At 55.4% G+C, this 57,671-nt stretch carries 41 protein-coding genes and 3 pseudogenes (1 of these 44 cut by a window edge); 28 read left to right on the top strand and 16 right to left on the bottom strand.

The genetic code is table 11. The annotated features are described in order from the left end of the window. Window positions 1-6: 6 nt before the first annotated feature. The 5 genes and pseudogenes from nikE to nikA form a co-directional block, all read right to left on the bottom strand. Window positions 7-798, bottom strand: a complete 792-nt coding sequence (gene nikE, locus E6C51_RS12205; RefSeq protein WP_190236149.1) for a nickel import ATP-binding protein NikE — start codon at window positions 796-798, stop codon at window positions 7-9. Beyond that, window positions 795-1,583, bottom strand: coding sequence for a nickel import ATP-binding protein NikD (locus E6C51_RS12200; protein ID WP_190236148.1), 789 nt, complete (start codon window positions 1,581-1,583; stop codon window positions 795-797). The genes nikE and E6C51_RS12200 overlap by 4 nt, the downstream gene beginning before the upstream one ends. Beyond that, window positions 1,580-2,415 (bottom strand): annotated as a pseudogene (gene nikC / locus E6C51_RS12195) (nickel ABC transporter permease subunit NikC). The gene E6C51_RS12200 and the pseudogene nikC overlap by 4 nt, the downstream one beginning before the upstream one ends. 36 nt (window positions 2,416-2,451) lie before the next feature. Further along, complete coding sequence (gene nikB, locus E6C51_RS12190) at window positions 2,452-3,396, bottom strand: nickel ABC transporter permease subunit NikB (RefSeq protein ID WP_190236146.1); 945 nt, start codon at window positions 3,394-3,396, stop codon at window positions 2,452-2,454. A gap of 3 nt (window positions 3,397-3,399) precedes the next feature. Beyond that, on the bottom strand, window positions 3,400-4,980 hold the full coding sequence (nikA, locus tag E6C51_RS12185) for a nickel ABC transporter substrate-binding protein (protein WP_190236145.1): 1,581 nt from the start codon (window positions 4,978-4,980) through the stop codon (window positions 3,400-3,402). 146 nt (window positions 4,981-5,126) lie between these two features. On the opposite strand from nikA, the gene nikR reads away from it, so the two are divergent. Further along, window positions 5,127-5,525 (top strand): nickel-responsive transcriptional regulator NikR, encoded by a 399-nt coding sequence (gene nikR / locus E6C51_RS12180; protein ID WP_146935663.1) that lies wholly within the window; start codon window positions 5,127-5,129, stop codon window positions 5,523-5,525. 148 nt (window positions 5,526-5,673) lie between these two features. On the opposite strand, the gene E6C51_RS12175 is transcribed toward nikR, so the two are convergent. The 3 genes from E6C51_RS12175 to E6C51_RS12165 all read right to left on the bottom strand — a co-directional run bounded on the left by E6C51_RS12175 (window position 5,674) and on the right by E6C51_RS12165 (window position 11,969). Further along, complete coding sequence (locus E6C51_RS12175) at window positions 5,674-7,881, bottom strand: SulP family inorganic anion transporter (protein ID WP_190236144.1); 2,208 nt, start codon at window positions 7,879-7,881, stop codon at window positions 5,674-5,676. A gap of 297 nt (window positions 7,882-8,178) precedes the next feature. Beyond that, window positions 8,179-9,957, bottom strand: coding sequence for an ATP-binding cassette domain-containing protein (locus E6C51_RS12170; protein WP_190236143.1), 1,779 nt, complete (start codon window positions 9,955-9,957; stop codon window positions 8,179-8,181). After that, a complete protein-coding gene (locus tag E6C51_RS12165) occupies window positions 9,957-11,969 on the bottom strand; it encodes a cysteine peptidase family C39 domain-containing protein (protein ID WP_190236142.1) in 2,013 nt (670 codons plus the stop codon). The genes E6C51_RS12170 and E6C51_RS12165 overlap by 1 nt, the downstream gene beginning before the upstream one ends. Before the next feature lie 282 nt (window positions 11,970-12,251). Here E6C51_RS12165 and E6C51_RS12160 point away from each other — a divergent pair, with 282 nt between their 5' ends. From E6C51_RS12160 to E6C51_RS12105, 12 genes are all read left to right on the top strand, one after another. Then, entirely contained in the window at window positions 12,252-13,607 is a 1,356-nt protein-coding gene (locus E6C51_RS12160) for a tetratricopeptide repeat protein (RefSeq protein WP_190236141.1), read from the top strand. Window positions 13,608-13,614: 7 nt separating this feature from the next. Continuing rightward, window positions 13,615-16,335, top strand: a complete 2,721-nt coding sequence (locus tag E6C51_RS12155) for a FecR domain-containing protein (RefSeq protein WP_190236140.1) — start codon at window positions 13,615-13,617, stop codon at window positions 16,333-16,335. Continuing rightward, window positions 16,335-18,575, top strand: coding sequence for a CHASE2 domain-containing protein (locus E6C51_RS12150; RefSeq protein WP_190236139.1), 2,241 nt, complete (start codon window positions 16,335-16,337; stop codon window positions 18,573-18,575). Before E6C51_RS12155 ends, E6C51_RS12150 begins: the two co-directional genes overlap by 1 nt. Before the next feature lie 17 nt (window positions 18,576-18,592). Further along, a complete protein-coding gene (locus tag E6C51_RS12145; RefSeq protein ID WP_146935650.1) occupies window positions 18,593-19,855 on the top strand; it encodes an NHLP bacteriocin system secretion protein in 1,263 nt (420 codons plus the stop codon). Between the two features lie 2 nt (window positions 19,856-19,857). Then, window positions 19,858-22,026 carry an NHLP family bacteriocin export ABC transporter peptidase/permease/ATPase subunit gene (locus E6C51_RS12140; protein ID WP_190236138.1) on the top strand — a complete coding sequence of 723 codons (2,169 nt, stop codon included), beginning with the start codon at window positions 19,858-19,860 and terminating at the stop codon, window positions 22,024-22,026. Next, window positions 22,023-24,905, top strand: a complete 2,883-nt coding sequence (locus tag E6C51_RS12135; protein ID WP_190236137.1) for an NHLP bacteriocin export ABC transporter permease/ATPase subunit — start codon at window positions 22,023-22,025, stop codon at window positions 24,903-24,905. Before E6C51_RS12140 ends, E6C51_RS12135 begins: the two co-directional genes overlap by 4 nt. Continuing rightward, the gene (locus tag E6C51_RS12130) at window positions 24,905-25,450 is read left to right on the top strand and encodes a cyclic nucleotide-binding domain-containing protein (RefSeq protein ID WP_146935644.1); all 546 of its coding nucleotides are present in this window, start codon (window positions 24,905-24,907) and stop codon (window positions 25,448-25,450) included. Before E6C51_RS12135 ends, E6C51_RS12130 begins: the two co-directional genes overlap by 1 nt. Beyond that, window positions 25,447-25,806: a DUF3307 domain-containing protein gene (locus tag E6C51_RS12125; protein ID WP_210234998.1), complete on the top strand. Its 360-nt coding sequence runs from the start codon at window positions 25,447-25,449 to the stop codon at window positions 25,804-25,806. The genes E6C51_RS12130 and E6C51_RS12125 overlap by 4 nt, the downstream gene beginning before the upstream one ends. 131 nt (window positions 25,807-25,937) lie before the next feature. After that, complete coding sequence (locus E6C51_RS12120) at window positions 25,938-26,933, top strand: helix-turn-helix domain-containing protein (RefSeq protein WP_230987249.1); 996 nt, start codon at window positions 25,938-25,940, stop codon at window positions 26,931-26,933. A gap of 590 nt (window positions 26,934-27,523) precedes the next feature. Beyond that, window positions 27,524-28,387, top strand: coding sequence for a hypothetical protein (locus E6C51_RS12115; protein WP_190236136.1), 864 nt, complete (start codon window positions 27,524-27,526; stop codon window positions 28,385-28,387). Next, entirely contained in the window at window positions 28,384-28,665 is a 282-nt protein-coding gene (locus E6C51_RS12110) for a Nif11-like leader peptide family natural product precursor (RefSeq protein ID WP_146935638.1), read from the top strand. The genes E6C51_RS12115 and E6C51_RS12110 overlap by 4 nt, the downstream gene beginning before the upstream one ends. Before the next feature lie 186 nt (window positions 28,666-28,851). Beyond that, complete coding sequence (locus tag E6C51_RS12105; RefSeq protein ID WP_146935636.1) at window positions 28,852-29,133, top strand: Nif11-like leader peptide family RiPP precursor; 282 nt, start codon at window positions 28,852-28,854, stop codon at window positions 29,131-29,133. Window positions 29,134-29,513: 380 nt separating this feature from the next. Here E6C51_RS12105 and E6C51_RS12100 read toward each other — a convergent pair. Then, window positions 29,514-30,018: pseudogene (locus E6C51_RS12100) on the bottom strand (transposase); the annotation flags it as partial. A gap of 228 nt (window positions 30,019-30,246) precedes the next feature. On the opposite strand from E6C51_RS12100, the pseudogene E6C51_RS12095 reads away from it, so the two are divergent. Next, window positions 30,247-30,384, top strand: a pseudogene (locus E6C51_RS12095) (helix-turn-helix domain-containing protein); the annotation flags it as partial. A gap of 325 nt (window positions 30,385-30,709) precedes the next feature. On the opposite strand, the gene E6C51_RS12090 reads toward E6C51_RS12095, so the two are convergent. Beyond that, on the bottom strand, window positions 30,710-31,300 hold the full coding sequence (locus E6C51_RS12090) for a PAS and helix-turn-helix domain-containing protein (protein ID WP_230987247.1): 591 nt from the start codon (window positions 31,298-31,300) through the stop codon (window positions 30,710-30,712). 90 nt (window positions 31,301-31,390) lie between these two features. On the opposite strand from E6C51_RS12090, the gene E6C51_RS12085 reads away from it, so the two are divergent. Then, on the top strand, window positions 31,391-32,107 hold the full coding sequence (locus E6C51_RS12085; RefSeq protein WP_146935539.1) for a CoA transferase subunit A: 717 nt from the start codon (window positions 31,391-31,393) through the stop codon (window positions 32,105-32,107). Continuing rightward, entirely contained in the window at window positions 32,107-32,772 is a 666-nt protein-coding gene (locus E6C51_RS12080; protein WP_146935537.1) for a 3-oxoacid CoA-transferase subunit B, read from the top strand. Before E6C51_RS12085 ends, E6C51_RS12080 begins: the two co-directional genes overlap by 1 nt. Window positions 32,773-33,021: 249 nt before the next feature. On the opposite strand, the gene speB is transcribed toward E6C51_RS12080, so the two are convergent. The 3 genes from speB to E6C51_RS12065 all read right to left on the bottom strand — a co-directional run bounded on the left by speB (window position 33,022) and on the right by E6C51_RS12065 (window position 37,376). Beyond that, the gene (speB, locus tag E6C51_RS12075; RefSeq protein WP_190236135.1) at window positions 33,022-34,074 is read right to left on the bottom strand and encodes an agmatinase; all 1,053 of its coding nucleotides are present in this window, start codon (window positions 34,072-34,074) and stop codon (window positions 33,022-33,024) included. 355 nt (window positions 34,075-34,429) lie between these two features. Then, window positions 34,430-36,385: a PhoX family protein gene (locus tag E6C51_RS12070; protein WP_190236134.1), complete on the bottom strand. Its 1,956-nt coding sequence runs from the start codon at window positions 36,383-36,385 to the stop codon at window positions 34,430-34,432. Between the two features lie 169 nt (window positions 36,386-36,554). Next, window positions 36,555-37,376 (bottom strand): MerR family transcriptional regulator, encoded by an 822-nt coding sequence (locus E6C51_RS12065; RefSeq protein ID WP_190236133.1) that lies wholly within the window; start codon window positions 37,374-37,376, stop codon window positions 36,555-36,557. A gap of 136 nt (window positions 37,377-37,512) precedes the next feature. Between E6C51_RS12065 and E6C51_RS12060 the strand changes: the two genes are divergently transcribed. From E6C51_RS12060 to E6C51_RS12020, 9 genes are all read left to right on the top strand, one after another. After that, a complete protein-coding gene (locus E6C51_RS12060; RefSeq protein WP_190236132.1) occupies window positions 37,513-38,793 on the top strand; it encodes a 4-aminobutyrate--2-oxoglutarate transaminase in 1,281 nt (426 codons plus the stop codon). Window positions 38,794-38,796: 3 nt separating this feature from the next. Further along, a complete protein-coding gene (locus E6C51_RS12055; protein ID WP_190236131.1) occupies window positions 38,797-40,275 on the top strand; it encodes an NAD-dependent succinate-semialdehyde dehydrogenase in 1,479 nt (492 codons plus the stop codon). Window positions 40,276-40,796: 521 nt separating this feature from the next. Beyond that, window positions 40,797-42,041, top strand: coding sequence for a RhtX/FptX family siderophore transporter (locus E6C51_RS12050; protein WP_230987245.1), 1,245 nt, complete (start codon window positions 40,797-40,799; stop codon window positions 42,039-42,041). Further along, a complete protein-coding gene (gene rhbA / locus E6C51_RS12045; protein WP_269141828.1) occupies window positions 42,038-43,435 on the top strand; it encodes a diaminobutyrate--2-oxoglutarate transaminase in 1,398 nt (465 codons plus the stop codon). The genes E6C51_RS12050 and rhbA overlap by 4 nt, the downstream gene beginning before the upstream one ends. A 2-nt stretch (window positions 43,436-43,437) precedes the next feature. Further along, window positions 43,438-44,910, top strand: coding sequence for a pyridoxal phosphate-dependent decarboxylase family protein (locus E6C51_RS12040; RefSeq protein ID WP_190236128.1), 1,473 nt, complete (start codon window positions 43,438-43,440; stop codon window positions 44,908-44,910). Beyond that, complete coding sequence (locus tag E6C51_RS12035) at window positions 44,897-46,654, top strand: IucA/IucC family protein (protein WP_190236127.1); 1,758 nt, start codon at window positions 44,897-44,899, stop codon at window positions 46,652-46,654. The genes E6C51_RS12040 and E6C51_RS12035 overlap by 14 nt, the downstream gene beginning before the upstream one ends. After that, entirely contained in the window at window positions 46,647-47,237 is a 591-nt protein-coding gene (locus E6C51_RS12030; RefSeq protein WP_190236126.1) for a GNAT family N-acetyltransferase, read from the top strand. Before E6C51_RS12035 ends, E6C51_RS12030 begins: the two co-directional genes overlap by 8 nt. Window positions 47,238-47,239: 2 nt before the next feature. Continuing rightward, window positions 47,240-48,604: a putative histamine N-monooxygenase gene (gene basC, locus E6C51_RS12025; protein ID WP_190236125.1), complete on the top strand. Its 1,365-nt coding sequence runs from the start codon at window positions 47,240-47,242 to the stop codon at window positions 48,602-48,604. Beyond that, window positions 48,588-50,393 (top strand): IucA/IucC family protein, encoded by a 1,806-nt coding sequence (locus tag E6C51_RS12020; protein ID WP_190236124.1) that lies wholly within the window; start codon window positions 48,588-48,590, stop codon window positions 50,391-50,393. Before basC ends, E6C51_RS12020 begins: the two co-directional genes overlap by 17 nt. A 78-nt stretch (window positions 50,394-50,471) precedes the next feature. Here the strand turns inward: E6C51_RS12020 and rhrA are convergent, their stop codons facing one another. After that, a complete protein-coding gene (gene rhrA / locus E6C51_RS12015; protein WP_146935779.1) occupies window positions 50,472-51,419 on the bottom strand; it encodes a rhizobactin biosynthesis transcriptional regulator RhrA in 948 nt (315 codons plus the stop codon). Between the two features lie 168 nt (window positions 51,420-51,587). Between rhrA and E6C51_RS12010 the strand changes: the two genes are divergently transcribed. Genes E6C51_RS12010 through E6C51_RS12000 form a run of 3 tightly spaced genes read left to right on the top strand, consistent with a single transcriptional unit; the run spans window position 51,588 to window position 56,031 of the window. Further along, window positions 51,588-53,837 carry a TonB-dependent receptor gene (locus tag E6C51_RS12010; protein WP_190236123.1) on the top strand — a complete coding sequence of 750 codons (2,250 nt, stop codon included), beginning with the start codon at window positions 51,588-51,590 and terminating at the stop codon, window positions 53,835-53,837. A 44-nt stretch (window positions 53,838-53,881) separates the two neighbouring features. Next, window positions 53,882-54,943: a GNAT family N-acetyltransferase gene (locus E6C51_RS12005; protein ID WP_190236122.1), complete on the top strand. Its 1,062-nt coding sequence runs from the start codon at window positions 53,882-53,884 to the stop codon at window positions 54,941-54,943. Between the two features lie 8 nt (window positions 54,944-54,951). Next, window positions 54,952-56,031, top strand: a complete 1,080-nt coding sequence (locus tag E6C51_RS12000; protein ID WP_190236121.1) for a siderophore-interacting protein — start codon at window positions 54,952-54,954, stop codon at window positions 56,029-56,031. A gap of 483 nt (window positions 56,032-56,514) precedes the next feature. On the opposite strand, the gene E6C51_RS11995 is transcribed toward E6C51_RS12000, so the two are convergent. Next, window positions 56,515-57,279, bottom strand: coding sequence for a cyclase family protein (locus tag E6C51_RS11995; RefSeq protein ID WP_190236120.1), 765 nt, complete (start codon window positions 57,277-57,279; stop codon window positions 56,515-56,517). A gap of 3 nt (window positions 57,280-57,282) precedes the next feature. Further along, window positions 57,283-57,671: the 3' portion of an NAD-dependent epimerase/dehydratase family protein gene (locus E6C51_RS11990; RefSeq protein WP_190236119.1), read on the bottom strand. 529 nt of this gene lie beyond the right edge of the window; 389 of the gene's 918 nt are visible here — the last part of the coding sequence; the start codon falls outside the window, past its right edge; its stop codon occupies window positions 57,283-57,285.

Raw genomic sequence — 57,671 nt, 5'->3', positions numbered from 1 at the left:
AGAAAATTATGCTGCCCGGCGCGGATAGGCGGGCAGAATGGCCGATTTCAAAAGCAGGGAGGCGGGATGGCTGAGTTGAGCCAGCGCGCCGGTGGTCGCTTCCTCAACAATGCGTCCCGCATCCATGATCATCACCCGTGATGCAAACCGCTCGACCAAACGCAGATCATGGGTGACAAACAGATAGGCCATCCCGGTTTTATCCTGCAAGGATTTTAACAGAGACAGGGCCGAGGTCTGGAGATGAAGATCGAGGTTGGACACGGCCTCGTCCAGAATGATCAGCTTTGGCGCGCAAGCAAGGGCGCGGGCAATGCAGACCCGTTGCAATTGTCCACCACTGAGCTGCCCTGGCAATTGCCCGGCGATGGCAAGCGGAAGCTCCACCATATCCAGCACCTCGCGGATGCGGTTCTCGCGGTCTGTCTCACTCAGGGTGGTGAGGTGGCGCAGAGGCTCACCGATAATGGCGCGAATGTCAAAGCGTGGGTTAACGGCGCTGGGCGAATCTTGAAACACCATCTGCACGGCGGATCGAAAAGCGGCTTTCTCCGCCTTTGCGAGCCTGCCAAGGGCTGTGCCATTGAAACAGATTTCTCCCGCATCTGGTTTTTCCAGCCCCGCCAATAATCTGGCCAATGTGCTTTTGCCACAGCCACTGCGGCCAAGAAGGGCGACGGTTTCGCTGTTGGCAATGGAAAGCGAAACATCATCGACAGCTGTTCGGGCCGGGCTTGCGCCCAGCAGTGAATGGTGCCGATACCGCTTGCTCAGATGTTTTGCGTGCAAAAGCGTCATTGCGCCAGCTCCAGACCGTAGAGGGAGAGGTGCGCCTGCACCAACATGCGTGTCACTGGATGTTGCGGCGCATGGAAAATCTCCATGACGCTGCCTGTCTCCACCAGCTTGCCCTGATCAATCACCGCCACATCATCGGCCAGACGCGCCACCACGCCCATATCATGGGTGATGAGCAAAACGCCCAGGCCCTGTTGTTTGGCCACGCGCTCAATCAGATCCAGCACCTGCATCTGCACAATCAGATCAAGGTCCGTGGTTGGCTCATCGGCAAACAGAAAGGGCGCACCGGACATGAGCGCAAGGGCAATCATCATCCGTTGCAACATGCCGCCGCTCATCTCAAACGCATGCATCTCCAGAATGCGCTGCGGCTCTTCAAGCCCGACATCGTGCATCAGGGCCAATGCCTGTTGCAGGTCATGGTCTGGCGGCAACCGGCCCGTGGCTTTGAGTGTTTCAACCACATGATGGCGCATGGTTCGCACCGGATTAAAGGCGCTGCGCGGGTTTTGCATGATGGTGGCCACCACCTTGCCACGCACATTTTCAGGCAATGCGGGCTGCCCATCCAGCGCAAGCGTGCCATGGGCGACCCTGACACCCGCAGGTGCGACGCCAAGGCTTGCCGAACAGGTCAGCGATTTTCCTGAGCCGCTGGCTCCCACCAGCGCCAGAATGCGGCCACGTTTGAGTTCAAGCGAGAGATGATCGACAAGTGCTGGATGAGCATCGGCCTGTGCGGGGCAAACCGTTAAGTTTTGGATGGAGAGGGTTTGGATCATGGGTGATCATGCTCCATACGCAGATGGGGATCGAGCCTGTCACGCAGGGCATCGCCCAGAATATTGAAGGCCATGACGCTGATAAACAGCGTTAAGCCCGGCCACAGGATCAGCGATGGTGCTGTCCAGACATATTGCCGGGCATCATTGATCATCACACCCCATTCGGCTGTGGGTGCGGCGACACCCAATCCCAGAAAGGACAGGCCAGAGACATGCAGCATGATATGGCCAATGTCCAAGGTTGCCAGCACCACAAGCTGGGACAGGGTGGCGGGAAGCAGGTGATCCACAAAGGTTCTGATCGGTCCCGCACCGCTCATACGCGCCGCCAGCAGAAACTCCCGATGGCGCAAGGACAGCACAATGCCGCGCACAATGCGCGCATACCAGGCCCAATGCGACAGCGCGATGGCAAGGATGACATTGGACAGGCCCGTGCCGAGCATTCCAACCATGAACAGCGCCAGCACCAGCGTTGGAAAGGTCAAAAACACATCGGCAATGCGCATGATCACCTGATCGGTGCGCCCGCCGACAACGCCTGCGGTTCCGCCAAGAACAATGCCGGTGAGGATGATCAGGCCAAGCGCAATGGCAACAGAGCCAAGCGACACGCGGGCACCCGCCACCAGACGCGAAAAAATATCGCGGCCCAGATGGTCGGTTCCCAGCCAGTGGCTGAGGTTGGGCGGCTGAAGGCGCTCCGACAATTCAACAAAATTCGGATCATGCGGCGAAATCCACGGCCCTGCAATTGTGGCCACCACCAACAGCAGCACGATGACCGCGCAGGCTTTGACACCCAGCGACGAGGAGCGCCAAAAGCCAGCCGGGCGCGTGGCTGACGGCAACGTTGATGCTTTCATCATTCGACATGCCCCGCTGACAGTCGGATTCGTGGGTCTGCCCAGGCATAGGCAATATCGACAAGGAGATTACAGGTCACAAAAATGCCGACCATCAACAAGGTAAAACACTGAATGACGGGATAGTCCCGGTTCAGGATGGCAGAGACGGCATAGCGGCCAACGCCGGGCCAGCCGAAAATACTCTCAATCACCAATGTGCCGCCGAGCAGTTCACCGACATGCATGCCCGTGGCGGTGATGATTGGCAAAAGCGCGTTTCTGAGGATATGGCCGCGCTCAACCCGCTGTCTGGAAAGGCCGCGCAGGCGGGCATAGAGCACATGGCGCTGGCCTGCCGCCTCCAGCATGCTGGCGCGCAACAGCCGCGCATTGATGGACAGCGACATGAAGGCAATGGCAATGGCCGGCATGATCATATGGGCAAAGCCGCCGCGGCCCATGGCCGGCAGCCAGCCGAGATGCACGGAAAACACCAGCACCAGCAGAAAGCCCAGCCAGAAATTGGGCATGGAAACACCAAGGAAGGACACCAGCCGCACAATATGATCCGGCAGTTTGTTGCGGTGGCGCGATGCCCAGACCCCCATGGGAATGGAAATGCCAAAGGTCAGAATCAGCGCCAGCCCGGCCAGTTGCAGCGTTGCCGGAAGATAGTAGAGCAAATCCGGCAAAACCGGCCTTTGCGTGGCATAGGAGGTGCCGAAATCCAGCCGGAAGGCATGGCCCAGCCAGTCGGCATATTGGATGGCAATGGGCCGGTCGAGGCCAAGCATCTGCCGCGCATCGGCCAGCGCCAAAGGCGTTGGCGGCACTTTTGACAGGCGCAAGTAATCCATGGCCGGATCGCTTGGCCCAAGCCGCAGCATCAGAAAGATCACCAGTGACGCGCCAAGCAGCATCGGGATCAGCAGCAAAATGCGCCGCAGAATAAATGCACCCATGGATCAGTTCGCCTTTTGCCCGATCTGATCGAACGGAATTTCGCTCGCCATCGCTCCAAAGGGAATAGGGCCAAGCTCCTTTTTGGCAACGGCAATGGCGGTGACATAGGTGAGCGGCAGATAGACGGCTTCTTCATGCAAGCGGGTCAGAATATCTCGATAGAGATCCTGCCGTGCGTGTTCATCGGTCGAAATCAGCACCGCGCCAATCTCCTCATCAATCTTTGCCTTGTCCGGCAGGCCAAGCTGCGCCTGATAATCGGCATGGGAGGGAATGCGCATGGAGCTGACAAAGGCGTGTGGATCATAAGGAGGCCCCCAGGTACGATTGAAGATCATGCCGAACCGGCCATCGCGCTGACGGGCAAAAATGCTGCTTTCTTCCTCTCCGGTCAGGATAACCTGAATGCCGATCTTACCCAGATCGGCCTGCACAATCTCGGCCATGGATTTGCTGATGGCGTCTGTGCCAACAAAGCATAATTCGATGGACAGCGGCTGGTCATCCTTTTGCCGAATAGCGTTCGGAGCAGGCCGCTTCCAGCCAGCATCATCCAGCAGTTTTTCGGCAACGGAACGATCGAACGTGTAGGGCTTGAGGCCAATATTGGCGTAAGGCACATTGGGGGCAAAAAGCGTGTCAGCCCGTTGCTGGGTGCCATAAAGCACCGTGGCAATCATCTTGTCCTTGTCCACCGCATGGTTGATGGCCTTGCGCACCGCAACATCCTTTGTCGCGCCGAGGTTGGTGTTGATGGCCAGCACAAGGGTTTCCAGAGGCTGCGAAAGCTCTGTTGTATAGGTTCCCATTTTGCGGAAACGCTCAAACGTATCGGGCGAAATCGGCCCATCGGACCCGTAGATCAGATCAATATCGCCGGTCTCAAACGCAATGGCGCGGCTGTTGGGATCGGGAATGACCTTGACATCGACGCTCTCAAATTTCGGCTTTGCGCCCCAGTATTTGTCATTGCGAACAAACACGTCTTTCTCGCCCAATCGGGTTTCTTGCAAAACCCAAGGGCCGGTGCCAATCGGCTTGAGAATGCCGTCTTTTGTGCCGCCCTGCTTGAACTGTGACGGCGCGATAAACCGAAAGGGACGCGGCAGGGACAATTCCTGAAGCAAAGGATAATAGGCATGTTTCAGCGTGATGCGCACATGCGAGGCATCCACCACGTCAGCGCTTTCAATTTCATTGGCCAGTTCCAGCCATGCATGACGGGAGCGGTTGGCCAGCACCGCATCCACATTGGCTTTGACGGCTGCGGCATCAAAGGGTTCGCCATTTGAAAACTGCACCCCTTCACGCAATTGAAACGTATAGGTTCGCCCCTCGTTCGAAATCTGCCACGAACTTGCCAGCCATGGCTTCACCGTGCCATCAGCCTGATAGCGCACCAGCGGCTCATACACCATGTTTTGGGCAAACATCTGATTGGGCGAATAGAGATGAGGGTTGAGCGGGCCGACGTTGATGGGCCAGGAGAAATTCAACATCTCGCCCGCCGCTGCTTGGGCGAGAGGGCTGCAAATGGCCAGCGTCAAGGCCAGTGCCGCACGGCGAAAGCAAGATGTGAGCATGGAATGTCCTGTGGGCTGCTGTTGAGTAAGATGTTTTTGTTGATACATCATACTGACTTTGTCAGGTCAACCATCTATCGGGACAAAAGCTGGAAGCGGCGTCAAAAAATGATACACCATCCATCAGCATCAGCGGGGGAACAATCATGCAGCGCATTACCATCACCATTGACGATGACCTCATGACTGAACTGGACCGGATGATTCAGGCAAAAGGCTATCAGAACCGCTCTGAAGCCCTGCGCGATCTGGCACGGGCCGGGCTGAAGCAGGCTTCAATCGAGGAGGGCCATATCGCCCAATGCGCTGGTGTTTTAAGCTATGTCTATGATCACGAGGCCAGAGATTTGGCCAGCCGCCTCACCACAACCTTTCATGATCACCATGATCTGTCTGTGGCCAGCATGCATGTGCATCTGGATCAGCACCGCTGTCTTGAAATCAGCGTTTTGCGCGGCAAAACCGAAGAGGTGCGCCACTTTGCCGATCATGTGATGGCGGAGCGGTCCGTGACCTATGGTGAGTTGAAGATTATCCCGACATAGAATGCGATACTCAGGTTACAGCGCCGTGCGCCATATATGGGGCATGGTGCCATAACCTGCTCTCATCGAAATGCACGCGAGGTTGGTTCCTCGCTAAAAAAGCCGATCTCCGGCAATCGTCTGTCTGCCTTCATCGGGTTCTCGGTGATCATGCATTGGCAAGCTGCACCATTCTGTTTGCCAACGTCAGGCGTTCAGCAAGGGTGGATGCAAACAACCGATGAGCAAGTACAGCCAGTGTCGGGTCTTCCGCCTCAAGTCGCATCAGCGTCTCGCCTGTCAGGCGAAACAGGGAGGCGCGGGTCTCGACAATGACATCGGCGGTTCTTTTGCCGCCGAGATAGAAGGCCACTTCACCGAGAACCGCGCCTGCTGCCATGCTACGAAGGCGCAGACGTCCGCCGCCCGGCAAGGTGATTTCGACTTTGACCCGCCCCGTGGCCAACACAAAGATGTCGCTGGCCAGCTCGCCTGCTTTGATCAGGCATGTCCCCGCCTCAAGCTCTATCCTTTCCATCACGGCCACCAGATCCGGCACGCGCGGGTGTGGGCCTAATGTTGCGAGCAGTTGATCGGCAATATCGACAGAGTATTCGGCACCACAATGGCATGCCAACAGGCGATCCTCAGCCTCTTCAAGGGCGTGGTCGAGGTCTGTGGCCGCTTCAAGCGTGGCAGAGTCGGTGATATCATTGATGCGTTGCAGCACGGATTGTACGTCAGCACTTATGGGCGAGAGAATAACTTCGACCTTTTCCGCTGATAAGACACTGAAAATATTAACAAATCCCGCAATCGCGGCAGAATCGATACCGCTGACATTGCGAAAGTCGAGAAGCAGGTATTTCGGCTTTGGTGCATTTGAGAAGCGCTTTTTTACGGCTCGGACAACTTGCTCGACCGTGCCAAAAAACAGATAGCCCTGCAATTCTATGATATGAATGAGATGGCCATGCTGATCGAGAACACTATTGGCGGTATTGGATCGGTCTGTGCTGCTGCGTCGATCATGCCCACTCGCGGCAAGGCGGATTACAGGAAGACGCGCATAATTATACACGAAAGTGACGGTGGAAAAGACAAGTCCGACCGCAATACCAGTCATGAAACCAAAGGCCATCATGGAGAATACAATCGCCAGCACCGCCGCCCAGTCCATGGGAGGCAGCGTCTTGCGGGCGGCAAAGGCCCAGTCATAGACGAGTTCCGCGCCAAGCATGATCATGAGACCGGCTGCAACAAACAGAGGCACACCTGCCGCGATTTGCGTGGCAAAAGGCAGTGTAAGCGCAAGAATGACGGCGGTTGCAGCGCCAGCCAAGCGACCGTGCACCCCCAGTTTTCCCGCAAGCAGCGTCATGCCAAGGCCGGTGAATCCCGGTGCGCCACCCAGACATCCAATAAGAATATTGGCATGCCCGGTTGTTTTCAGCTCGGCATTGGCATTGATATCACCGCGCGCTGCCACTTCCAGCCCACTGGTGTTGAGAAGCAGACCGGCAATCGAAATCAACGGCACAGACACCAGCATTGGCAAAACGCCAAGAACCGCCCACCAATCGGCCTTTGACCAGAGGTTAACCGGCGAGGGCAGAGAGAATCCGGCTTGCTGCTCTGAAAGGCTCGGAAGCCAGCGCAACTGCCGCGCCATGTGTATCGGCAAATCATTCGACCACAGCATGGCGTAAAACAATGCGATTGATAGGATCATGATGAGCGGTGCCACGCGTGGATTGCTCGTCAAGCGCAGGGCACAGGCCATAAAACCGGCAAAAATCAGGGATGGCAAAACTATGGCGAGAACATTGGCATTGCCAAGAGAGTGCACAATCGCCGCATAGCTGGATTGATTGGTCATCATCATCCAGGCACCATCCAGCAGGAGCCAGCCGGACCCTGCCAAAAAGCCTGCAATAACCGGATAAGGCAAGAACCGCACCAACACACCAAACCGGAAGCGGCCAGACAGATAGAACAACATACCGGTGCCGATTGTGCTCACAGCCAGAATAGCGAAGGCTGTGGCGATTTTTTCTTCCGAACCTGCATCCGTCATGGTGCTCGCAGCCGATGTCACTGCGGCGGCAAGGATGGCAATGCTGGTTTCCTGCACCTGTGCCAGACTGGCTGGGTATCGGCTTCGCCAGGCAATATAACCCGCCAGAATAACGCAGCTGAGCAGCATGGCGCTGACGCCCATGGAAAACCCAGAGGAAAGCGTACCAGTGAAAATCAAGGCGGCAAAGGCCACGCTGGTGCCAAGACCATCAAGACCTGCAATCAGTCCGAAGGCTACGGCGTTCAGAACATCTCGCTGCTTTTTTTGATCGCGCAAATGCTTCAAGATTGGGCGCATGACCGTGTTCTTCCGGGACATGGTGAGTAAAAACGGATCGGCATGGGAAACGGATGCACCTGAAGACATGCGGATATGAGGGTCTGTCGGATTCAGATTGAACCTGACAGACCCTCATATTCTTTGTTTTCGTTTGTCTGATCAGAAAAACAGGACTCCACTTTTCCCTGACAAACTCTATGGAGCTTGTATAGGCGATCCATCTGGTCCACGGCACATCGCTATACGTCGATTTCATCCCGCAATCGTGGCATTTTGTTTCATGCTGTGCCTCTGCGGGCCTTTCGCGGACAACCGTTAATCATTCCGGGCAACATCAAACGGCAAGATACGGTCGGCCAGAGCTGCGAGATCGGCTCTGTGGGTTGCAAAGACCAGCGTGATGCGGCGGCGGCGAACGGCGGCGATGATGTTGTTCGCTGTTGCCAGACCCAGCGCGGAAAATGTCTCATCGAGAACCAGAAGGTCCGGCTTTTGCGCCAGTCCTTGCGCAATCAAAACTTGTTGCATCAGACTGTTTGGAAACCCTCCCTCAACCATTAAAGTTTCCAATCCCATGGGCAGCATGGCAATGGCTTCGCTCAGCCCTGCGTCTTCAGCAGCCTGAAGAATGTCATCTGTGGTTAAATGCGCTGCATTGAGGCTGATCGCGGTGCGCAAAGTCGAAAAGCCAATCAACGTATCTTGAAATACACTGGCAATCCGGCTTCGATACCCGGAAAGCCCTGTCCACGGATAAAGTTGGTCATTGATGGTGATCGTGCCAGCCTGCGGCGTCACCAGCCCCATAAGAAGCATGAGAAAGGTGGATTTTCCACTCCCGGAGGGACCCGTCAGGGCGATGACATCCCCCTTGTTGACGCAAAGCGATACATTGCGCAACAGCAGGTGGGATGGATCGTCATGGCTGAAACTGATGTTATTGAGGCAAATTCTGGATAGGCCTTCGATGTCTCGCTCGTCCCTGGACACCGACAAGTGCGGCATATCGGGGGATGCCGCCGCCACACGCCACATGCTGCAAACCACGCGCGCAATGCTGACACCGAAACGCGCAGCCGTGTAGAGGCCTGGGCCAAGCAACAGCAGATCCGTCATGATTCCTATCGTCAACGGCAACCGGCTTAGGCAAATTCCCAAGAGCCACCCGCTTGCGAGAACCAGAGAGGCGAGGGCGGCCAATGAGTGGATGCAGCGCGTAAAAAACACATGCGCGCTATGATCTTGCTGAACCCTATTCAGCTCCGCGTGCATGGAAGCGGCTTGTTCCATTTGCCGCAAGAGCGGCAAATGGAACGTCAAACGCTGTTGAAGACGCGCAAAGTGTTCTGCTTTTATCGTCTGTTGCGTGTTCAGCCGGTCACAATAGACCTGAAATAGTCCAGCGAGGAACGTCATTGATGCACAGGCACAAAGCATCATCGCGACAGCGTTTGGGTCCGCAGACCACGCCATCAGGCCGTGAAGCGTCACCAGCAAACATGCTGACGCGACGATCTTGCAGCGGTTTTCGTCAACGCAAAGCGCGCCCTCCAGCGCCATGCGAAGCCGCAAGGCCTGTGCGTGGCGGTCTTGCGCAAGATCATCCGCAGGAGGGGCCGGTGGGGGGGGCGGTGGGGGGGACGACAGAAGTTGATCCCAAAGGCGACCATGGACCGCCACCGTTTGATTGCGTTGCAGCCGAATTTTAGAACGGCGGCCACCCATGAAGAGGCATAGGAAGGCAATGATCAAGGCGAGCCGAATACCATCATTGGGAGCCTGAACCCATAAGAAAGGAAAAATAGAGCCAAAAACCGGCAGATGGGCCAAAACGAGATCGATAATATAGCGCCGTCGAGAGCCTGCGAGCGGCCAATGGGAAATCCATTGGCGCAGCGTAAGGCCTTGGGCCGGAGCAAGCGGATAGGGCATTTCTATCCGTTCAGCGCTTGAGGCTGTGTCTGCCTCCTCAGGTCCATGGCGCACCAATGGCCCGGCATCCTGGTGGGGCTGCAACGAGGCTGCAAAACGTACCCGTCTGAGCCTGACATGGGCACGGTACCATTGATGAGGGTGGTGAGCAGGCTGTGTCATCATGCCTCTTCAAGGCAAAGATGTTGGTCCTCGCTGTCCAGCAAATCCTTGTTTTTCGTCGTGAGCACCACAGCCAGACCGCGAGCTTTGAGAGTGCCGAGGATTTCTTTTGCCAGATCGGTTTCCACGTTATCCAGGACTTCGTCCAACACCAAAACCCCGGCTTCATGGCAGAGCGCACGCGCAATCATCAGGCGTCGCAGTTGACCACCACTCAGGCTTGGCCGATCGCCATTTAACGTCATATCCAGGCCGCCACGTCGATGAATCGTTTGGTAAAGGTCAACCGCCTCGAGGTTTGCCAACAGTGTGGAATCCGCGATGTCGGCACGATTGAGGCATAAATTCTGGCGGATCGTACCCGGTATGATCAAAAGCCGATGATCAACAAGGATCGCGCGACCACCGATCTCAACCGCCCCATGGGTTGGCGTCAGCAGACCAGACGCCAGCCGCGCCAATGTTGTCATGCCACAGCCTGGCGGTCCATGCACGATCAACACCTGCCCGCTGTGCACGCTCATGTTGACATTTTCCAGCACCGGTGGCGCATCGACGGTTGGCGACCAGCAACCTTGGGTGATCGATACCTTTGCCGTTGTAGATATTGCCGCCCGCGGTTGCGCAGCCGCAGGCGGCAAATCATGGAGGTAAACCAAAGCATCCCTCAGCGGCTTGCTATGCAGCCCTCGTTTGAGACGAGGCACCATAAAACATGTCGCTACGCCAAGTATGAGCGCAAACAGGGTGGCATCGGCGTTGGCCTGCCCATGTATGAGAAGCAGGATCGGCAGCGCAAATTTCATCACGTCCAGCGCCGTTATCAGCGTCTCGGGGCCAAGCCACGCCTCGGCTGTCTTTATCGCATCGGATGCCTTCAAGGCATGGACACCTGCCAACCTATTGAAGAGAATGTCGCTTGAATATCCAATTGCGGCCCAGTTTGGATTGCTGAGGAAATCCACATCGACACTTTCTACGGGCATTTTCCCGACTCCAAACCGGGCAATCACTCCGCCACGTCTGCGATACACCTGCCATAAACAAAGTCCTTGCGTCAGAAACAGCAAAGCCACCAGCAAAACCGGAAGAGGGTGAAGCCATGCGCCGACCAGCAGCGCGCTCATGGTCCATAGCAGAGCCTGAAAGGCGTTCATGACCTCCGTAGCCTGAATGTCTTTCACGGCACCAAACAACATCATTGTGCGCTGTGGCCGCGCGAACAGGAAGTGTTCATCACCTGCGGCCCTGATGCTGTTTACGAGGCGTTTCCAGGCCATTCTGCCCAAATTCAAACAGCAGGCATCGCTCAAAACCAAGGCCATGAAAAATGTAAGACCTGCGCTTGCGAACATGACAACGCCTGCAAACGGATGCTGGTCGCTTTGTTGCAACAGAATGTCCAGCCCCAGCGGTGCCGTAATGCCACTGGCAATACACAGCAGGCTGGCGGCGAGACTGTAACGGACGACCGCCCCTTCAAAGCCTGCCTTCCGCAATATCCGATCGGGACGAAAACATGTCGCAAGCGCTTGATGGAAGGAAAAGGCAGTGCCACGGCGGCGTGGGATTCTCGGCTGGATCTTGAGAACAATGCCCGTGAAATCTCGGGAAAAGGCTTGTGGCGTTATCAGCATAGGCCCACAGGAGGGATCATTGATGAGAACGCCATCGTCATTGATCCGCTCGACCACCACAAAATGGATAAAACGCATATGGGCGATCACTGGAAGTTCTTGTTGTTTAAGGTTCAAAGGCTCCCACCGATGGGCCGTTGCCTTGAAACCCTCTTTTTCAGCAAGCTGCGCCAAGTGGCGCAAAGTTGATCCTCGAAGCAATGATCCACTTTGCTGGCGCAATTCGGCCAGTGAGACATGCACCCCATGAAATCCGAGCAGGATCGCAAGAGCGGCGATTCCGCATTCGGCATGCTCGCCCTGAAGGATGTCGGGCGTTATGACCGCCCGTTGTTTCCACCCATCACGACGCATCGCTTGGCGTTCGGTTTGCATTAGATCTTGCCCGGAATTGTCGCGCTTGCAATCTTCATTAAAGCCTGTCGCACTGAATCCTATTCACGACGACAGGTTTTAATCCGGCCGTGACCAGGCCGAAACCGCAGTGGGACGAAATGTGTCTATTTAGGGACGGAATGCCGATAATCATAACCCGTTGAATTCTCGTTATCTATACCGGGTCCATGTTAATGGAGGCTGATAAAGTCACCCTTTTGAATAGATTTAACGATGTTGCGTGTTTTCAGGATTTATGGGCGGCTACCCGCGGCGGCGACCATGATATTGTCGTGTCTCGCCTTGTCGGCTGCTGCGGTTGCGCAGGCTGATGTTGCAAAGGCCCAAGACCAGTTTAACCGGCCGCCACGGGCAGAGAAACTGGCTGTGGCAACCATTGAAGCGCGGCGCAAGGTTCTGTTTCAGACGATGCTTGATCAGCCGGGGAATCTGGATGCGGCGTTTGAGTATGCAGCCTTGTCATCGCAGGTTGGCGATCTTGAAGGTGCGATTGCAACGCTGGAGCGCATGCTGATTTTTGCTCCAGGTTTGCCGCGTCTTCAGCTTGAACTCGGTGTGCTTTATTTCCGGCTTGGTGCTTTCAAAACGGCAAAAACCTATTTTGACGCGGCCGTTTCCAGCGCAAACACGCCGCCGGAAGTGCGCCAGAAGGTAGAAGAATACCAGCAGGCGATCGCGCGCAACAGTGATATCACGGCATTTTCCGGCGTGATCAGCGCAGGCACGCGCTATCAGACGAATGCCAACAGCGGCCCAACTGCCGCAACCGTCACACTGAATGGCCTCAATTACGTCTTGTCGAATGAAGCCCGCAAATCGTCAGATGTCAGCCTTTATACCAGCGGCGAGTTTCAAAGTGTCATTGATCTGCCCATGCAGGGGGTAACATTCAAGACCGGTTTACGCACCTATGGCGAGTTCTACCGCCAAACAACAAACCTCAATCTCGGCTATGGGGAAGTGACCGCCGGTCCGTCTTTTGATCTCAACAGTATCGGTTTGGCAGACTATACACTGGATACCTATGGCATCATGGGCGGAGGCGTTCTCTCAGGAGATCCCCTGATGGTAACGTTTGGTGCGGGCGCGCTCGTCGGCATGCGCGCCAACAACAACGCATTTTACGGCATCCGTAGCGAATATCGCTATGAGCATCTATACAATTCCAAGGATTATCCCTCTCTCAGCAATAAATCGGGTGATCGGTTCCAAACGCAATTTCTGTCCGTTTACCGGTTGTCGAACAGCGTCAATCTAGGGTTTTCCGGTATTGTCGATCGGTTTGACGCGGACGTTGATTATAATTCCTACTGGCAATTTGCCGCAACAAGCGGCATCTCCGTGGATTTTATGTCGCCGATATCAAGCCTGCCGGACCCATGGAATGTGTCCGTATCCACTCTGCTCTCTCGACGTTTCTCTGATCAGGCCGATCCAATGATCAGCAATTCGTCACAGCAGATGACCAGATGGTCGATCAATCTGACGCAGACAGTCCCCGTTTCCAAAAAATGGTCGGCCTTTGCACAGGCCAGTTATGAAAAGTCCTGGTCCAACTATGACACCAGCGTCTTTGACAATACCACGCTGGCAATCGGTTTTAAGAGGGCTTTTTGATATGGGCATGCGAAACTCATGGTGGCATGCGATCAGCGCCCATCTTGTGGTCACAGGTCTTGGGATTCTTGTTGCCAACGGCCCTGCTGTGGCCAGAGAAAATGCCCGTGTCGGGGTGGCAAGCGCGGTCAATCCGCAAGCGTCCAGTGAAATCCCCGGACAAGGCGCACGTCTCATGAGCATCGGCGATGCCGTGATCCATAATCAGGTGATCAACACCAGTGGGGAAGGACTGGTGCAGATCCTGCTTGCGGATGGAACAGCTTTTACCGTCGGCCCCAATTCCAAACTGACAATAGACAGCTTTGTCTACGATCCAGAGGCCGGAACAGCCAAAGTGTCCGCTAGCCTATCCAGGGGGTTCATGCGGTTTATCGGCGGCAAGACGTCGAAAACCGATGGCGGCGCGACAATCAACACGCCCATTGGCACGGCCGGTATTCGCGGCGCTGTTGTCGATATTGACCTCGGCAAAATGGGGCAGGAACCCAAGCGCGGTTCTCGCGGAGAATCTGGCAAGAAGAATACAGATAGAGAGGAAGGCGGCGATGAGACACCGCCGCATATCTCCATGATTTTTGGCCGTGATGTGACTCTGAATTTTGGTGGCACCTCGACCCGTTTGTTCAAGGCAGGCTATTCCATCATTGTCGATGCCAATGGCCGCAGGGTTTCGCGCACGCCCGAAACGTTCCTGAAAGCAATGCAAAGCCGTCTCGCCAGTCCGGCGGGCAGCCATGGCGGTGCGGGAAAAGTGCCAGTTGATGATCAGGTGAGCCAGAGCGGTGTTGGCCGGTACAACTCCAGAAGCACTTTGCTCTCCAATCTTCCCGTACCACAACCACGCCCCGTTTTCTTGCCAGAGCAAACGGCCAGCGCCACGGCCAAGCTGTCTTTGATCGAGCAGGATGCCAACCGCGCAGTCGCCGCGACCACGCCGGGCACGTCTGCCCCGACTCCGACTCCAAGTCCAACTCCAACTCCAACACCAGGTCCAACGCCAGCCCCAGCCCCAGCCCCAGTTCCAACACCGACACCAACGCCAACACCATCCCCTCCCATCAACCGCACTGCTTCGGTGCGTGTTCTGACGTCCGCGAGTGATGATAGCATTGTCGGCGGCTCTGCCCAGACCGATCGTACAGGCACGCTCAGTGGAAATGAGGGGAGTGATGGCACTGCCACGTTGACAGACGCTGATACGCTCAGGCTTCCAGTCTATGCTGATCGCGCTTTCACGCGCAATAGCGTGTCAAATGTCGCTTACAAAGGTGCCACTTATTCGGGCAATGCTTATGTCGGCACGGATAATTTTCGTGCCTATCTGCTGAAGAATGGAAGCAATCCGCTCTATGTGATTGCTGGCGATGCGGCGAATGCCGCCAATGTGTTCACCTATTCCGGCATTCGGCATTACACATTGTCAGCCGATGCCATCTCTCCATTGGTCACCGGATCGGGAAGCGCACTTGCCTTCGCCGATGGCCAACGTCTGTCGGGTGTCAATTTCGCCAATGCAGCCTCCAGCGACCTCCTGATTGCGGTGACGCCTGCGCCAACGGACACCAGCATTCTCGCCAAAGGCTTGCAGGGATGGCTTGTGATCAGCGGGGAAGGAGAAAGTCAGCAAAGCGCGATTGGTATGACGACCGGCAAGATCAGCCTGCTTGACGATGATGTGACCTATGGTTTTTCGGGCAAACGGGGAGGGAGTGACCGGCTCAGCGCCAATGGAGTCACCTATTATGCCTCTGGCAACATTGGCAGCGTTGCGGGCGCCAATGGTGGTGATGCGATTTTCGGCTCCAATGGTCAATATCTGGTGGTAACCAACACATTGGACGGGACTGGCTCGTTCCTTAAGGACGCTGTTTCCTACAATAGTGATGGCATTGAAGATGAAACGTCATTCTCGACCATCCATGTCGGTAATCTGACATCCACGACCACCAGCACGCAGGCCTATGCTGGCAAGACCATGCAAGGGTTTTCATCCATTGCCCTTAGTGAAGATGGTGCCACATCCTCGGTATTTGGCAAGGTCTCCATGACGTTCAATGCCAGCCAGAGCAGTTTTTCGGCGGACTTTTCCCGGATCGACGGTGACAGTTTTTCGTATAATGATAGAATCGGCTTCACCGACAGAGATGGTGGCGCGGTCTATCTGGATGACAAGACTTTTGCCGCCTCGGGTGGCAGCAATCGTGCCTATGTGATGAGTTCCAAAGTTGCACCCGTCAAAGTGTTTGAGGGCGGAACGTCCTCGGAGCTGTGCAATTGCAGCTACCTCACATGGGGGTGGTGGGGTGAAGCTGACACGGGCGATGGTTCGATCATATCCGGCCATCTGGGCAACTGGATTATTGGCGATGTCACGGCCAATGTCGATTTGCCGTCAAGCGGCACAGCAACCTATTCCGGCAATGCCGTTGGCACCGTGGTTAGCGGCTCATCGCAATATATTGCAACGGGTCAGCTCTCGGCCACGGTGGATTTTGCGGCGCGCAATGGCACCGTTTCCGTCAACAACTTCGACAGTCACTCTTTCTCAAGCGGTGTGACTTTCCCCAGTTCTTCCAGTTTTAGCGGTACGAATGGTGCTACGCAGATCTCTGGGGCCTTGGTGAATGGTTCAAGCGGTGAGGTCGCAAAAGGCATGATGGGGAGCTTCTCGACCTCGAGTGGCGGTTGGTCTGCCTCAGGGATTTTTGGCGGAAATCGCAACTGATGGCAAAGCTTGGGGCAGCGGCCATGTCGGTTCCGACACAAAAAGCGCGAAGGCTTTCAGTGCCAACGCAGACGGCCATCGTTGGGGCCGTCACACTTTTACTTTGTTTAGGTGTGTTGCGACTTTGGCCCCATGCAACAGATATTTTGAGAACACCGATTTTCGATGGCTATCAGCGCCTGCACCCTCGCCCGAATACCGATCCCCCGGTTGCGATTGTGGATATTGATGAGGCGTCCATTGCGGCACTTGGCCAATGGCCTTGGTCCCGACAGGTGCTTGCAAACATGGTGGAGCGGCTCCATGCTCTGGATGCTGCTGCCATCGGTTTTGATATTGTGTTTTCGGAGCCAGATCGCTTGTCACTCAGCCGGGCCGTCGAGGCGTTACGGAAAGAAGGCGTGTCTGTTGCACTCCCGATAGACCCTGACAGGCTTGACAGTGACGCCGCTCTGGCGCGGGCATTATCAACCGCGAACGTATCGGTTGGTCTTGCTTTGACGGACGAGGCTGGCCAGTCCCCGCTCCCTGCAAAGGCTGCATTTTCTTTTGGTGGCAGCGACCCACGCCTTTACCTTCCGCAGTTTTCCTCCGCCGTGGGCAATCTGACAATTTTGCATACCGCCGCCGCGGGCGCGGGCTTTTTCTCGTTTCCGGCCAGTCGCGATAACGTCATCCGGACCATGCCACTTTTCAGCACGGCAGGTGGCACGCTGTTTCCCGCCCTCAGCATCGAGACGCTCAGATTGGCGCAAGGGGCATCGGGTTTCATTCTTCGCAGCAATGATGCCAGCGGCGAAAAGGGCGCAAGCCATCCCGGTCTTGTGGAGATGCGTGTCGGGGGCTTTACGGTTCCAACCATGCCAGACGGACGATTGCGCATCTATTACTCCGGTCTTGAGAACATGACCGTGATCAGTGCCGCAGACCTGCTGTCAAACCGTCTGACACCCAGCCAGACGCAAGCGATTTCGGGCCGCATTATATTGATTGGCACCAGCGCCATTGGCTTGCGCGATATTGTCGCCACGCCTTTGGCTGCCGCAGTCCCCGGCGTGAATGTGCATGCCGAGATTATTGACCAGATCGTGGCGGGCGTATTTCTGCAAGAGCCGGATTGGGCTGCGGGCCTTGCGCTGCTGGCCGGTTTCGTTGCGGGAAGCCTGCTGATCTTTGTGACCTGCCGCTGCGGTGCCGGGGTCAGCACACTTGCTTTTTTGCTGCTTTCCAGCACGCTTGCCGCGTTGTCGTGGTTGGCATTCGTGCAGGCGCACATTCTGATCGATCCCGTCGGGGCTGTTGCAACATTGCTGGTCATTTTTCTTGTTCTTGTGCCGCTCCGGCTGGCGCTTGCAAACCGCGAAAAGCAATTTGTGAAAAATGCCTTTGGGCGCTATCTCGCACCATCCTTGGTGGAGCGTCTGGCAAAAGAGCCACATGCTCTACAATTGGGCGGCGAAACCCGGCCATTGACGGTGCTTTTCTCGGATATTCGCGGTTTCACCACCCTCTCCGAGGGCATGGATCCCCAGACACTGACCGGCCTGATCAACAACGTGTTGACACCACTCACGGATGTGCTGCTGGCCCGCGAGGCCACCATCGACAAATATATTGGCGATGCGATCATGGCGTTTTGGAATGCGCCGCTCGACATAGACGGGCATGAGGAAAAAGCCTGCCGCGCCGCGCTGGACATGACAAAAGCCCTGAATGATCTCAACCACAGCCGGTCGGAGCCTATCCGCATCGGCATTGGCTTGAACTCAGGCCCGGCCTGCGTTGGCAATCTCGGCTCTGTTCAACGCTTCAGCTACTCGGCGCTGGGTGACAGCGTCAATCTGGCGTCGCGCATTGAAAGCCTGACGAAATTCTATGGCGTGACCATTGCCGTCAGCGAGTTCACGCGAGAGGCAGTGCCGCATTTTGCTTTTCTCGAAATTGATTTTGTCCGGGTGAAAGGGCGCACCACACCCGTGCGGCTCCACGCATTGCTTGGTGATGAGACAATGGCAAAAAGTGCCGCCTTTTCAAGCCTCGAGACGCAGCATCAGACCATGATGTCACTCTACTACAAAGGTGAATTTATCGCAGCTCAACAGGCTTTGTCTGCCCTGCGCACGCAATGCCCGGCTGAAATCTCCGGCCTTTATGATCTCTATTGTGAACGTCTCACTGTCCTCATCGCCGATCCTGTCGGCGATGAGTGGGATGGCGTCTATACCGCTCGCTCGAAATAGTCTGGAATTGTGGAAACATGACTGAACAGAAGTCCAATCTCTTTCGTCAGGAAGCGCTTGATCGGCTCTCGTCACCCGAACAACTGGATGAAGCCATTGTCATCACCAGCTCCGGCAGCTGGATCGCCGCCGTCGGCGTTCTATTGCTGCTTGCCACATTCATTGTCTGGGCCTTCACGGCCCATATTCCCACCCGCATTCAGGGACAGGGCATTTTGTTTTCCGGTGGTGGGCAAGTGGTCGATGCGATTTCGTCAGCCCCCGGCACCCTGCTGCGACCGTACGTCAAGGTTGGCGACAAAGTCCATAAGGGTGACGTGATTGCCGAGATCCTTCAACCCGATATCGCAGCAAAGCTGGACGTTGCCAAAGCGCAGGCAAAAGCCAATCAAGATGCCTATGACGCCATGCGAAACCAACAAGCGGCTTTAATCAACGCCAAGAAAGCCAATGCCGAGGCCCGCAAGGCATCATTGGAAGCACAGATCAAGGCTGCCGAACAGCGTCATGCCGCTTATGAAAAACTGGTCAGCGCTCAGGAAAAGCTCTCAGCGGGCGGCATAACCACGGCCGCTGCGTTGCAGCAGGCGCGTGAACAATTGGCCAATGCCACTCTTGATCTGGCGACCGCGCGTACAGGACTGCTCACGCTGGCGGCAGAGCAGCTTTCAATGGAGTCAGATGCCCAGAGGGTCCGGTTTGAGCAAGATCAGAAGACGCGCGCAACTGAGGCCGAAATCCGACAACTGGAATTCCAGCTCTCCGCTTACGGCAAGATAACAAGCCCTGCTGATGGCACGCTTGTGGAGTGGAAAACGCCCTTCGGTGCCTTCACACCGGCGGCCACACGCATTGCCAGTGTGGCCAGCGGGAAGGGGTCGCTGGAATTCATGCTCTATGTGCCTCCCGCACAGGGCAAGCGGATTGAGCCTGGCATGCCCGTCTATATTGAGCTGGGCGGTATGCAGAAGGAACAATGGGGAACATTGGTGGGCCATGTGCGATCTGTTTCCGATTTTCCGGCAACGCGCGAGGGCATGCAGGCCATCTTGCAAAATGATGGGCTCGTTTCTCGGTTCTCCAAGGAAGGCTCTCCCTTTGGGGTGATTGTCGAGCTTGATCACGACGCAACGACTGTGAGCGGTTATCGCTGGTCGGGTGGCACTGGCGCGCTTGCAAACCTCAGTGCGGGCACAACAGGAACAGCCAAGGTTACGATTGACAGTCGAAAGCCGGTTTCCTTTCTTTTGCCATTCATCCGCAAAGTATCGGGTGCATGAGCATGGGTCTTGCTTTCAGTTTACCCGCGTCTTCGCCCCCTCGACAAAAATCGCGGGCCACACCCCAGATTTTACAAATTGAAGCGGTCGAGTGCGGCGCAACCTGCCTTTCCATCATCCTCGCCCACTATGGTCGTTGGGTGACGCTGGAGGAGTTGCGCACCGCCGCAGGTGTTTCGCGCGACGGCACCAAAGCCAGCAATCTGCTCAAAGCTGGACGGCACTACGGCTTGACTGCAAAAGGTTTTCGCAAGGATGTCAGCAAGCTGCACGAAGTGCCATGGCCAGCGGTGCTCCATTGGAACTTCAATCACTTCGTTGTTCTTGAAGGCATAAGAGGCCAGCGGGTGTTCATCAACGATCCCGCCCTGGGCCGCCGCACCATTACCTTTGAGGAGTTGAACGAGGCCTTTACGGGAGTTGTTCTCGCGTTTGAGCCGTCCAAAGATTTCATTCCCGCAGGCGCGCCACCCTTGGCGATGCCGATGATGATGGAGCGGTTGCAAGGCTCACAAAAAGGACTTTTCTTCGTTCTCATTGCCTCTCTTGCGCTGGTGGTGCCGGGCATTGCCGTGCCGGTGTTTACCCGCGCATTCATTGATCAAATTCTGGTGGGGCAACAAACGGACTGGTTTCTGCCGTTCTGCGTTGCGCTCACAGCGATTATTGCGCTGCGTGGTGCGGCCACCATGCTGCAACAATTGGGACTGCGCCGCCTTGAAATGAAGCAGATGGTCGTGCCTGCCAGCAAGCTTCTGTGGCACATGTTGAGGCTTCCGGCAGAATTTTACGCCCAGCGCCATCCGGGCGAATTGACAAGCCGCCTGGGTGCCAGCGACCGGATTGCCGGCCTGCTATCGGGCAGGCTTTCCTCTGCGGTGTTCAACTTGACGAGCCTGATCGCCTACGCCATCATCATGTGGCTGATCAATCCGATGTTGGCCCTGTTCTTATATGCCACGCAGGTCATCTACGCTTTTGTCATCTATCACGGTGGCGAGGTTCAGCGCACCCAGAGCGCCAAACTATCGGTTGAACTTGGCAATCTGCTGGCCGCGACTTTGGGACCCATTCGCGCCATCGAAACCCTGAAAGCATCGAACATGGAAGGGCAGGCCTATCGTCGTTGGGCCGGGCTGCACAGCCGCGTTTTGGGGACGCGGGCGCGGCTTGCCTTCGCCCAGACATTGCTGAATGCCATCCCAACCACTGTTCAATCGCTCTCCTCGGTTCTGGTGCTGATTTTGGGTGCCATCAGCGTGATGAATGGCCACATGTCCATCGGCGCGCTCGTGGCCTTTCAGGGATTGGCACGGAGTTTTAACAGTCCTATCCTCGAACTTGTTGGGTTGGCGGGGAAAATTCAGGCCATTCGTGCCGATTTGATCAAGATCGCCGATATCAGTCGCGCAAAACAGGTGGAGCCGGGCGATCCTTCTGCCGTGCCCGCATCGAGCCGGGTGGAACTCGATGGGATCAGCTTTGGCTATTCACCACTGGATCCGCCACTGATTGCGGATTTTTCACTCCAGCTCAGTCCCGGCAAGCGTGTTGCGCTGGTGGGCGGCTCCGGCAGTGGCAAAACCACCATTGGCCGCATGATTGCCGGGCTGCAAACGCCCTGGAGTGGCGAAATTCGCATTGGAGAGGTGAATGCCCAATGTTTGCCGCAGGCGAGGCGCTCGCACCTGATTGGCTATGTGGATCAGGAGGTTTTCCTGTTTGAAGGCTCAGTACGGGATAATCTGACGCTTTGGGATGATTCCATCCCGCAGGAAGTTCTGATAGCGGCCTTATCCGACGCCGCAATTCTGGATGATATTCTGATGCGACCAGGGCAACTGGATGCCCGTGTCTCAGAAGGGGGGCTGAATTTTTCGGGAGGTCAGAGGCAAAGACTGGAACTGGCACGGGTGCTCAGTGCCAATCCTGCCTTGATTGTGCTCGATGAGGCGACGGCAGCGCTGGATCCTGTCACCGAAAAACAGATTGATGACAACCTGCGTCGTCGAGGCTGCGGTTGCCTTATCATTGCCCACCGGCTCAGCACCATCCGTGATTGTGACGAAATCATTGTGATGGGGCATGGGCGCATTGTGGAACGGGGCGATCACGACACGCTGATGGCTCTGAACGGCGAATATGCAGATCTTGTTCGGGGGAGCCAATGATGGTTATGGATGTTCAACCCATGCCGTTCAACAGCGTGCCTGAAATCTCGATAGAGGGTGGTGCAAACAGGCCGCTCGCGCTGAACAACGGGCAAGGCTCATACCGTTTGGCACAAGGATTTGCCGATGTTTTCATTCTCGATGATGAGCGCGATACCCGTCATCACCTGTTTCGGCTGGAGGCTGGAGCAATCCTTTTTTCAACACCGACCCATGGTTTTGGAAAACTTGTGGCAATTGGCAGCCTTGGATCTCGATTCGTGCAGATCCCTGGGGAGGAAGCGCTCGAAAATGCACGTGCGCTTGTCGCGTGGATACATGCGCTTCACGCCGCCGTCAGCGATCATCACCAATGGCCAAAACACCTCCTGAAAACTGAAACGCTTACACTCGAAGCAGATGAAACCTGCTCTTCGTCTGCGGGGGAATATCATCTGGTGCAGGCCGAAGCGCCCGGACTGAGCTGGAATGGCATATCGCTTGAGGTTGGCAGGCCGTTTCCTGTGTCCGCGCCGGGGGTGTTAACCGCCGCGCAAACGTGTCGCGTCGACGTTATGACAACGCCAAATGCCATTGAAACAGCCGCAGCATTGGCCCACCTGGCCGAAATGATGGTTGAATGGGGTGGGCGGCGCTTTGAGGCTGACCATCGTGAGCGTCATAGGCGTCAGCAAATACGTGAGAATGAGTCCCATCAGCAATTTTCCAATGCACTGACAGCGCTCGCCCGCGTGCGCAACGAGCAGACAATCTGGGACAATCCCTGGATATTCGCGATTGAGGCGGCGCTTGCGGCATTTGGGCACAAGACGGATCACTTGCCGGACATTTTGCGTCGTAAAGCGTCGGATGTTAAAGCCTTCGAGCCGGTTCTGAATGATCTCTTGTTGGACTATCGCCCGGTGCGACTGCGTTCCGGCTGGTGGAAGCGCGATGGATTGCCGCTGTTGGGCGAAACAGTCGATGGTGCACCTGTTGCACTGGTGCCCGATGGAAACGGCCGCTTCAGGGTGATTGGTGAGTCAGGATCGAAGATAGTTGACGACGCCACGGCCGCCACGGTTCGTCAATCCGCCCTGCAACTCTATCCAATGCTGGATGACCGTAAACTTGGCTTGCGCGATATGGTTCGGTTTTGTGCTCAGGGACTGGGCAGGGACGTCTGGAGAATCGTTGCAACGTCAGTTCTGGCAGCAGCAGCCATGGCGCTTTTGCCGGTTGCGACCGGGATTCTGTTTGATTCTGTCGTGCCCGTGAATGACCGTTCAGGCCTTTGGCAGGTGACATTGCTGCTCGTGTCAGCAGCTCTTGGCCAATCCATCTTTGAACTCACACGGGCCATGACCATTCTGCGCATGGAAGCGGTTTTGGATGCCAAGTTGCAGGCCGCATTGGTACTGCGCCTGTTTCGGTTGCCTGTCAGCTTTTTTCAAAGATTTGCTGTGGGTGATCTGGGGCAACGAACACTTGGATTACAAGAAGTGCGGCAGACTTTGACGGCTTCGACCCTTGGGAGTTTTTTGGGTCTGATTGGCGGGGTTGCAGGCATTGTCACCATGGCGTTCATCAGCTGGCGGCTAACCTTGTTCGCGATGATCCCCTTTGCAATCATCCTGATGGTGTCTGGTTGGATCTCCCGTCAGCAATTACGCTATGAGCGTGATCGGTTTGAGCGAAGGGGCGGAAGCTTCCTGCTTCAGGTTCTGGTGGGGCTGCCAAAATTACGCGCGGCAGCCGCCGAGATGCGGGCCTTCTCGGAATGGATCTGGCGAACAATGCACGAGCGTAAACAATTGGGCCAGGCGCGCCGTTGGCAAGGGTGGCAAATGGTGGCTGTTGCGGTGTTACCCGCGCTATCCTTGCTGTTTATTTTCAGTTGCCTGCTGCTGGTGCTGAAATCGGAAACGGCTCAAGCGGCTTTGATGGCGCTTGTCGATCCAACGGATGCGTCTACGCAGGCCGCAGCTCTGTCCACCGGCATGTTCGTGGCGTTTGTCACAGCCTTTAGTCAGGCATCAACCGCGCTGACCACCGCGATCACGGCTGTATCGGAAGTGTTGACCATTAATCCGCTGGTCGAGCGTGTTCTACCGTTGATCGAGGCCGAGCCGGAGGTTAAACGGACCAGTGAACCACCTGGGCGCCTTAGGGGTGAAATCGCGTTCAACCGCGTCCATTTTCGCTATGACAAGGATAGTCCGCTGGTTCTGAAAGATGTGAGTTTCACCATAAAACCCGGCGAATACATTGGCATTGTCGGGGAATCGGGCAGTGGCAAATCCACCCTGATGCGCCTGCTTCTTGGATTTGACGTCGCGCATGAAGGAGCACTGTTCTTTGACGGCAAGCCTGCGGATCGGCTTGATGCCGCGCTGCTACGCAAGGAAATCGGCGTTGTACTTCAAAACGGCCGCATCAGCCCCGGATCGATTTATGAAAACATCGCTGGCGCGTCGGGTCTGGGTCTTGAGGCCGCCTGGGCTGCGGCACGGCTTGTGGCGCTGGCGGCCGACATTGAGGCCATGCCCATGGGCATGCATACGGTGCTCAACGATGGCGGTAGCGCGCTCTCGGGCGGCCAGCGCCAGCGTATTTTGCTTGCGCGTGCATTGGTGCATCAACCCAACATTCTGCTGCTGGATGAAGCCACCAGCGCGCTGGACAACCGGACACAGCGAGTTGTCACCGAAACACTGGGCCGCCTTTCCGTCACACGTATTGTTATCGCCCATCGGCTCACCACAATTCAGGATGTCGATCGGATTTTCGTGATGGACAAAGGCCGATTGGTGGAAAGCGGCACCTATAATCAATTGATGGAGGAGAGAGGCGTTTTCTACGCGCTTGCCCGGCGTCAACTTTTGGAGAGTTTCCCGTAATGCGCAAAGTCCTTTACATTCTAGGCCAACTCGATGACGAAGATATTGAATGGATGGCGCGAAAAGGGCGGCGGTTTACGGCCAATGCCCGCCAGATTCTCATTCATGAAGGCAAATCCGTCGATGAGCTGTTCTTTGTGCTCTCCGGAGAGGTCGCCGTCATGGTGGCAGGGGTTGGTGAAGTGGCCCGGCTTGGGCGAGGCGAAGTGGTGGGCGAAATGTCACTGGTTGACAGCGCACCACCTTCCGCAACGGTTGAGGCAATGGGCGGGGCTATGATTCTTGCCATTCATAAACATGACCTTCAGCAGCGGCTTACGGAGAATTCCGGCTTTTGCGGGCGTTTCTACAAGGCGCTGGCGATCTTTCTTGCCGACCGCCTGCGCAGCACAACTCAACGCATGAATTCGACACGAGGCCTATCCGGTGACGCCGTCATGGAAGACGAGCTGGACGATGGTATTCTGGACACAATTTCCCTGGCAGGTGCCCGTTTCGAGCATCTTCTGGCACGTCTCTCCAGCCATGGGGAAGGGCTCGCATGACGATGGCAGAGGTATTTCTGGCGTTTTGCTTGATGATTTTTGGCCATGCACTGGGTGACTATCCTCTCCAGAATGATTTCATGGCGCGGGGCAAAAATTGGCGCACACCGGTGGCTGGCGTACCATGGTATTATCTGCTTGGCGCGCACGCGGTCATTCACGGCGGATTGGCCGGGATTGCAACCGGTTGTGTATGGATTGGCCTGCTGGAGACAGGTGCTCACTTCGCCATTGACAGCTTGAAAAATAAGGGTTTTATCTCAATTCATACAGATCAGATTTTGCACATTGGTTGTAAGGTGATCTGGGCATCTCTTTTGGCCACGGGGGTGGTTCGGTCTGCGACAGTTTTTTGACACGCGCTTCGGAAATCGTCGTTCGTGTCATGAAATAATGACCTAATGGGGTATGGGCGGGTATTCAGCGATGCGAGTGATGTGACGTGACAACAGAGCATGTTGAACGGCAAATTTTGGACTCTTCACAGTTGGGGCGTGAAGAAAACTACGAATATTGGCGGGCAGGAGTGTCCAGCCTGTTTGATGCTGTACCTGCCACAGATGAGCTGGACGGTTTCAAAGCTGATTTGGAAAGCTACAATATTGGACCATTCCTGATCGGCAAGACATCGGCCAGCGCACAGCGGTTTCACCGCTCGAACGAACTGGTTGCGGCCGGTGGCGTAGATCACCTTCTCGTGCAGCTGTATGTCAAAGGTGAGTGTGCCTATAATGCGGATGGCGGCCTTTCCAAAGGCGTCGCGGGTGATATTGTTTGCTTCGATCTTAGCCGTCCCATGCGAAGTCAAACAACGGACATGGACATTGTCAGCCTGATTCTGCCGCGTTCCATGATCCGGCTGATGCCCAAGACGATTGATGAATTGCACGGCGCAAGAGTGCAGGGCTCCTCGGCTCTTGGCATTTTGCTGGGCGAGCACATGATGTCCATGGCAAAAATTGCGCCGCAACTGACGGGGCCAGATAGCAAACTTGCAGCCGAAGTGGCGTCTGTGCTGGTGTCCAGCGGGTTTTCGGCAGCTGTAGCCGCAGAGCGCGGCATCCTGTTGGACGCCAATTTGCAAACGATACAGGCCTATATTGAGCGCAATTTGACCAATCCCGCCCTGTCTCTGGACATGATCATGCGGCAGTTTGCTCTTTCGCGCTCGGCGCTTTACCGCCTGTTCGAACCGCTTGGAGGCATTGCAGATTATATCCGCGAACGTCGGCTTAAACTGGCCCATCTGAAGCTTGCCTCCGTGGGCACGTCGCGTGGCGCAGTTGCCAAACTGGCCTATTCCACCGGGTTTGCCAGTGAAAATGCCTTTTCGCGGGCTTTTCAGCAGCATTTCGGTATTCGTCCCAGTGAAGCTATCCGCAATGTTGAAGCCGGTATTCGAACGAAAAACGACCTCAATGACAGCGAAGACAACTGGATGCAGGCTTGGCTTGATAAGTTGAAGGCCAGCACCGGGTCGTGACATCGGCCTCCCCCAAGCCTCGGTTTCGCACGACGTCGCAAAGGCGTGATCGCACGGGCGGCAAGAGTGGCGGGTGCAAATAGCGCCAAACAGGCTGTCGATAGCTTTGTTTTAATTTACCTTTTCGGAAAGCCGGTTTCGCCTTTCTCTGAAAAATTCCAAGGTGCAGGTTGTTGTGGAGGGGCGTCACCAACATCTCATCCCAATCTGGTCCGATATCGTCCCAAGTCAGCAATCGCCCCTTTTCTTCGGACACGTACCCTGCAAAGAACGCTTACCGCATAATTCCTTAAATCGGAATCGACTTAAGGAATTATGCCGTAGATTGAAAGTGTTACAGCGTCGTTTTGTGCGCCATATATGGCGCACGGCGCTGTACTACGTTGGCAAGGGCCGGGGAAATGTTGGCAACTGAGAGAGATGGGACAGCACAGCCTACTTTGCAACATGCGGATATTTCGCCTGCATCAGACACATTGTTTGTACTGCTAAAAAACAATGCAGCGCTGTTTGCCGGTCTGACTTTTTCACGCTTACGCCCTTGGCTAAACGCCTTGCCCAACGGCATCATTGCGGTTGGGGCGATCTGCATGGGACGTCCCGTAGGCTTGGCAATTGGGGAACTCAAACCCGGCAATCTCGCAGACTTGTTTTCCATCGCCGTCGCATTGCCGATGCGTCGTCAGAATATAGGGCGTGGGTTGTTGCTGGAATGGCAAAGGCAGGCTGCCCTACAGGGTGCGGTGAAACTGCGGGTCAATTATCCAAGTACTCTCAAAAGCAGAGATGGTCTGGCGGCCCTGCTTGCAAAGACCGGTTGGTCAAGCCCGAAAGAAGATGGATTTATCGTCACAGGGCGCGTTGGAGCGATGGTTGAGGCAGTCGGTCAATGGCCCGGTATCAGGGGACGTTTGGCTGAGTTGAGTGCATATACATTTGACCCTGTCACGCTGACATCAGATGACAGGCTTGCCGTGAACGCCTATTGTGCAAGGCCAGATTTCATCGATATGTTTGGCCCGCTGAACCCCGCGCTGCCATACGACCATGACCTGAGTTTGATTATTCGCCGTCAAGGTCTGTTGGTTGGCTGGCTTTTGGCAATCCGAGAAGAAACGTACCGGGGCGCGCATGCCGTGTCTCAGACAGAAACGCCCATGGTTCGCTATCTCGAGGCCTATCTGGACCCGGCCTACTGGCACAGCGGCGTGATGATCCGGGCTTATTTTCAGTGCTATCAAAAGCAGGCACAGCTGTTCGGACCAGAGTCTGTCGCCATCTATTACACCAATCAAAACCTTCCTCGCATGGTGGCACTGACCCGTCGTCGGTTTGCACCGATAGCAGACCGGTTTGAAATTTCGTTATGCGCCACACAATCTGTGACACCAGTCACACCAACTCTGTCATCGGATGATGCAGTCGATATTGGAAATCTCAGGAGAGCCAAATGAGTACTTCAGCATTGACCCAGTTTTACGATCACGTACGCGCCAACCCGGAACTGGAGATCCGCGCAACCCGATCGCTCAAGGATTCTCCTGAATCTCTCGTTCTACTGGCTAAACTGGAGGGGTTCGACTTTTCCGAAGAGGAACTGTTGCACGCGCTGTCCCATGGCACCGAACTGGAAGAGGGAGAACTCTGCGACACAGATCTCGATCTTGTTGCAGGTGGTGGCTCTCAAGAGTGCCGGAAATCTTTAGTGGGCTCACCGATTACTCGATTTTAACACTGCCATTTAGAGTTTGTCAGGGAAAAATGGAATTCAGATCTTCCGAAAAAGACAAACGAAAACAAAGGAATCCAGAGTTTGTCTGGTTCAATCTGAACCTTTCAGACTTTTAGCCTGACACACTCCGGGACAATACGAATTTTCTGGACAGTTTTCTATAACACACGAGAAAGAGGTCATCTCATGAGCATGGAAGCGATGAAAGCATTTTACAATAAGGTGCAGAATGAACCCGCCCTTAAACAAGAGGCGGAGCAGGCGGTGCAGGAGGGGCCTGCTGCCCTGGTTACCCTCGCTGCCAGAGAGGGATTTCAGTTCACAGAAGAAGAGGTTGCCGCTGAACTGGCTGCTCTTGCTGCGGGTGAACATGAATTGTCGGATAGCGACCTTGATCTTGTCGCCGGAGGATTTCCTCTACCGCCCAAGAACAGAACGTTCTTCGACTCACACCACAAGCTTAGCTGAAAATCTTTTACGTCTCAGCTCGACTGCCGGCGATGAAATCCACGGTAAGACTTTCAATATCATATAGAATTTCTTAACTTGGTAACCACGTTTCCCTCACACACGATCAAGCGGGTTGCAGTTTGCTGCGCGCTCAGTGACCCGCTTGATCTCTCATTGTGCTGGCTACCATTGCTCCGAAATTACGGCACAATTCCCTACTGCATAATTCCTTAAATCGGCATCGATTTAAGGAATTATGCAGAAAATTTAAAGTGTTACAGCGCCGTCGCGACGAATGGGCTTCAGAGCTGGTTCGGTTTGTTTGAACAGTTTCGGGCGTTTTGCGAAGTGGATTGCCGCCTCGATTATGCCGCCACCATCATCGGTGTCAGCACGTGGAGATAGACCTCCTCGTATTTCATCGACCGCCACAGTCGCTCAACGAAGACGTTGTCCCGCCAAGCATCATTGTCACCATCGAGATGGCAATCTCGGCCTTCTTCCGCACACCAGTGAAGTCGATGGAGGTGAACTGCGAACCCTGGTCGGAGTTGAAGATGTCGGGCTTTCCGAAGCGGGCAAGTGCCTCCTCGACCGCCTCGATGGTGATCGATAGCCGCCAAGATAGAATCCGACAGCTGAACCCGTCGACGACGGCGCAGATATAGACGAAGCCACGTGCCATCGGGATGTAGGTCATGTACATGGCCCACACCTGGTTGGGTCTAGTCTCAGCCAGCTTGCGCAGAAAATAGGAATAAGCTTATGCCCTGCCGCGGGCTTCGACGTGTTGGGGCGACGTTAGATCGCTTCGATGTGAATCTTCTTCATCAGCGGGGCGACGTGCAGCCGCCCGGTTTCCAAACCTTCTCGTCTCAAGAGACCTTGCAGCATCCGACTTCCCCCTCTAAACTTCCGCTCTCTACTTTTTAGGGGCAAGTCCAAGTCCAGAACGCGGAGCGTTGAAGACATAACTGTGGACATGGATAGGTTCGATCTTTGGTCAATTCACAGGATAAGCCCAGGTTCCATAATCTTCCTTACCGCATTTCTTGTTCACACGGGTAGGTTCAAGAATCAAGTGCGACTTGCAAATGATACCAATGGGTTGTCACTCGCAAGGAGAATGCAATGGAACGCACCTACCCCCACATTGACCTTGATGAACGCCGCAAGATTGCACGCTGGAGAACGGCTGGGCTAAGTGTCGAAGTGATTGCCGAGAAGCTTGGCCGACATCGCTCTACGATCTTTCGTGAGATTAGGCGGGTAGATTCCATTTTGAAATGCAACGAAGACAATAATGGCCATGATTTCAGAAGGATGGAATGGCCCGCTCTTTTATGCCGTTGAGTTTGGACGCACGACACATCATCGCTCGAATGAATGATAGAGAGATCAGTCAGGCCGAGAGTGCCTTCACTTGTTTCGAGGCACTAGCGGTGTTTCTGAAGCGTCACGGCGGGCCGATAGCCTTTTATTTCCGAGAAGCATTCGGTGTTCCGGGTGGCGAAGAAGGATGCTTGGCCAGCCAGGTCTGTCTGCTTGCCAAGGATATCAAAGTGAAAGCTCTCGCTATTGCTTCCCATCCCTCTCAGGACGAAGGAAGACTCAAAAACCACGCAACAAGTTCCCCGCCGTTTTTGGCACCCACTTTTCGCATCAGACGCGCCCGATGTGCCTCTACGGTGCGAACAGATAGGCCAATCTCGTCGGCTATCTCGTGATTTTTCTTACCGCGCGCAACGAGGCTCATGATTTGCTGGAGTCGCTGGCTGAGAATATTTCGTTCGCCGTCGACGGGTCGCCCAAGCGGCTGGAAGAAATATACAGCCTCAGCAAACGGATCGTCAGGCGTTCTGCTTCGACCGCTCACCGCACACCAGAACCGACGACCGGTGGCGGTTTTCATGATGCGCTCATCGTAGTAGGTTTTACTGCCCGCCATATTGGCGCCCCACATTTCGCCGATACGTTTGAAATCTGATACCTGCGGATAGAGCCGAGCAAAGCTCCGATTGATTATGTCTTCTCGCGTCCGTTCAAAAAGATCCGCGAACGCCTGATTGCAGTCACGAATTATTCTGAATGTTGCATAGGCCACGGGTGCTGGCATATCCGCCAGGGGGAAATGAAGCTGGGTCCCTATTTTGGGAAGCGATGTCATCAGGCGTTGAGTATGCATGCAGTATTTATACCACTCCTAAATTCATTGGCGAGAGCTTTTAATCATATCTGACACAGCGTGTTGCAAAGTTCTGGAGGAGGAAATTCAGTGAGCAAAGTCAGTTCGACGGCCAGCGAAGCGCTTGCCGGAATTCTGCGTGACGGAATGATGATTATGGCGGGCGGGTTTGGACTCTGTGGCATACCGGAGAGCCTGATTGAGGCCGTTCGCCTGTCCGGAGTGAAAGACCTTACAGTCGTATCAAACAACGCAGGGGTCGATGGAATCGGTTTGGGTCGATTGCTTGAAACGCGACAGATCCGCAAGATGATTTCTTCCTATGTCGGAGAGAATAAGCTCTTTGCCCAGCAATTCCTTGCAGGGGAACTTGAAATCGAATTCAATCCTCAGGGCACGTTAGCCGAGCGTGTGCGGGCTGGTGGTGCGGGCATCCCGGCGTTCTATACAAAAACCGGTGTCGGCACGCTTGTCGCTGAAGGCAAGCCAACCCAGGTCTTCGATGGTGAAACCTATGTTCAGGAACGAGGCCTCTTTGCTGATGTCGCTCTCGTTCACGCCTACAAAGGCGATGCGGAAGGCAATCTCGTTTACCGAAAAACGGCTCGAAATTTCAATCCAGTTATGGCCACGGCAGCCAAAGTGACCGTTGCGGAAGTAGAGCATCTCGTCGAGATCGGCGAACTGGATGCTGATCATATCCATACACCCGGCATTTACGTTTCATCGGTCGTCCATGTCCCCAATCCGACGAAGCACATAGAGCAGCGTACCGTGCGCAAGCACGACATGGAGGAGGCAAACTGATGGCTTGGACACGCGAACAAATGGCTGCAAGGGCAGCACAGGAGCTGCGGGACGGTTTCTACGTCAATCTCGGCATCGGCATCCCAACCTTGGTTGCGAATTTCATTCCCAAAGGGATGAACGTTAAACTACAAAGCGAAAATGGCATGCTTGGCATGGGCCCTTTCCCCTATGAGGGCGAAGAAGACGCCGATCTGATCAATGCTGGAAAACAGACGATCACACAGCTTGACTCTTCCAGTTTCTTTTCGAGCGCCGACAGTTTTGCCATGATCCGTGGCGGTCACATTGATCTATCGATACTCGGTGCCATGCAGGTGGCCTCAAACGGTGATCTCGCCAACTGGATGATTCCTGGACACATGGTAAAGGGCATGGGCGGCGCGATGGACCTTGTGGCCGGCGTCAAGCGCGTGGTGGTGGTGATGGAACATACCGCCAAGGGACAGTCTAAGCTTTTGAAGGAGTGCACCCTGCCCCTGACAGGCAAGCGGGTCGCAGATCTCGTCATAACAGACCTCGGAACATTCGAGATACAACGGCGCGGCGATGTGCGCATGACGCTGACAAGCCTGGCCGACGGTGTAACCGTGGATGAGATTAAAGCAAAGACCGAAGCCGAGTTCGAGATAAAGCTGGATGGCCAGCAGTCAATGGCATCCTGACAACAAGCCACTTTATCGGCGGCAGGCCCATCTACCGCATGGGACGTCATCTCGGCAGGCACTGAGCCTGCTGCGATTGATGGATAAAGTGGCACTTTGACATGCTACAGCGCCGTGCGTCATATATGAGGCACGGCGCTATAACGCGTTAAATCTGCTGTATAATTTCCACCTTAAATCCACTCGGATTTAAGGAATTATGCAGTAGGGGCAGCCTTGCCCACCGACGATCTTATGTCACGGTTTTGATCACGTCTTCCTTGCACCGGGCGCATTCACCATCAGGCAGAGGATCGTGTGAAGCACCTGGGCGGCAATTTGTGCCGTATTCGTCGTATGGTCATATTGCGGAGCGACCTCGACCACGTCGCCGCCAATGATGTTGAGGCCATTCAGGCCACGCAGGATCTGAAGCACTTCACGCGGCATGAGACCACCCACTTCGGGCGTCCCCGTTCCCGGCGCAAATCCCGGATCAACACTGTCGATATCGAACGAGACATAGGTTGGTCTATCCCCAACGATCTGCCGCGCCTTCTCGATAATCTCAGGCAGGCTCGCTTCGCCCACATCCTCGGCGTGAACAACCGTCATGCCACTCTCATAGGAGAACTCCCAGAGATATTCGGCCGGGCCGCGTATACCAATCTGGATCGTGCGCCGCGGATCCAGAACGCCGTCAAGGACGGCCAGACGGAAAGGGCCACCGTGTTGGAACTTCGTGCCTTCATAAGGACCGGCCGTATCACAATGGGCGTCGATATGGATGAGACCCACCGGCTCCTTTTCACCAAGCGCTTTGAGAATCGACGAGGTGATGGAATGGTCACCGCCCACGCTCAGAGGCCTCACACCGGCTGCGACCAGCCTCCGGTAGAAGGACTCGATATCATCATGGCATTTCGCCAGATCGAAACGGCTCGTCAGCGGAACATCGCCGATATCCGCCACATTCGCCATGGTCAATGGCGAGGTCCGCAAAACATGATCATAAGGGCCGATGCGTTCAATCGTTCGCAGTGCGCGGGGGCCAAAGCGCGTCCCATTCCGGTTGGTCACGCCGAGATCCATGGGAACACCGATCAACGCGATATCCAGTCCACCAAAGTCGTCCGCATCCTGCGCATCCGTGAAGCTGCGGGCATCCAACAGCGTCGGGATCCCAGCAAAAGGCCACTTTCGTTTGTCACCGTCCTTGAATTGAGACTCAGCAACAGCACGAAAATCCGGATCAAAAATGTCTCCGCCAGACGCATTGGCGTATTTTTCTCGAAGTAACTCCAGGTGGGTCTTATCATCCATAAGCGTCGTTCTCCCTCATGTTGGCACAACAATACCAAGCTGAAATTTATAAGTGGTTCGAAATTTGCCGACGTGGTCGGGCTGATATTGTGATGTCGTCGCGATCCGCAATCCAGCAGCATCTATTGTCAGCAAGCACGCAACAAGAGGGAAAATAATGCAGCAGATTAAAAATGTTACAGCGCCGTGCACCACATAAGGCGCACGGCGCTGTAAAACGTTACAATTCTTTGTTTTAGAGTTTGTCAGGGAAAAGTGGAAGCCGGTTTTCCCGAATAGACAAACGAAAACACGGGAATCGAGAGTCTGTCTGGTTCAATTTGAACCTGACAGACTCTAATCAACGATCAGGCGCTCACGCTTTCTCAAGCTTGATGCTCGTCGCATCAGCCGTCAAATAGCCGACGGCTGCTCCAAAGCGGTCTTTGTAATTGGCCCGAACCAGCGGATCGAGCGTATCCTTCACCTTGGAATGGATCTTTTCCCAATCGCCCGGATGCTGGAAGTTGCTCATCACATAGGTCCAGCCATTGAGCTCGTCGATGGCATGCAGGCCGGTTGATTCCGCGCCAGCCGGCACCGACATGATGCGCGACAGCTCTTTGGTATCGACATTATAGGCCCACAGGAAGTTGTTCACATGCATGCCGCTGTCCTCGCCGATGAACAGCGTGCGCAGGCGCTCCGAGAACTTGATATTGTCCGGGTTGCCAATCTTGTCAGGATTGGCCGTGTTGCCGAGAGCGTCGGAGGCAATATCTTCACCGGTGAGCACAAAGTGGCTCTCGAATGGCACCCAATCGCTGGCGATTGCGGCACCGCCGCTATCCTTCTGGCCGCCAGCCATGGCGTGCGCAAGGATGCCACCGGCTTCAAGCGGCTTTTCAAAGCCGATGCCAGAGGTCTCGTACCAGCCCTTGCCGCCCTTTACCATGGAGTCCTTGATGTAGGAGATGGCTGAATAGGCGACCTTATCCTTCGCATTGACGGTCGTACCTTCCATTTTGGTAAATGCCAGGCTGCCGCCCATCAATGCTGCGTAGCGATGGGTTTCGAGGAAGGCTGCGGCCTTTTCCATGCCGGGCTTCAACTTCACCCAATGAAAGCCGCCGCTCATGGCGATCTTGGTAAAGCTCGCATCCTTGGGATCTTCCTTGGCGATCTCCATGATATCCTGCGGCTTCACAGTATCAGCGAGTTTCTCGATCTCGGCACTGGTGGCGTGGCCGAGCTTCACCCAGCTGATCTTGTCGGGCGATGCGGCCGTGTTGGTGGATAGCTTGCCGGCAAATTTGGCAACATAGAGTGTACCCGCCGAGAGATCGGCTTCCTTGTCGGCAACGAACATGAACAGGCCGCCATTGGTGGCGTCATCGCCCATCAGCAATGTGCGCTGGTCTGGCATGACCTGCACCAGTTCGTGCGAAATGCGGCCGATGCAGTAATGCTTGGTCAGCGTGCCAGTGCCGTCTGCGTTGACCTTGACTTCCGGCAGATGGCCGTAATGGTAAGGGTTTGCCGCCTTTTCGTCGCCAAACAGGTTTTTGCTAAAGCCCAGCAACTGCTTGTTCGAGGAGGCCGCGAATGCGTCGGGCTCATATTCCTCGCTCGACAGGTGGGTGTTCCAAGGTGAGAGGCTGGCACCGCAGGTGATCCACAGGCCATGGGCCTTGGCGGTATCAACATTGTGGTATTTTACCAAAGTGAGCTTACCCGTGGCCGGATCCTGGTCGAGCGTCAGCACCGCAATCGGCGAAGGCATGCGGCCATAGGTATCGTCACCCTTCTGATCGCGCGACATATATTCAAATTGAACGACAGCGAAGACGGCATCGCCCTTCACGCCATCAACCTTGGCCCCAGAGATCGGTGCCAGCAGCGAGGTGCCGTCAGGACAGTCAGAAAAGAACTGGCGTTCCTTGCCAGGCACAGAGGTATCGATGATTGGCTTGTTGTGAATGTCGTAATAACCACCGGCGAGAATCTGGCCGCCCTTGCCATCCGGCACCATATCGCCTGTTATGAAGAAGGGTTCATAGGACAGTTTGAAGGCCTGGCTGGTGCCGTCGGCGAGCTTGACCGTCAGTTCAGAACCAACCGTGGTGGTGGCCATCGCAGCCGGATCGCTCAGCGAGGGTGCCGCCATGGAGCTGAAGGTTGCAGATGCGAAACCCGCTGGCGCGGCCGCAGCGTCGCGCGCTGCCCCAAGCGCCAGAAGCGAGCTGGCCGCGGAAGTGCCAAGTGGCAGCATCGGCACGCTGGCAAGAAACTTAAGTGCCTGACGGCGCGATGCATTTGTCGTATTGAACATGGTCCACTCTCCGGTTTTGTTCCGGGTCACTCCCCCGGTGACGACAGGGCCTGTTGATAGCAACGGCCCGCCCTACATCTTGACCGGGTAACATGATCATAAGACACTTTGATGAAACAACGAGCGGGTCTAAAAGCGCCGCGCCGAGTCCACTTTTCCCTGACAAACTCTAGAAGGTCGCTGGCGTGTTGATCCAGATGAGCGTGGTCGGCCCATCATAATTGTTGCGCCATGAATGCAGCCGCGTACTCTCAAAATAAAAGCTGTCGCCCACACGTAGTGTATGAAACTGATCGCCATCGAGAATGACGTCCAGGCCACCGGCCAGAACGTGGATAAATTCCTCGCCTTCGTGCTGGTAGGCACCCTCACTGGAGGCTCCCGGCGCAAGATCGAAGCGATGGCACTCCATCTGATTGTTGCCGTCGGCAAGCACATGGATGGTCACGCCCGAGGCCGTGGTTGGCCATGTCGTCCATTGCCCGTCTCGAACCAGAGAGGCTCCCTTTCGTGATTTTCCCTGTCCGCTCAAGGTCGCAATGGTGGTGCCTAGATGCCGGGCAACGTTGTGCAGTGCTGTAACCGAAATGCCCTGCGAGGTGCGCTCAAACGTCGACAACATCGACACCGTTGTGCCCGTTGCCCGCGCAACGGTCTCCAGCGTCAGCCCCGCTTCCTTTCGCAGATGCCTGACCTTCATGCCGATTGAGATATCGCCAGCCTCGCGCCCCTCTTCCGCGCTCTCCTCTGCACGGTCAGCGGCATCATCCACCATCAATGCCTGTTTGATCGCAGCCGGATTGAGGCCTTTTTCACTTCGAAGCCAACTGATTGTCTTCAGCCGCTCAACCAGTGCAGCATCATAAAGTCTTTGGCCGGACGGCGTGCGCAGAGGATCGACAAGCCCCTGTTGCTCCCACAGGCGGAGCGTGGACGGCGAGACACCGGCCATGCGGGCTGCTTCGGCAATTTTAAGGTGGTTGAGGTCCATAAACCGCGCTTTTGAGAATGCTCTGCTGGCAGCCTTATAATTGTAAAAAGGCCCGTTGCAAAGCTACAGAAAAAATGTAGAGAATATTCACAAGCGAAAACGCTGGGAACAACAAGCCGCAGGGGATGTCATCATCATGCAGAATCAGGAAATTGCCGCACGCCGCTCTGACGCCATTTCACGCGGTGTCGGCGTCACCACGCAGGTTTATGCCGACAAGGCCCAGAATGCGGAAATCTGGGACGTCGAAGGTCGCCGCTACATTGATTTTGCAGCCGGGATTGCCGTGGTCAACACTGGCCATCGTCACCCCAAGGTCATCGCCGCCGTGAAAGATCAGCTCGATCATTTCACCCACACCTGCCATCAGGTCGTGCCTTACGAGAACTATGTGCGGCTTGCTGAGCGCCTCAACACGCTCGTTCCCGGCGATTTCAAGAAGAAGACGATTTTTGTCACCACAGGTGCCGAGGCTGTCGAAAATGCCGTCAAGATTGCCCGGGCAGCCACCAATCGTTCTGCCGTCATCGCCTTCACGGGCGCGTTCCACGGCCGCACCTTTATGGGCATGGCGCTGACGGGTAAGGTTGTGCCCTACAAGACCGGCTTCGGCCCCATGATGGCGGATGTTTTCCATGTGCCCTTCCCGATCGAGCTGCATGGCCAGAGCATGGAGGATTCGCTTGCCGTTCTCGACAAGATGTTCAAGGCCGATGTTGACCCCAGCCGGGTTGCTGCCTTTATCGTTGAGCCTGTTCAGGGCGAAGGCGGTTTCTATGAAGTGCCGCGCGCCTTCATGCAAAAGCTGCGGGAAATTGCCGACAAACATGGTATTCTGCTGATTGCAGACGAGGTGCAGACCGGCTTTGCCCGCACCGGCAAATTGTTTGCCATGGAGCATTATGGTGTTGTCGCCGATCTGACCACGATGGCCAAAGGCCTGGGCGGCGGTTTCCCGATTGCAGCGGTTACTGGCCGCGCAGACATTATGGACGCTCCCGGCCCCGGCGGCCTGGGTGGCACCTATGGCGGCAATCCGATTGGCATTGCGGCTGGCAATGCCGTTCTGGACGTGATTGAGGAAGAAGGTCTCAACGAGCGCGCAGCGACGCTCGGCAACCGCCTGAAACAGAAGCTGCAATCGCTCCGCGACGCCGTTCCGCAGATTGCTGATATTCGTGGTCCGGGCTTTATGAACGCGGTGGAGTTCAACCTTCCGGGAACAAAAACCCCCAATGCCGACTTTACCAACAAGGTGCGTGAGCGCGCGCTGCAAAAAGGTCTCATTCTGCTGACCTGCGGCGTCTATGGAAATGTCATCCGTTTCCTCGCTCCACTCACCATCGAGGATGGCGTTTTTAACGAAGCGCTCTCCATTCTCGAAACCACATTGCGTGAATGCGCCTCGGAGGCTTGATCAATGACCATTTCGGAAACACTCCTCTCCAAGCTGAAGGACCCGTCCCTCGCCATAGATAAGGCGTTGATTGCCGGAACCTGGCTTGCCGCGAGCGAGAGCGGCAAGACATTTGATGTCACCAATCCATCGACGGGCGATGTTGTTGCCACCCTGCCGGATATGGGGCGCAGCGAGACTGCCCGCGCCATTGATGCAGCCTATAAGGCGCAAAAGCTCTGGGCGGCCAAAACCGGCAAGGAACGCGCAGGCGTCTTGCGCAAGCTGTTTGATCTTCTGGTGGCCAATGCCGATGATCTTGCCACAATCCTGACCATGGAAATGGGCAAGCCTCTGGCAGAAGCCAAAGGCGAGATTCTTTACGGTGCCTCCTACATTGAGTGGTTCGGCGAAGAGGCAAAGCGCGTCTATGGGGACACCATCCCCGGCCACCAGCAAGACAAGCGTATCATTGTCATCAAGCAGCCGGTCGGGGTTGTCGCGTCCATTACGCCATGGAATTTTCCAAATGCAATGCTGGCCCGCAAATTCGCGCCAGCGATTGCTGCCGGTTGCTCCATGGTGTCCAAGCCAGCCGCCGAAACACCGCTTTCGGCGCTTGCACTCGCCGCATTGGCGGAACGCGCCGGATTACCAGCCGGCCTGTTCAATGTCATTCTCTCCACGGATTCCGCCTCCATCGGCAAGGAATTCACTGAAAACAACAAGGTGCGCAAGCTGACATTCACGGGCTCGACCAATGTTGGCAAGATCCTGATGCAGCAAGGTGCAGCGCAGATCATGAAGCTCGGTCTGGAACTGGGCGGCAATGCACCTTTCATCGTGTTTGATGATGCCGATATTGATGCTGCCGTCGAAGGGGCGATGGTGTCGAAATATCGCAACAATGGACAGACCTGCGTTTGCGCCAATCGCCTTTACATCCAGTCCGGCGTCTACGATGCCTTTGCGGAAAAGCTGTCGGAAAAAGTCTCTGCAATGAAGGTCGGCGACGGCTTTGAGGCGGGCGTCAATGCTGGACCGCTGATTACCACAAAAGCCTTGGAAAAGGTGCAGGAGCATATTTCTGATGCCGTTTCCAAAGGCGCATCCATTGCACTGGGCGGAAAGCAGGATGAGCGCGGCGGTCTTTTCTTCCAGCCGACCGTTTTGACCGGCGTGACCAAAGACATGGCTGTTGCCCGCGAAGAAACCTTCGGTCCTGTTGCGCCGCTGTTCAAGTTTGAAACGGAAGAAGAAGTGGTCGAAATGGCCAACAATACCGAATTTGGCCTCGCGTCCTATTTCTACTCTAAGGATATGTCCAAGATCTTCCGTGTTGCCGAGGCATTGGAATATGGCATGGTTGGTATCAATACCGGCCTGATTTCCACCGAAGTCGCCCCGTTTGGCGGCATCAAGCAATCCGGCCAAGGCCGTGAAGGCTCCAAATACGGTATCGAAGACTATGTGGAGATCAAATATCTCTGCCTGAGCATTTAGGCCCCATATAAAAAGCGTGAGTCATGTGACCTGCCACTGACCGTTCATGCAGCGGCGATAGGCCCGGCAAAATCTGCCGGGTTTCTGTTTCGGAAAGATCAGAGCTTCCCCACATTGTTATAATCCCCGGCTGCACTCTACTGCATAATTCCTTAAATCGGAGTCGATTTACAGCGCCGTGCGCCATAATTGGTGAGAGGCGCTGTAAAGCCTGTCGATGATCAGGACGCGCGGCGAATGACCGTCCTTTCAAGAGCTTTCACATCAGACGGTTGGCGGCCTTTATGGATTTAAAGGCTTTGAGTTTACCGTGCCGTTCGGCTCACAAACCATCCAGAAATCCAAGATAAGGCCAAAGTTCGTCATTGTCCTAGTTGGGTTCGCCTTTCTCCAAGTATTCCATTTTTTTTGCCGATAAACATGATTAAAATAGTCACCTTTAATCATGCCTCAATCATCACCGTGACAGACGCGCCGATGTTGAGGTCACATGAATTATGCATTTGACGAAGAAATGGCGCATGACAGAACAAGCTTCAACAATTTCAAAAAACGGCAAGCTCTATGCAATTCTCGGCGGGTTGTATCTCGCGCAGGGCATTCCAAACTATCTTTTGCTGGTCGCTCTGCCGCCATTGATGCGTGAAAGCGGTGCGTCCCGCACTGCCATTGGGCTGTTTTCGCTGCTGATGTTGCCGCTGGTTCTCAAGTTTGCGATTGCACCCTTGATTGACCGCACGGCACTCTGGCCACGCATGGGGCATCGGCGAGGCTGGATCATTCCAACCCAACTTCTCGTGAGTGCCGGTATTGCCTCAATGGCCTTTGTTGAGCCGCAACAGGCGGGTTGGCTGTTTGCCATCTGCTTTGCGATCACGCTGCTGTCGTCCATGCAGGATATTGCCACCGACGGCTATGCGGTACGCCATCTGACGATCAAATCACGGCCGATCGGCAATGCGGTGCAAGCCGCGTCAGTCGCTCTCGGGGTGATTATCGGCGGCACGCTGGCGCTTGTGCTGTTTCACCAAATTGGCTGGCGTCCCACAATTTTGCTGGTTGCCAGCCTCTCCTTGCTGCCACTGCTTGCCACGATCTGGATGACGGATGAACGCGAACCCTCGCTCGAGAAAACCCAGACGAAACCCGCCAGTCTGCTTGGTTTCTTCCGCAAGCCTCATGCCTGGATGATTTTTGGTTTCGCATTGACCTATCGCGCCAGCGAAGGATTGGTGCGCGGCATGGAAGGCCCCTATCTCGTTGATATCAAAGTACCAACGGCGTGGATCGGTTATCTGTCGGGCAGTGCCGCTGCAACGGCAGGGCTGCTGGGAGCGGCCCTTGCCGCTCTGCTTATTCGCAAAGCAGGCCTGACAAAAACACTGGTGCTGCTGGGTGGGTTGCGCAGCCTTTGCTTTTTGGCATTTACCCTCAATGCGTTTGGAATTTTTCCGGGCATTGCGGTCGCCCTGTCTGCGTCGGCGTTTCAAACCCTGATCCGCTACATGGAACTGGTGGCGATCTATTCTTTCTTCATGGCCTCGTCCTCTGACGATCAGCCGGGAACCGATTTCACCATTCTCACCTGCGCAGAATTGGTGATCTATCTGGTGGGAGCCGCTGTTGCGGGCTGGCTCGCTGACCATTTCGGCTATGCGGCGCTGTTTTCTCTGGCCACCGTCATCTCTGTGTTCGGCATCGGCCTGTCACTCTGGATGCTGGAAAAAATCAAGGGCGCATCAAAGCTTAAGCACGCTGTTGCCTGACAAAACATACTTCAGAAAATCTCAAAGGAGTCGAACTCATGGATGCTTCTACCCTTTCCCAAAACGATTTTTATCTTGATCGCCAAGCCCGTCGCGAATCCAACGCTCGCAGCTATCCAAGGCGTTTTCCCGTGGCGTTAAAATCCGCATCCGGTTGCACGGTGACGGATGTGGACGGTCGCACCTATATCGATTGCCTTGCCGGGGCGGGAACCCTTGCGCTTGGACACAATCACCCGGAGGTGGTTGCAGCGCTGCAAGCGGTGCTGACATCTGGCCTGCCACTTCACACGCTGGATCTCAGCACACCCGTCAAGGATCAGTTCGTCTCTGATATTTTTGACACCTTGCCCGCAGGCTTGCACAATCAGGCAAAAATCCAGTTTTGCTCGCCAAGTGGCTCGGATGCGGTTGAGGCCGCCATCAAGCTTGCCAAGACGGCCACCGGGCGCACCGATGTCATTGCGTTCAGCGGTGCTTATCACGGCATGTCGCAAGGCGCGCTATCGCTGATGGGATCGCTCGGGCCAAAAGCTGCCGTTGGCCAATTGGTGCCGGGTGCGCATTTCTTCCCCTATCCCTACAGCTATCGTTGCCCCTTTGGTCGCGGCGGCGAAGAGACGGGCCTTCTGGCGGCAGAGCATTTTGAACGCGCCTTAAAAGACCCCGAAGGCGGCATCAATCTGCCCGCCGCCGTCATTCTGGAAGCCGTTCAGGGCGAAGGCGGCGTGATCCCGGCACCTGCCGCGTGGCTAAAGGCTATCCGGCGCGTCACCCGTGAACTGGGTATCCCGCTGATCCTGGATGAAGTTCAAAGTGGCGTTGGCCGCACCGGCACCTTCTATGCTTTTGAAAAAGCGGGTATTGTGCCCGATATTCTGGTGCTGTCCAAAGCCATTGGCGGTGGCCTGCCGCTGGCGGTTACGATCTATCATCAGGAACTTGATCTGTGGAAACCCGGTGCCCATGCGGGCACGTTCCGTGGCAATCAATTGGCGATGGCCGCTGGCTCCAAGACATTGGAGATCATCAAGCGGGATGGACTGGTTGAGCGTGCAGCACGTGCTGGCAAGAGACTGCGCGCAAATCTTGAACAGATCGCAGCATCGACATCTTACATTGGTGAAGTGCGCGGCGAAGGGTTGATGCTGGGCGTTGAAGTGGTTGATCCGAGGGGAGCCTATGACGGTCTGGGTCATCCGCCGCATGGGCATGATATTGCCAAAACCATCCAGAATGACGTGTTCCGGGCCGGGCTCATCATGGAAACCGGCGGGCGATACGGCAGTGTGCTGCGTCTTCTGCCGCCGCTGGTGATCTCGGATACCGAAATTGATCAGGTCTCCGCCATCATCGGTGCGGCTTTTGACCGCCTTGAACGAAAGGCGGCCTGATCATGAGTGTCGTTGCCTTTCACACCGTAGCCCAAGATCAATCTGACCCGATTCTTGGCAATAGCGAAGCCTCGCGCCAAGCCTATCGGCAAGCGATGATGCAGGCGATCCATCTGGTGGCTCCGCAGACACCCTTCACGCAGGGTGCCTATTCCGGGGCCGGTGCAAGTGCGTTGCAGAAGCTTTTGGACGGGCTTGACCCGTGCCCGAAAGTTGGAACCGGCGTTGCAGCAGCACTTGCGGATATTGGCAAGCCAGCGGTAGACCATGCGCTTGCGGTGGGTGATCCATCATCCATGGCGCATCTGCATTGCCCGGTTGCCATTCCGGCGCTTGCGGCGGAGGTGCTGATTTCGGCCACCAATCAATCGCTTGATTCCTGGGACCAATCGCCTTTTGCCACCATGGTGGAAGAGCATGTGCTGACATATTTGACCAGCCTTGCAGGTCTGCCAGCGACGGCAAGCGGCAATTTCACCAGTGGCGGCAGCCAATCCAACATGACGGCGCTGCATCTGGCCGCCGAGCAATGCGGCGAACACGCCAGATCATCGGGGGTTATTTTCACTTCCGATCAGGCGCACTTCAGCATCTCTAAAAGTGCTGCCATTCTTGGCTTTTCAAAAGATGCCGTGGTGAAAATTCCAACCGATGCTGAAGGCCGTATGCGACCGGAGGCGCTTGAAACGGCGATAAAACAGGCCAAACACCAGAGCCGCCCTTTGGTCGCCGTGGCTGCCACGGCGGGGACAACCGATCTTGGTGCCATTGATCCGCTGGAAGATATTGCGAAGATCGCTGACTCTGAAGGCATCTGGTTGCATGTCGATGCCGCCTATGGCGGTGGCCTGCTGTTTTCGCGCCACCGCGCGCGGTTAAACGGGCTGGAAAAGGCGCGTTCCATCGCACTTGATTTCCATAAAATGCTGTTTCAGCCCATCAGTTGCGGTGCGCTGTTGCTCGCCAATGCTGCGGATTTTGCACCGCTGGCAACAAAGGCTGATTATCTCAACCCCGAAGACGCGGTTTTTGCGGATGCGCCCAATCTGGTGGAACGCTCCTTTCAAACCACGCGCCGAAGCGATGCGTTGAAAGTTCTGATGACCCTGCGCGCCCTTGGCCGCGACGGGCTGGATGCGCTCATTCAGCAAACCTTGGACAACACGCAGGCCGCAGCCAAGGCCATTGAGGCCCACCCGGATTTGCAACTGGCGCGGCAGCCATCGCTTTCTACGGTTCTGTTTCGCTATGTCTCACCAAATGGTGCCGAGCGTGCAGATGCCATTACCCTCAAGGTGCGCGCATCCCTGTTTTTGAAAGGAACAGCCGCAGTTGCCACAACCGTTCTGGACGGGCGCATCCACTTCAAGCTCACCCTTTTAAACCCGCGATCAACGCCAGACGTTGTCACACACGTTCTCGACGCGATTGGCAATGCGGCCCGCGAATTGGAGACTGATCATGCACGCGCATAATGCCGCTACCCTTGCCTTACGCTCTCTGCTGAATTGCGTTGCCCGCGAATATGATGAGCGGGTGGAATGGGCAGAGCAACATGGGCAAATGCAGCTCATCCTGACGTTTCCGCAGCCGGGCGGACAGCTGAACGTGCCGGTTATCTATCGTTCAGCCACAGGCCATCATCTGTTTGGAGAGCCGTTAACTCTTTCCGAGGCAGGCACAAACAAACAGCTCGACCCGAAAGAGGCGCTCGATGTCATTATCAACCGTCTGGAGCCATCAACCGAGGGAGAGGAAGGCCGCGCCGACCTGCTGAAGCGGGCTCATTTCAGCCGTGCGCTGATTGAGTCGGCGTTAAATGCGCGTGAACACGATCTCGCTGATCTTGCCGGTGAAAACACCACCTTCATTGCCGCCGAACAAGGGCTGATTGCCGGCCACGGCATTCATCCTTGCCCGAAAAGCCGCGAAGGCATGACCGATGACGAAGGGCGGCGCTATTCGCCGGAATTTGCCGCAGCCTTTCCGCTACGTTGGTTTGCGGTGGATCGAGGTGTGTTTCACACCGGCCACTCAGCCGGCTCACCCTCGGCTGAAGACTGGATTGCAGCGGCTTTTGGCCACGATCTGGATGCGATTAAAAAGCGCCTGCCTGCCGGTGGTTTTGCTTTGCTGCCCGTTCATCCGTGGCAGGCAGACCACATGTTGCGCGATCCAACAGTGGCCAACCTTGTGGCAGATGGCCGGCTGATCGATTGCGGTGAAGCCGGAAAGCCGTGGTTTCCGACCTCATCGGTACGAACCCTATATCGGCCAGATGCGCCGTTCATGCTGAAAATGTCGCTGGGCGTTGGCATTACCAATTCGGTGCGCGTCAATCTGGCCCGCGAATTGTTGCGCGGCGATGATATGTATCGTTTTCGCGGCCATGCCTTGTGGCGGGATTTTTCAAGCCAGTATCCCGGCCTGAATTTCGTGCCCGATCCGGCCTATATGGGCGTTATTGTCGATGGGGTGGTGATTGATGGTCTCTCCCTCTCCATGCGTGAAAATCCGTTTTGCGGCGATGATGCCAGCCGGAATGTTTCGTTGCTTGCCGCCTTGTGCGAGCATTTGCCAGAGCGTGGCAGCCGGTTGGGCGCTTTGATCCGCAATCGTGCAGCAATGGAAAACCGCAGCTTCCCGGCGGTTGCGACCGATTGGTTCGCGCGATTCTTGCGCATTTTCGTCCGTCCGGTTTTTGGTCTTTATCTGCGCCACGGTCTTGCCATGGAGGCCCATCAGCAAAACATCGTCATCGAGATCGAAGAGGGTTATCCCAAGGCGATTTTCTATCGCGACAATCAAGGCTTTTTCCATCACCACCGCGCCCATCAGGCGATGGTCGATGCCCTGCCCGGCTTCGGAGAAGCCAGTGAATCGGTGTTTGAAGAGGATGCTGTGGATGAGCGGGTGATCTATTACGGCTTCATCAATTCCGTGCTCGGCATGATTGGTGCTCTCGGACGTGAGGGCCTGGTGGATGAAGATGCTCTCCTCGTCATGCTGCGCAAGGAGCTGGTGGATCTGGACAAACAGGAGGGAGCCGATTGCGCGCTGGTGCGCAAAATGCTGGCCCCAACGCTCCAGTGCAAGGCCAATCTCAGAACCCGGCTGGCCCGCATGGATGAGCTGGTTGGCCCGCTTGAAACGCAATCGGTCTATCTGGAGATCACCAATCCCGTCTCATTGAGCGAAAAGGCGATGGCCTATGCTTGATCTCGCCAAACAGCAGGCATCATTTGCCTATTCGCGTTTCGATCCCGACATCAAGCGGACAATCAGCTTTCGACTTTTGGAAAAAGACCGAGATCTGGAGCTGCTGTGGCGCTGGATGAACCAGCCGCATGTGGTGCCGCAATGGAAAATGGCCAAGCCCATCGAAGACATTGCCAAGTACATTGATATCAATCTCAGTGACCCGCATCAGGACCCCTATATCGGCTTCATTGACGACACGCCGATGAGCTATTGGGAGGCCTATTGGGCCAAGGATGACATTCTCGGCCAGCACTATCCGGCACAGGAAAAGGATAGAGGCTGGCACATGCTGGTGGGCGAGCCTGATTTTTTCGGGCGCGGCCATGCGCCTGCGATCATTCGGGCCTTCACGCGCTTTTTGTTTCTCGATGATCCGGCCACCATGAAGGTGGTTGGTGAGCCAAGCGTGGAAGCCAAGCGGCTGCTGCGCTACGCGCCGGTCTGCGCCTTTGAAGAACAGGGGGAAATCGACCTTCCCGACAAGCGGGCAAAGCTGATGTTTTGCCACCGCGACCGTTTCACCCAACAATTTGGATTATAATCATGATGACTCTTGATCTTGCCGGTATTGGCATTGGCCCGTTCAATCTCGGCCTCGCGGCGCTTTCTGCGTCGCACCCGCAATTGGCGACGGTTTTTCTGGAAAGAAAGCCGGAATTTCGCTGGCATGAAGGGCTCATTCTGCCCGGAACCACGTTGCAAGTCCCGTTCATGGCCGACCTCGTGACCATGGCGGACCCGACGCATCGTTTGAGTTTTCTGAATTATCTGGCTGCCCACAATCGGCTTTATAAATTCTATTTCTATGAGAATTTCATGATTCCGCGTGAGGAATACGACCACTATTGCCGGTGGGCATCAAAAGAGCTGGCATCCTGCCGCTTTGGCGAAAACGTTGTGGGTGTTGCCTATGATCGCGGCAGCGAGCGCTTTGTCATCGAAACATCGGGTGCCTCTTCTGGCAAACAGCAATACCAAAGCCGCAACATCGCCATCGGAGTCGGCACGTCCCCGCACCTGCCCCACTGGGCCAAAATCAAGACAAGCGCCCCGGTGTTCCATTCCAGCGAATTTGGCAAACGGCGCACAGAACTGGCAAAAGCGCGGCAGGTCACGGTGGTGGGTTCCGGCCAAAGTGCGGCAGAATGTGTTCTGGCTCTTTTCAACGACCTGACACCGGAAATGGTGGAAGCTGGCGCGTCAATTCAATGGGTGACGCGCTCTGCGGGCTTTTTCCCGATGGAATATTCCAAGCTGGGGCTGGAATATTTCACGCCTGATTACATGCGGCATTTCCACACCATCGCCTCTGAAAAGCGCCGCGACATTGTGGCAGACCAGGGCCTTCTTTATAAAGGCATCAGCTTCTCCACCATTGGCGAGATTTTCGATCTCCTCTATCAGCGCTCCGTTGGTGGCCGCAATCCGGGTCTGAGCCTGTTTTCCAATGCGGGCGTTGAAACACTGGAGCACGTCGGACATGGTGACTCTTTGCGCCTGACGGTGCGCCACAATCATCTCAATGAGACTGCAAGCATTGAGACCGACGCGGTTGTTGCCGCCACGGGCTATCGCCATGCATGGCCACAGTGGATGGAAGCGTTGAAGGGCGATGTGCTGGAGACCAGCCAGAGTGGTGATCTGATCGTTGGTGAGGATTTCCGTGCCAAGCGTTGCGACGGCGGCAAGGGCACGGTTTTTGTCCAGAACGCCGAAACCTTCCACCATGGCGTGGGCGCACCAGATCTCGGCCTTGGTGCCTATCGCAATGCCGTGATCCTCAACCAACTGCTCGGCAAAGACCATTACCGCATTGATGCCCCCACCGCATTTCAAAACTTTGGCCTGCCTGCGGGCAAGGCCGAAACCGTTTCTATCACAGGAGACCTCTATGCCCGTGCATCCTGATCCTATTTTCGTAAAAGCCTTTTCAAAAGACCTATGGCAGCGTGTTTCATCGCGTTTGCTGGCCAAAGTCATCGAAGAATTCGCCTATGAGCGGGTCTTTGAGGTGCAGACGGAAAAGAATGGCCACTACCGGATCGACCTGGGCGATGCAGCCTATCGGTTCCGCGCCAAGCGTTATGTTTTCGACAATCTCTCGGTCGAGGCAGACAGCATTACAAAAACGCAAAACGGCACCAGCATCACCCTTCATGATCCGCTGGCATTTTGTGCCGAAGTGCTGCCGCAGCTTGGTGTCAAGCCCATGACGGTTGCGCATTTCATCAAGGAACTGGGCAACACGCTCAATGCGGATGCGCATATCGCCGCCCGCGCCGTCAAGACCGGCACGGAATTGACCGAGCTGGACGACATCCACATGGAAGGGCAGACAACCGGCCACCCCTGGGTCACGGTGAGCAAGGGACGCATCGGTCTGGGCTATGCCGACTATCTGGCCTATACGCCAGAAAATCAAACACCAACCCAGGTGCTTTGGCTGGCGGTGAGCAAAGAGCGGGCATCGTTTGTCGGAGAGGAAAATCTCTCCAACGAAGGTTTGGTGCGTGACGCAGTTGGCACCGATCGATATGCCGAGTTTCTCGCAACGCTCGCGGACAGCGGCGGATCTTTGGCCAGCCATTGGATGATGCCGGTTCATCCCTGGCAATGGGATCATATGATTATTCCGCATTTTGCCGCAGATATTGCGTCAAGCCACATTGTCTTGCTCGGACAGGGCGATGATCTTTATCTGCCGCAGCAATCGGTGCGCACGCTGTCCAATGTGTCGAGCCCGGCCAAATCCACGCTGAAATTGTGCATGACCATCCTGAATACCGCCGTTTATCGCGGCATTCCGGGCAAGCGCGCCTTGACGGCGGCACCCCTGACAAGCTGGCTTGACCAATTGTTGGAGCGCGACCGTTTTCTCTCTCAAGATTGCGGTCTTGTGCTGTTGGGTGAGCGGGCCGGGATGCATTATGTGCATCCACAATTTTCGACAATTGATGGCGCACCCTACCAGTTTAACGAAATGCTCGGCTGCATGTGGCGTGATAGTTTAAGCGCGCATCTGAAGACCGGCGAAACAGGTCTGCCGCTTGCCGCATTTTTGCATGCGGGCGCAGACGGCAAGCCGGTGGTGCAGGCGCTGGCTGAAAAAGCGGGCCTCTCGGTATCTGACTGGATGGCGCGCTTCTTCGATGTGGTCATTCCGCCGGTGCTGCATCTGCTGGCCAAGCATGGTCTGGCATTTTCCGCCCATGGACAAAATGCAACGCTGATCTTGAAAGATGGACGGCCCGAAAGGCTGGCGCTGCGCGATTTCATCGATGATGTCATTGTTTGCGATCAGGAATTCCCGGAAAGTGCCAGCCTGCCGCCAGAAGTGAGAGCTGTGCTACTGTGCCTTCCTGCTGATTTCCTCATTCATTTCATCCAGACCACTTTGTTTGTCTGCGTGTTCCGCTACATTTCGGTTCTGCTCGATCAGCGTTCCGGCCTGTCGGAAGAGCAATTCTGGACGCTGGCGCGCAACAGTATCGAGCGCTATCAAAACCAGTTTCCTGATATGGCAGAACGCTTTGCGCTGTTTGATCTGTTTGGCGAAGACTATCCGCGCCTTTGCCTCAACCGGGTTCGGTTGTTCACGCATGGCTATGCCGATGATGATGAGCGCCCTGTTCCCGATTTTCAAGGCGTGGTCACCAACCCGCTCACGGCCTTTGAACGTCGCAGCAAGGCGGCTTGAACAGCATTTTGATGTGAAACTGGAAACGGCTACCCTCACAGGGTGGCCGTTTTGCACTCTGAAACGAGGTTTCCGGTATTAAGCGCCGCCATTTGCTGCACGGCGCAGATCGGAGGGCCGCGCGCCATAGCGGGTTCTGAACGTTCTGTTGAAATAGGACAGATCGTTGAAGCCGACATTATAGGCGATCTGGCTGATCGGAACGGTCGCTGCCTCGGACAGGATCATGCCTTGGGCCAGCGCAAGGCGACGTGCCAAAACATAGCTCGAATACGTTGTACTCTCACGATTGAAGAGCTTTTGAATGGCGCGAGGGGTAATTCCTTGGGCTTCAGCCACTTGTGCAATCGAAAATGAGCTATCCGCAAGATTTTCTTCAATAAATGCCTTGATTGAGCTGAGCCTGCTGAGAGAATGGTCCGATGGCTCGGCTTTGCCAAAGTGTTGAACAAGAACGGGTAACAGACCATAAAAATGTTCGACCATCATGCCCGCATCCTGCTGGCTATGATACTCCTGCCGCAGCAGGTATCCTGCATAATTGGTCAGAAGTTGCAACGGCAGGCAATCTGCTTCAAGCGGCCGCATAAGGATGGGTTGAAGCAGACCCTTTGTGGACGCGAAGGCATGGCCCGATAGATGGGCAAAATCCAGCCGCCCGCCTTCAGACAGTGCAACTCTACACGGCGTATCAGAGGCGAGGAAAATCACGTCTCCTTTTTTCAGCTCTGCTTTTCGGCGCCCCTGATCCACAATCATCGCACCATCCATAGCGCGCAAGGCTACAATGCCATCCTCTGAAGCTCCCGTTGCAGTAAGTGTCAACGGCGTCTTTGGCAAATAAAGTGTGGCCAAAGAGAGCGAAACATAGCGCCAGAATAAGCCGGTCACACCGGCAAGATTGCCGCTATCAGCAGCAATTGTGGTCTCGCCGAGCATATCCAGCAAAACGCTCCGGCACATGATTCTGCTTTCAGCATCGGGCAGAGAAACCGCTCCAAATTTATGCGGACGAATAGTCTCCATCGGCAAGACAGCTTTCCTGTTCAAGTTCGCATCAGTCCAAATGAGGTTCGCTACAATCCAAGCGATGCCATTTCATATCCCATAAAATATGAGTTAAACAGTCCTATATTATGGATTTTCAAACGGCCACACGAATTTGTGGGCAATTTTAGACGCTTAGGGGGCATTATGGGGAAATTTTATAGGGATCGCGTTTGGCTTTTTGCCGTCGCCGGAAGCCTCGTTGCGACAACTGCGGCATTCGCGCAAGACGCAAATCAGCAGAATGCGAACCCGGAACAGACCAGCAATCAGACCAAGGAAACTTTGCTTGATGCCGTTGTTGTCACCGGCGGGCGCTCACCCCAGCAAGTCTCTGAAACCGCCCATACTATTTACGTGGTGAAGTCGGAAGACATTCAAGCGCAAGCGAGAGCGGGAAAAAGCCTTCAGGAAATTTTGGGCGAAACCATCCCCAGCTTTGATCCTGCCAGTGCTGGCGCGCGCACATCCTACGGGCAAAACCTGCGTGGACGCAGTGCTCTGGTGTTGATCGATGGCGTGTCGATGAACTCGGCCCGCTCCCTCAGCCGCCAGTTCGATTCCATTGATCCGTTCAATATTGAGCGCGTCGAGGTCCTGTCGGGAGCCACGTCGATTTATGGCGGCAATGCCACGGGCGGTATCATCAACATCATCACCAAAAAGGGTAAGGATGCCAAACCTGGCCTTCATGCCGAGACCACAGTTGGTGTTGGTGGCGGATTTGCAGGGCACAAGGATTTTGACCGCAACGGCGGGGCCGCCGTGACCTACAACGGCGAAAACTGGGATGGGCGCTTCTCCATTTCCGGCAACAAAACCGGTGCCTTTTATGATGGATCAGGCACGATGCTGATCCCTGATATTACCCAGACATCCACCGCCTTCAACGAACGCCTTGATTTGATGGGCTCTTTTGGTGTGCAGATTGACGATAACCGTCGTCTCGAACTGTCAGGCCAATATTTCGACAGCAAGCAGCAATCCGACTATGGTCTTTACTATGGTCGCAATTTCGCCGCGCTCACCAAACCCAGCCTGTTTGAAACGCGCGATGGGTATACATCCGATTTCAATCCGAAGACACAGCGCTCCATGTTCAATGTCACCTATACGGATGACGATGTGCTGGGACAAAAGCTCTTGCTGCAAGGCTCCTACCGCCGCGAGGAGTTGCAGTTCAATCCCTTCCCATCGGGCAGCTATTTTGCTGGCAGTTCCCAGAACACGGATTACTATAGCGTGAAGGCTGCCTTCGTTGCCGAACCAACCGACCGTCTCAAAATCACCTATGGTCTTGATGCCGATAAGGATTCATTCTCATCGCACCAGAATGTGTTCGACATGGCCCTTGCCGCACGCACAGGTGGCTTGAACTTCCAAACGCTTGGAATAACCGGATTATATCCAAAAATCGACGTTTCAACCGTGGCCGGTTTTGCTGAAGCCGCGTATGAGGCCACCGACAGACTGACACTCAACGGCGGTGTCCGCTATCAGTTTGTAAACACTGAAGTGTCTGATTTTGTTGGCGCGGCCCAACAGGTTGCAATCCTGCAAGGGACGGCAAAATCGGCACAGGCCATACCGGGCGGCGAGGCCAATTATGACTCCGCCCTGTTCAATGCAGGCGCGGTCTATGAACTGACACCGGTCCAGCAAGTCTACGCGAATTTCAGCCAGGGCTTTGAACTGCCCGATCCTGCAAAATATTACGGTGTTGGCACCTATAAGCTGGCCAATGGTCAATACGCGCTGCTCAACAGCGTCAACGTCAACGATTCGGCGCTTCAGGCCATCAAAACAAACTCGTTTGAGGTTGGTTATCGTCTGGATGACGGCACCTACAACCTCGAAACAGCCGCCTATTATTCGACGTCTGACCGCTCAATCAGCCTCAACCGTACAACGCTTGCCATTGATGTGCTCAATCAGGATCGCCGCGTTTATGGCATGGAAGGCAAAGCGGGCGTGAAGCTCGACAATGGCTTTGATGTGGGTGTTTTGGGCCAATGGGTCAAAACCGAGGTGAAAGGCCCCAATGGCTGGCAGAATGGCTCGATTGCGACCGCAAGCGTTTCCAAGGCCGGTGGCTATGTGGGCTGGGCCGATGATGCTCTCAGCCTGAAGTTTTCAGGTCAGCACATCTTTGGCCTGTCTGATGCCGATGGCTTCAACATTGATGGCTATACTGTGTTTGACCTCACCGGTGCCTACACGTTCAAAAGCACAGAAACGACCGTCAATTTCGGCATTCAAAACCTCTTTGATGCTGATTATACGACGATCTGGGGCTCCCGTGCCCAGGCGCTCTATGGTGCGCTGGCCGACAAATCCGTGTTTGACTACAAGGGGCGTGGCCGGACGTTCGGCATCTCTGTTACGAAAGTGTTTTGATCCAATCGTCGCTTTCAAGCGCGCGGCGGAGGTGCGTGAATACCATGAACATATCACATCTGGCCAGCGCATCTCTGTTTCGGGCCTTTACGTCGCAGGCTGCGGGTTCGCTGATTGTCCAGCATCATGCAGCAACCCTTGTCGTTTCAAACAAAGAGGGCGGTCAAACCGCCCTCTCCCTCTCTGAACGCGATCCGATAACCCTGACGGTCAACGGTTCCGTTCTTGGCAATGATGAAGCCGAGTTACGAACGGCCTGTGCTGCACTGGAATATCTGTTTTCCACCCGACCCGATATTGCCGCCGTCGGCCTGGCTGGTGATGGGTGGGCGCAGATGATCCCGCTCCTGCTTCAGCGGGGGCTTTGCCTGCCCGATCCAGCGACACCGTCACAGTTTCTGGTGATGGCAGACATGTTCTGGCAGGTTCCCGATTTCTGGAAAGTGACCGTTCTGCCCGCCTATCCGCGGCATGATCGCTTTGATGGCAAGACATTTCATCCTGTAAGGCCGCCCAAGCCCACGGGCAGGCTTTATAGCCGTTATATTCCCTGGCTTGGCGGTGTTATATCCTTTGACGCGGCAACCCATGATGATGTGCCCCACCTGCATCGGTGGATGAACAATCCGCGCATCAACGAGTTCTGGCATGAAGCGGGTGATCAGTCGCGTCACAGTGCCTATTTGGAAACCATGCTGAATGATCCGCATATGTTGCCGCTGATCGGCCGGTTTAATGATCAGGCTTTTTCCTATTTTGAAGTATATTGGGCCAAAGAAGACCTCATCGGCAGCTATTGCAATGCCGGAGATTATGATCGTGGCTGCCACGTGATCATCGGCGAGGAGGAATATCGCGGCAAGGCCTGGTTTACCGCATGGCTGCCGTCTTTGTTGCATTACATGTTTTTGGATGACGCTCGCACGCAACGGATCGTTCAGGAACCGCAAGCGAACCATTATCGGCAATTGAAAAATCTGCACCGGTCCGGCTTCTCTCATATTGCAACGGTCGATTTTCCGGGCAAGCGGGCTGCAATCTTGTCAATTAGCCGCCAGCATTTCTTTTCCAGCCGGTTGTGGCATCCACAACCCGTCACGTCCTGAGGTTTTTCATGTCCCCACCCATCGCAGATCATGTTGAGGCATTGGCCCAGCCTGTGAACGAGGCAGATCTGAATACATTGAAAGCAAGGGTGGAAATTCCCGACCCGCAACACTGTCTGCGTGCCTTGGCCGACCATCTGCGAGAGGACGGTTTGAATGTTGAGGAAAGCGAGAACGGCTTTCAAGTAACGACACCGGCTGTTTGCGGCTCGATGTATCGCGAGGGCAATTGCATCATGGTTGACGCCCGCATTGCGGATGTCGAACAGCTCTATTTCATCAAGTTTTGGCTGCAAGCCCATTTTCATGAAATCGCAGGCTCTGCATCGGTAAAAATTGACTGGAGCGAAAACTGTCGCGGCCTGACAGTTCCGCCCGGCTTTTCAATTCTGACCGTTACCGACACGTGTTCTATCACGCCAAGAGTTCGACGTATCACCTTCAGCACCACCGACATTGCCCGCTTTCAAAAGCCGGATGCAGTTCACCTGAGGATCATGGTGAATTTCAAAGACTTCTTGAACCAAAGCAAGGCGCAAGGCGTTGATGATGATTTCGTGCCGATTTGGCGGCGCTACACGGTGCGCGCCATTGATGTCTCATCAAACAGCATCACGATTGATTTCTTTTTGCACGATACTGATGGCCCCGGGGCCAATTGGGCCAAATCCGCTCAAGTCGGCGACAGGGTGGGCATTTCCAGCCTGAGCGGCGGCGGCTTCAAACCAGCCGACTGGTACCTGATGGCAGGAGACGAAACATCGCTTCCCGCTATCGGCCGCGTGGTGGAAACATTGCCCGCTCATGTTGAGGCCACAGCCATTGTTGTGGTGGCCAATGCTGATGAGATCCAGCACTTCGAAAGCCCCGCCAATGTGCGTATTGAGTGGATTTATCGCGATTCCTGTGGGGATATTTCATCAGCCATGCTGACGGCGCTGCGGCGCATTGACTACCCCGGTGACGGGAGAAAGAAACTCGTTTGGGCGGGCTGCGACGTGCATACGGCACGGAAAATACGCCATTATCTGCGTGAGTCCCATGCCTTGAGCAAAGACGAAGAAGCGGTTTTTGGATATTGGCATTGACCACGCCCCGCGACCAAATGCTTGCGGCGAAGGGCGTTGTCTTTTACAGCGCCTCTCACCAAATATGCGCCACAGTACACGACGCATAGGTTTTACCGTATAGCTCACCCCCCTCTGCCCTGCCGGACATCTCCCCCACAAGGAGGGAGATCGACAAAAGCAGCCCTATTGCTCAACAGCATATGTCCTATGTGTCGGATGTGTCGGAAATCACGGGTTCATTGTTAAAAACAAGCGGGAGCGCCTATCCGATCTCCCTCCTTGTGGGGGAGATGGCTGGCAAGCCAGAGGGGGGTAAACGGCACATGAAGGCGTTTGTGTCGTGTACTATGAATACGCGCACAAAGGACGTTGTAACCGTTTTAATCCGCTGCATAATTTCCTCCTTAAATCCACTCCGAATTTAAAGAATTATGCGGTAGCTCTTTGTTTTTTTCGCATGGACGTTGTCGTTTTATTGAGGACAACAAAACACGACATGCTTTACAGCATCGCGATCGCCCGGCACCACCCTGCTGATCCGCCCTTGATTTTGACCGGCAGGCAGGACACGGTGAAGCCGGAGGCTGGCAGCTCATCCAGCCGTGTCAACTTTTCCATATGCATGAAAATGCCGTCACGCCCCGCTTTATGGCCTTCCCATATGAGACCTGCATCCCGGGTTTCTGCAAAGCGTTTTGCCGTGACTGGGAATGGTGCATCCCATGACCATGCGTCTGTGCCAGCGATGTGGATTCCCTGCGCCATGAGCCAAAGTGTCGCCTCGCGGCCGATGCCGCAGCCGCGACCAAGGTAGTCGGGCCGCCCATAGGCCGCCCCGGCCGCCGTGTTGATCAACACGATGTCGTAGGGTTCCAGAGTGCGACCTGTGGCTTTCACGGCAGCCTCAATGTCCGCGGCAGTCGCCACATAGCCATCGGGGAGTTCGCGCAGATCAAGCTTGATCCCCGGTCGGATACACCAGTCCAGCGGCACCTCGTCGATCGTCCAGGCACGCTCGCCATTGTTCATGGTCGAGGCAAAGTGCCAGGGGGCGTCCAGATGGGTGCCTGCATGGGCTGTGAGGTGCAACTGCTCTACGGCCCAACCTTCACCGCCCGGCACGTCAGTGATATCGAGGCCGGGGAAAAAGCGGAGTACTTCTTCCGAGCCCTCTGCATGGTTTGTGTAGGTGATCCTTGGACCGAGCCCCGGTGGGTCGGCGGGAATGTCATTCTCAATGGCAACCGAAAGGTCGATGATCTTCATGGGTCAGTCTCCTGAGAGTGCGGCTTTGGCCAGTGTGTCGAGATCGGCATCAGCGCGAAAGCCGATGGAGAGGGCGGGCGTGGCATCCAGCGGCGGCATGGTACCGAATATGCGTTGCAGATTGCCGTCATTGCCCCAGCGCATAAGGGCCTGCTTCCCGGTGATGCGCTCCACCGCGCTACAGACCGCGTTCAGATTGGCATGTAGAACCGGCGGCTGGACGACAGTTGGAATGGGTTCTGCGAGGTTGGCGGCATGCAGCAGGATTGAGACAGCGGCTTTTCTCGACATCCACCAGCAGGTGCTGGCGGCGGGAATGGGGCAATCATAGACATCGCCGGCTGCGATGCGGTGGAAAATGTGGCTCATGAAGGCCGAGCCATGCCCGCTGT

It is taken from the genome of Gillisella terrae, from assembly GCF_004801395.1.
Taxonomy (GTDB): Bacteria; Pseudomonadota; Alphaproteobacteria; order Rhizobiales; family Rhizobiaceae; genus Allorhizobium; species Allorhizobium terrae.
Note: the sequence above shows the minus strand (reverse complement) of the source record. Positions and strands in the feature narration are given on the sequence as shown.

Bases quoted from the DNA above. Each gene is read 5' to 3' on its own strand.
- E6C51_RS12090 (WP_230987247.1), bottom strand. From the start codon at position 31,300: ATGCATACTCAACGCCTGATGACATCGCTTCCCAAAATAGGGACCCAG.
- E6C51_RS12065 (WP_190236133.1), bottom strand. From the start codon at position 37,376: ATGGACCTCAACCACCTTAAAATTGCCGAAGCAGCCCGCATGGCCGGT.
- E6C51_RS12000 (WP_190236121.1), top strand. From the start codon at position 54,952: ATGTCCCCACCCATCGCAGATCATGTTGAGGCATTGGCCCAGCCTGTG.
- nikA (WP_190236145.1), bottom strand. From the start codon at position 4,980: ATGCTCACATCTTGCTTTCGCCGTGCGGCACTGGCCTTGACGCTGGCC.
- E6C51_RS12200 (WP_190236148.1), bottom strand. From the start codon at position 1,583: ATGATCCAAACCCTCTCCATCCAAAACTTAACGGTTTGCCCCGCACAG.
- nikR (WP_146935663.1), top strand. From the start codon at position 5,127: ATGCAGCGCATTACCATCACCATTGACGATGACCTCATGACTGAACTG.
- E6C51_RS12150 (WP_190236139.1), top strand. From the start codon at position 16,335: ATGGCAAAGCTTGGGGCAGCGGCCATGTCGGTTCCGACACAAAAAGCG.
- E6C51_RS12165 (WP_190236142.1), bottom strand. From the start codon at position 11,969: ATGCAAACCGAACGCCAAGCGATGCGTCGTGATGGGTGGAAACAACGG.
- E6C51_RS12135 (WP_190236137.1), top strand. From the start codon at position 22,023: ATGATGGTTATGGATGTTCAACCCATGCCGTTCAACAGCGTGCCTGAA.
- E6C51_RS12055 (WP_190236131.1), top strand. From the start codon at position 38,797: ATGACCATTTCGGAAACACTCCTCTCCAAGCTGAAGGACCCGTCCCTC.
- E6C51_RS12010 (WP_190236123.1), top strand. From the start codon at position 51,588: ATGGGGAAATTTTATAGGGATCGCGTTTGGCTTTTTGCCGTCGCCGGA.
- E6C51_RS12005 (WP_190236122.1), top strand. From the start codon at position 53,882: ATGAACATATCACATCTGGCCAGCGCATCTCTGTTTCGGGCCTTTACG.
- E6C51_RS12030 (WP_190236126.1), top strand. From the start codon at position 46,647: ATGCTTGATCTCGCCAAACAGCAGGCATCATTTGCCTATTCGCGTTTC.
- E6C51_RS12020 (WP_190236124.1), top strand. From the start codon at position 48,588: ATGCCCGTGCATCCTGATCCTATTTTCGTAAAAGCCTTTTCAAAAGAC.
- E6C51_RS12160 (WP_190236141.1), top strand. From the start codon at position 12,252: ATGATATTGTCGTGTCTCGCCTTGTCGGCTGCTGCGGTTGCGCAGGCT.
- E6C51_RS12105 (WP_146935636.1), top strand. From the start codon at position 28,852: ATGAGCATGGAAGCGATGAAAGCATTTTACAATAAGGTGCAGAATGAA.
- E6C51_RS12050 (WP_230987245.1), top strand. From the start codon at position 40,797: ATGACAGAACAAGCTTCAACAATTTCAAAAAACGGCAAGCTCTATGCA.
- nikE (WP_190236149.1), bottom strand. From the start codon at position 798: ATGACGCTTTTGCACGCAAAACATCTGAGCAAGCGGTATCGGCACCAT.
- rhrA (WP_146935779.1), bottom strand. From the start codon at position 51,419: ATGGAGACTATTCGTCCGCATAAATTTGGAGCGGTTTCTCTGCCCGAT.
- basC (WP_190236125.1), top strand. From the start codon at position 47,240: ATGATGACTCTTGATCTTGCCGGTATTGGCATTGGCCCGTTCAATCTC.
- speB (WP_190236135.1), bottom strand. From the start codon at position 34,074: ATGGATGATAAGACCCACCTGGAGTTACTTCGAGAAAAATACGCCAAT.
- E6C51_RS12170 (WP_190236143.1), bottom strand. From the start codon at position 9,957: ATGACACAGCCTGCTCACCACCCTCATCAATGGTACCGTGCCCATGTC.
- E6C51_RS12130 (WP_146935644.1), top strand. From the start codon at position 24,905: ATGCGCAAAGTCCTTTACATTCTAGGCCAACTCGATGACGAAGATATT.
- E6C51_RS12060 (WP_190236132.1), top strand. From the start codon at position 37,513: ATGCAGAATCAGGAAATTGCCGCACGCCGCTCTGACGCCATTTCACGC.
- E6C51_RS12140 (WP_190236138.1), top strand. From the start codon at position 19,858: ATGGGTCTTGCTTTCAGTTTACCCGCGTCTTCGCCCCCTCGACAAAAA.
- E6C51_RS12080 (WP_146935537.1), top strand. From the start codon at position 32,107: ATGGCTTGGACACGCGAACAAATGGCTGCAAGGGCAGCACAGGAGCTG.
- E6C51_RS12175 (WP_190236144.1), bottom strand. From the start codon at position 7,881: ATGCGCCCAATCTTGAAGCATTTGCGCGATCAAAAAAAGCAGCGAGAT.
- E6C51_RS12040 (WP_190236128.1), top strand. From the start codon at position 43,438: ATGAGTGTCGTTGCCTTTCACACCGTAGCCCAAGATCAATCTGACCCG.
- E6C51_RS12155 (WP_190236140.1), top strand. From the start codon at position 13,615: ATGCGAAACTCATGGTGGCATGCGATCAGCGCCCATCTTGTGGTCACA.
- E6C51_RS12125 (WP_210234998.1), top strand. From the start codon at position 25,447: ATGACGATGGCAGAGGTATTTCTGGCGTTTTGCTTGATGATTTTTGGC.
- E6C51_RS12115 (WP_190236136.1), top strand. From the start codon at position 27,524: ATGGGACGTCCCGTAGGCTTGGCAATTGGGGAACTCAAACCCGGCAAT.
- E6C51_RS12035 (WP_190236127.1), top strand. From the start codon at position 44,897: ATGCACGCGCATAATGCCGCTACCCTTGCCTTACGCTCTCTGCTGAAT.
- E6C51_RS12070 (WP_190236134.1), bottom strand. From the start codon at position 36,385: ATGTTCAATACGACAAATGCATCGCGCCGTCAGGCACTTAAGTTTCTT.
- E6C51_RS12110 (WP_146935638.1), top strand. From the start codon at position 28,384: ATGAGTACTTCAGCATTGACCCAGTTTTACGATCACGTACGCGCCAAC.
- E6C51_RS12145 (WP_146935650.1), top strand. From the start codon at position 18,593: ATGACTGAACAGAAGTCCAATCTCTTTCGTCAGGAAGCGCTTGATCGG.
- nikB (WP_190236146.1), bottom strand. From the start codon at position 3,396: ATGGGTGCATTTATTCTGCGGCGCATTTTGCTGCTGATCCCGATGCTG.
- E6C51_RS11995 (WP_190236120.1), bottom strand. From the start codon at position 57,279: ATGAAGATCATCGACCTTTCGGTTGCCATTGAGAATGACATTCCCGCC.